A 55,878-nucleotide genomic window follows, 5' to 3' on the forward strand; every position below is an offset into this window, starting at 1 on the left:
CGCTGGAGCGCCCAAAACGCGAAAGGAAAAAGCCACCACTTGACCCATCCCTGCACCGCGGGGCACCATATCCACCCGGGTCACTTCTCGATGAAAATCCCGGGTCAACTCTCAGCGGAAATCAACAGAGTGGCGCGCGCGTGGATGAATGGGGGAGGTCGCAGATCGCAGCCGACCAATAACCCAACGGTGTTGATCAGCGCCGCAAACATCCAAGTTTAGTTGACAGCGCCGGTGCCGGCCATCTGCCCAAGCGCCTGGTCGAACTTCTTGATCTGGTCAGCCAGTTCGTCGGCCGACATCTCCTGCAAGGGTTTGTCGTCCCGGCGATCGGTGTCCTTGTTGAAGAGCCGCGCCGCCTCGAACACGGTGCGCGATGCGCTCACGCGCGCGCTCGCCGATGCGCCCTTGTCCTGCATGACTTCGATCAGTGTCCGGTATGCGATGCGCACGCCGTCGGTGTTGATCAGCCGGTTCTGCTCGCGCCGGATCGCCTCGATCACGTGCGTCTTGCGCATAAGCCGGTAGGCCTCCTGCCCCGGAGAGCCGTAGCCCGCAGCGCGGGCCGCTTCCGTGGCAGTGCAGCCCATGGAGACAAAGTGATGGACGAAATGTGCTTGCTGTTCCGTCAGTTGGGCCATGGACTGCACTCCGTTGGTCAGATGCTCAGGATCACCGCCTGGCGAGACGCCAGTGCGAGACGGCGGCCACGCGTGAAGGCGGCCGCGATGGTCTCTCCGGGATTGAGGAAGATCGTGTAGGGGTCGGGGTTCTTCATTGGCTCGGTTGTCATGCTACCACTCCGTTTTTCGTTGCCAGTCGTTCGCGGGCTAAAGGCTGAGAGTGAGAGGGGGGCCCCCTAGGGGGACCCCTCCCTCTCTCTTTAGCGGCAATGGTAACCGGTAACGGCGGAAATCAGCCATTTTCCGGCTCTCAAAACCACCCCCGTTACCAGCCCTTGGCAACGGGAAAATGGCGGAAATCTGCCGTTTCCAAATTGCCGTTGCCGAGTTTGGTAACGGGTTGGCAACCGGCAACGGCAGCACCGAAAAACCTCTTATATCACGTGAGCTAGTGCCACTAAATAGCTGCATTGCTGTTGTTTAAATGGATTCCACTGCCATCGTCCGGGTTGGTGACTATCCCGGTGTCGATCGCGGCCTGAACGGCCTTCCGGACCCGCGCCCGAGACCACCCGGCAAGCTCTGCGCACTGCCGGTTGAACAGCTCGCTCGCCCCCGTCCGGTGGACTACTTCTCCGGCGTCGGTCAGCTGTCGGAGCGCACCGGCCACCGCTGCGACGTCGGCACTCTGCTCGGACTTTGCGGCGGGGGCGGCTTTGGCCTGCGCCTGCCCGGCAAGCGGCAGCAGAGACAAGGTCGCCTCGTCCTGCACAAAAAGCCGCTGCTCGAAGAGGTCGCCCCACGGCCTCGATGATGGTGGGAAGTTGTTCTTGATCATGCCGATGCCGACAATGCGCTCACGTAGCCGGACCATACCGAAGATCAGGCGAGGCCGATCCATGAACACCTGAGCGCCGCGGGGGATCACGCTCCGGATATGTGCCGGCGTGTGCGCCTTCGCGATGTGGTGGGATGTGATGATTGCGCAGTTCTTTCGCGCGGCCAGCGCACTGAGCGGTTCGAAGAAGCGGTTCACCGCGTCGTTGTCAGCTTCTCCGCCAGGAAGGTATGTGCGGACAGGATCGATCACGACGAGATCGACGGTCGGCATGGAGTCGATCTGCCGGATCAACTCATCGAGCGGCTTGCTATCGCTGATCTTGATGACGATGCTCTCGCCAAACGCGGCTCTGAACGCCGTCGTGCGATCGTGGATGAAGCCGTCCGGATCCTCTCCGAACGCCATGACGGCAATCCGCTCCCCTGCGACCGGCACCCCGAGGAAGTCGGCTGTGCCAGGCCCAAGCCGACCGACCTTGAAGCAAAGTTCGTGAAGGAGCGTAGATTTGCCAATCCCCTGCTGCCCGACGAACAGCGTGATCACACCGCGCGCGGCGAACCCCTCGACGACCCATTCGACACCTTTCTGCGTCTCCGACGTCCCCATGACGCCGTCGTAGAGCCCGAAGTCGCCGCCCGTGATGCGCAGCACATGGGCGCGGGTCTTGATGTCCTGCTCTCTGAGCGCAACGCGCGCCGCCCATTCTTCCGGGGGCTCGCATGTACCGTCCCCGTTGAGCGGCCAAAGCGCTTGCTGCATTCGCTCGGCGGGGGAAAGCGGGGCATCCGGGTCGCCGTCACCGAGGTCGATCGCCGTACTAAGCCAACTGTTTTTCTGGCGGATCCAACTCGAGCGAAAATACTCAGGGCCGAACCCACGATAGAGTGCGGCAGCGCTGATTTCGTCGTCCTTGCGATAGCACGTGTAGACCGAAACTCGCCGCAAAGGTTTCGGAAGCCCGTGCTCAAGTTGGAAGTCCAAGCTCCTGATCTCGTTCAGGTCATCGGTATAGGGTTGGTTCCACTGCACTAGTGCATAGAAACAGATTGAATAGTCTCTCTCCCGGCGGGCGCGAGAGTGGCCAACCAAAGACCCGCATTCCTCTTTGTCGTCATCCTCCTTCGGATTGGCCATGATGAAGCCTCGATTGCTGAGGTGCCGAACCACCGGGGCGAGAACGTGCTCGCCGACGAGCCTGTCTAAACGCCCAAGCCTCTCTTCAGCGGCGAACTTCTGCTTCTTGTCGAGTTCCTCGGCATCCATCCATTCGTCGAGTTGGCCTGTCCAGTCATAGCGACTGGAGACTTCCAGCTCTGGATTGCCGTCGATGTCTATGTCGAACTCAAGTTCGAAGCCGACTACCCTGTAGTTTGACAACAGGGGGTCGTCGGCCCGCTCGCCCTCGGCGTGATCCTCGGTGGCCTGCTCGGTCCCGACACAATTCGCGGTCGCATTGACATCGGCTGGCGCAATCTCGCCCGCGGCAGCTTCGCGCGCCGGAAAGTCCGACGGGAAATCCCGCTCAGGTTCCGGCTCGTCCCAACCCTGCGGGGCGGTCTGCGCGGGATTTGTCAGCCACGACATAGACGGTTGTTCGGCCGGCGCGTGTGGAAAGGGGAAGACGTTGGCCGGGCGCTGCCCGTCTTCTGCGTCTGGCTTTGCCGGCACCGTGGGCCAGGCCGAAAACATGTCGCCGCCGTTAGTCATCGCGGGGCTCCCTTCAGCGCACGGCCGGAAGGGCGTTGAGCCACCGGTCCTGCTCTTCGCGGGTGATGAGCGTTCGGCCGCGAGCGCGCACAGCACGGAGCTTTCCGGCGTTGATCTCGCGGTAGATGGTTGCTGGTGAAACACCGAAACGGGCAGCGACGGCGGTCACGCCGTCGGCCTGCCGGGCAAACTCAACATTGATGGATTTAACTGCACCCATGACTTGCTCCTCTGCTTGTCATTGCGATGCAGAATCTCTCATAGAGTCAGTATATTGGCTAGCAACACACCCTAAAACTAAGGTGTGTTTGAAGTAGGACAACGGCAGGTTACTCCCATATCATGGGGCATTTTGATGCGGCGAGGCGTTCTGCACTCAAGCCAATCCGTGGTTCGGGGCATAAAAACTGGGGGGCGGCAACTTTCAAAATCCGCAAATTTTGTCGGGCCGGGGAGAATAGATTTTCGGCTCAGCGTTGGGGTGCCCCCCGGGGGGTGGGGGCCGCCTCGCCACTGCTCTGCCACCTACCTCCTTCCACTCGCGCTCATGCTGCCGCGGCTTGTCGGTCCCTGTTGGCTCTGTTGATCGCGCCGACCACTACAAATGGAACGGCCGGAACGCAGAAGGTGCCAAGTCGAGGACTTTTGCGGCCCTCACGGTGTTGGCTTTGCTGATTATGTCAGCCGACCACTATCTCGTAGACAGGGGCATTTTCGTGGTAAGAATAGGGGGCTCCGATCAACCGAGGAGCAACGCCATGAACAATGCGATCCAGTTCCCCACCGCCGCCGATCGCGACACGCGCCGCCTCGATTTCGCTTTGGCTAGCCACGATGTCGAGTCGATCATCACCCTTGCATTGACCAGCAGTGCCGCTGAGGTGAGGGCGCCCGCGGTGCGCTGGCTGGCTGAGGTCGTGAACGTCAGGGTGTCGGCCTGACCAACCGCGCCGAGACAGTGCCATCAAGCTGAAATGGGGCCCAAAGTGGGGCCTCATTTTTCAGAATTGCTCAAGTCGTTGAATTTATTTAATAATATCGATGTTCATGGCGGACAGGGTGTCATACAGGTTTTTGCGCTATCATTCTGATTATGAAGTGAAAAATGTTGATCAAAATCTTTGAAACCCACAGTTGGACCCACACTATCCATCCGGCGACCTGATCTCCTCTCAGCATGGCTGCGTAAAGCCCTCAATGGGGGCTTTTCCATGGGACCTTTGTTTGGCCAGTTGGAGGTCCACTAATTCGGGGCTACCGAGGCTAGCTAACTCAAGGCGGCCTGGGCCGAATGGCCTTGATCCGCTCGGATTGGTCCATTTGTCTCAAGTCTTCTCCATACGCCTGGCATTGCGGTGTTTTGCCTGCAGACTCGCTGCCTGAAATCTTGCATCGGCGTTCCATCGAGACATATCGATACGTACGATTGTTGTGGGAGCCTAAGAATTGCAACGGCGCGAATTTGCTGGTCGAGATGGCTTGATTCTTGTTGCTGACGAAGTCGGACCTGAGGCGGGTATACCGGTGCTCCTGCTGCATGGCGGCGGGCAGACACGCGGAAGCTGGAAGAATTGCTGCGCCTTGCTTGCAGCGGAGGGTTTCCGGGCGATCGCAATAGATGCCCGCGGCCACGGTGAAAGTGGTTGGGCAACGGATGGAGACTACTCGATTGACGCGCTGATGGACGACCTGAGGGCCGTTATCGCGGTCTTGCCGCAAGCACCTGTACTTGTCGGCGCGTCGATGGGTGGGTCGACTGCGCTTGCATTGGCGGGGGAACCAGAAGCTCCCGATTTGCGCGGGCTTGTGCTCGTAGATATTGCGCCAAAGGTCGATCTGGAAGGAACCAGGAAGATCGTGGCGTTCATGACTGCAAACCCAGAGGGCTTTGCGTCATTGGAAGATGTTGCTGCTGCAATCAGTACCTACAATCCACATCGCGCACGGCCGAAGGATCTGTCGGGATTGCGCCGCAATTTGAGAGAGGTGGACGGTCGCTTCCATTGGCACTGGGACCCAGCCCTGCTGGGCAGTCAGCGATTGGAGCCCGCGCAAGTTGAAGCACGGCTATCAAATGCGGCCCTGAACATCACTCTTCCAACCTTATTGCTGCGTGGTGGGGCCAGCGATGTTGTTGGCGATCAGGAGGTCGAGCATTTCCGCTCGCTTGTGCCCGGTGCCAGCTTCGTGGATGTGGCGGGCGCGGGGCATATGATTGCAGGAGACCGCAACGATGAATTCAATGCGGCGATCCTCACGTTTCTTGGCAATCTTCGTTGATCGCCTCACTATGAGATGCAATCGAGTTTGTTATCGGTGCCTTGTGTCATCGAGCGCGCATCTAAACCCGACATGAGTGGTTGAGGTATCTACCGGCTGGAACCATCGGGCCGCCGGTCGATAGCGTTGGCAGTAGTTTGGCGCACACAAGTGCGACCCGCCCTTAAGTACCTTCAGATGTGCCGGATCGAGCGACTCCGGAGCCTTAGCGCAGCACCCATTGTTGCCCGCGGACCCGGAAGCATCGCTTGATGTCCATTCCCAGACATTCCCGATCATGTCTTGCAGGCCAAACCCGTTCGCAGGGTATGTTCCAACGGGGGTGGTATAGGGTGGGCCTGGGCGGCCGGGCCGGACGACAGGAAACCCCTCGAGCCAGATATTCGCCATGAGCATGCCATCTGGTTTGAGCTCACTACCCCAGGCGAAGGGCTGGCCTTCAAGGCCGCCTCGCGCTGCATATTCGGCCTCGGCTTCGGTTGGCAGACGTTTGCCGGCCCAATGCGCGTAGGCCAGTGCATCCTGATAGGCGATGTGGACTACGGGATGGTCGGCAAGCTCGCCATCCAAGACATCAAGCCCAGTGTTTGGGCCATAGGGATGACGCCAGCTGGCACCCGCGACATACTGCCACCAGTTTTCGTGGCTCATGTGAATGGCAGCCTCGGGTGCGACGAAAACGATCGAGCCGGCCTCCACCATTTCAGGCAGAATTCCGGGATAGAGAGCAGGGTCAGGAGCCTTCTCCGCAAGCGTCACGTATCCCGTCGCTGATATGAATGCCGCGAATTGCCGATTGGTCACAGGAGTTCGGTCGATCAGAAACGGGCTCACCGAAACTCGTCTGACTGGCGCTTCTTCCGAATAGAATTCTTCGCAACCCATGGCGAATACACCACCGGCAAGGCGGACCATCGATTCTGTGTCCGGATGCGCTCGTTCGTGCATAAACATTCTGGAACCTTGCTGGCGATTACGCGCTGAACTCCCGGCAGCGTGGACCACGATCGCGGTACATCGAAAAGATCAGGGTGTGGGGCCTCGGCTGCCTACAGTAATCGCAATCAGGGCACTATTCGAGATACCGGTTGCGCAGGTCCCGAAGCTCTTTCGGCCCGAGCCCGAGTTCCTCGCGCAGATAGCCGGCAACGCCGTCCTTGTGCGAATCGACTACTGACAGTGCAGCTTGGATATAGGTACGGTCTGCATCGATAAAGGCCTTGAACGCCTCGGGCTGCATATCATTCCAGGGACCATCTGCGGTGGCCTTTCCTGTCCTTACAAGGCCTGAGTTCAGAGTCTGGTTGGTGAGGAGATAGTCCTCGATCACCCTTTTGCGCGGCACGCCCAGCGCTGTGAGCAGCAGTGCGGCGGCAATACCGGTTCGATCCTTCCCCGCCGAGCAGTTCACGGCAAGCGGTGCTTTGCCCGTCAGAAGCTGCGCGAACAGGCGGCGGTACTGGCCGTTGAACTGCGCCGGCATGCGCTGGTAGCTGGAGACAAGGCTGGCGCGAGCCTGGTCTGGTGACCAGGTCTTCACCGGCCCTGCCGGCATCGATGCGCCATAATCGAGAAGATAGTCGTCGGTAAGGATCAGTGGCGCAGTTGGCCCTGGCCAGGAAACTGGCTCTGCAGCCCGCTCACGATTGTCGCGGAGATCGATGACGACCCGGATTCCCAGGCCCTCCAGATAAGCGAAATCGGATTGGGTCAAATCGGTCATGGAACCGGAGCGGAACAGCATGTTCCACTTGATCGTTCGGCCGTCGGCCGTGCGATACCCACCGAGATCGCGAAAATTTCTGCCGCCTTGCAGCGGCAAAACTCGCTGGTGCTCGCTTGCGGCAGGAATGGCAGGGGGCTCGGCCATCAAGGGCAACGGGGGAATGCCCGCCGCTGCAAGGGCGAGAGCCATCAACCGTAATGAGGAGCGCCACGCAAGCAATGTTGGTCTCCTGAGGACTTGGGGAAGTGAGGGGAGATTGAAACCGCAATATGACGCCTCGATGTAGCGTCCGGCACATGCTGTGCCCATCGCTAAGCGCCCGGGGGTGCCGGATCCGCCAGACGACTTAGACGGTCGGCCCTTTGCCTCGCGGCGCTATTCAGCAGGTCGGGGTCGGTGGATATCCAAAAATCACCCCGAAAAATGCCTTCGAGTATCTTTCTCGCTGCCACGTCGGCCGACATGCCGGCGTGGAGAAGCATTTCCTGCATCTGCTGCCGATGATCGTCACTGGCCGGGCTATCGGCTCCGTCCGCCGTATCAAAAATGCCTGTACGCACTGGTCCGGGTAGAACTGCGCTGACCGCGATGGAATAACCGGCTTCGCGCACGTCAAGCAAAAGGCATTCGGTGTAGGACAACAGCGCGTGTTTCGATGCGACATAGGCGCTTTGCATCGGAATGCTGATCAGGGAGCCGATCGAACAGACGTTCGCTACGTATCCCGGCTGGCTGTGGGCCGCCATCCCAGGAAGAAAGGCGCGGACCATGTTCACCGGACCATTGACGTTGATTCGCATGATCCGGTCCCATTTGTCTGCAGAAATCTCCCATCCGCGCCCCAGCATTTCGACGCCCGCATTGTTGATGAGCATCCGCACCGGCCCAACGTCCCGCCTAACTTGCTCGGCAAGTAAGGAGGTTGCCTGCGGATCACCGACATCAACCTGATAGGCCAAGCATTGTCCTCCCACACCGTTCAACCGCAGGGCAAGTTTCTGCGCGGCCCCCAGATCGACGTCGACCAGCGCGACTTTCATTCCGCCATGCGCAAGTTGCTGTGCCAGCTCTGCGCCAATGCCGTTTCCGGCGCCCGTGACCAATGCCACGGCGCCGTTCATGGCCGCCAGAGTATCGTTCATCGCCAAGCAACAGGGAGTGAGCTCTTACCCCAGACATTGAAGCCCGGGCACTGATCGGGCTCACCAACAAGCCGCAACTTGGGAAAACGTGCCACAAGCTTATCGACAATCATCCTGACTTCCATTCGAGCAAGCGGCGCACCAAGGCAGAGCCGCTCACCCCCGCAGAACGAGGCGTGACGCTTCAGACTGGAAAGCGGCCTGTCGAGCCGGAACTCATCAGGGTTGTCCCACATTGCAGGATCGCGATTGACCGCGCTGATATTGTAGAAGGTCTTTGTGCCAGCCGGAATGGTATGGCCCGCGACTGAGACGTCATGCCGCGGGGTGCGGCACATGCCCAGCACGGGTGGATCGAGGCGCAGACTTTCCTCGATCGCCACATCAATGAGTGCCGGATCGGCTTTTACGGCTTCCCATCTTTCCGGGACCTGCAGCAACCGCCACAGCAGATTGCCGATCAGGTTCATGGTGGTTTCATTGCCCCCCAGTATGATCGCGCTCATCAGGCTGAGGATTTCGACATCGTCAATGTATTCGTCAGCGATTTTCTCGCACATGAAGCGCGATAGAAAATCATCCGGCAGTTCGGTGCCGACGAGCGAGATATCAGGGACCAGTCCCTTCGTGGCCAGAAGGGCGCGACGTTCGGCGATCAAGGCAAACAGGGCCTGCGCAACCTGCTGCATATCGGCGAAACGGCCTTCAGCTGTCTTGTTGGGGTCGTTGTTGATCGCGAAGAAATACTGATCCGCCCAGGCCTTGTACATGAGGTAGTCCTGCTCCGGCGCACCGAGCATCCGGCACATCAGGCGTGAGGGCAAGGGCATGGCGAGTAGCTGAAAGAGATCGCCTTGCCCCTCTGGGATCGCAGAGATCTCGTCGAGCAATTCATCGAGGATTTCATCAACCACTTCAGCCAGGCGCTTCAATTCCGCCGGCGAGAAGCCGCGCTGTATGATCCTTCGCACTTTCAGATGGTCGCTGTTGTCCTGCATCATCCGCGTGACCAGCCCCTTTGGATGCTCGCTGGGGACGACGCCCAGTTCAGAGGTCCAGATGGAGGTGTCGCGGAAGATGACGTCGCGGATGTAGGCCGGGTCACTGGCGATGAAGAAGTCGAAGCGTTCGTCGACTTTTGCCACCGGTGCTTGCTGCGCCAGCGCGGCAAAGGCGGCCGGGCCGAGCCGCTCGGTTGCGGGATCAAAAGGGTCGAATTCCATCGGCCCGTCCGAATTGTCTGTCTGCACGCTCATCGCTGGATCCTAACGTTGATTGTCAGGAGCCGTTCTATTTAACAGTGTTATAGAGTCAAGGAGCTTGCGGCGTGGCGGGCATCAAAGATGACATCACCGTATTGAAGATATCATCTCCGATGTCAGCGCTGAGCGCCAATCCGGATTGTTTCGCAAGCAAGAGCACCCCGGCACCCTGCGCAGCAGACCACAGGATGTGCGCCGCCGTTTTAGACGGCTGCGTGAGTCGGCCCGCAAACTCGGGGCCTGACAGGGTGTCTTCAAACTTCGCGAGGCTTTCGATCGCGATCTTTGGCATGGGACCGTTCATCGTCCGGTTTGCGAGAATGGAAAACATGGCAGGTTCGTCATTGGCAAAGGCCAAAAAAGCATCCCACGACCGCTTCAGCCCATCGACACCATGGCCACTAGCCCAACCGGCATTGCTAACCTCAAGAATCTTCTCGAAAGCCCTGTTGACGACCTCCTCCCGAAGTGTCTCCATGTCGGAATAATAGTGATACAGTGTCGGCGCGGTGACCCCGATGATCTTGCAGATGGTCCTTGCGGTTGCACCTGCCGGACCATTCCGCCTGATCAGCTCCGAAGCGACCTGCAAAATCTGGTCTCGCATATCTGATGCAGTCACATCCCAACTCCGATCCAAAACCTGCCATGCTGGGTTCGCGGGCAGCGGCACCAATCCTTGAGGGTGGGGTGCTGCAGTAGCCGGAACATGCATGAACGCAACCGCGCGCCCCAATGAGGATCGTGAAACACAAGCATATTGCCGGGATGCGCAGCCTACGGTCGGCTCTGCAATCTCGGCTCCAGCCAGGTGAACAGATGATCGAACAGCGCGCGAACCCTTGCAGAGGCTTGCGGCGCAATCGCGTGCACCGCAAATATCCCCACGTCCTGGGACCCCCGATAGCTGGGCAGAACCGGTATCAATGCCCCGCTGTCGAGCGCGTCCGAGACATCCCAGAGCGAACGTAGTGCAATGCCGCAACCGCCAAGCGCAAGTTCGCGCACGATCTCGCTGGAATTGGTGTGGACATGGCTCTGGCCCTGCTGGACCACTGTTCCTTCTGGGCCATCAAGCTGCCAGGGTAGTTGGCTGTCGGTCGCGAGCAACCGGTGCCTGGAAAGCTCCGGCAGTGTTGTCGGTTCGCCGAACTGGGCAAGATAGGCGGGGGCAGCGCACAGCACGCGGCGGCTCGAACCAAGCCGATGTGCGATGAGGCCCGCGTCTATCCGTGAGCCGATACGAATGGCGAGATCGTGACTGCCGTTGTGCATGTCGACGAATTCATCAGACAGGTCGACCCGCAGTTCCACTTCGGGATAGCGCGCGAGAAATTGCGGCAGGCAGGGTGCCACATGCATTCGTCCGAACGAGGTTGGCGCGGTGATTCGCAAGGGACCACTTACCATTGCCAGTTGTCCGGCGATCCGGTCTTCCGCTGCGGCCAGTGATGCACGGAGCGGGGTCAGCGTGTCATGCAAATCCTTTCCCGCGGCTGTGAGCGAGAGACGGCGCGTGGTGCGATGCACCAGCCGAACGCCAAGGCGCTCTTCAAGGCGGACGAGGCGTTTGGAAAGGCTGGCCACAGATTGACCCCGGACGCGCGCTGCGCCTGAAATGGAACCGGCCTCAACAATCTGAAGGAAGAGATCGTAGTCGGGATCGAACAATGTTAACTCACAGGCTAAAGTGTATTGAATTATTTCCTCCTACTGCGTCGACGACCGCTGCGCTAGACTCTCCCGCAGCAAGAGGCGGTCGGTCCGCCAAGGATTGATGGAGCAGGTGCCTTGGACAATCACATTGACAAAGCAGGACTCAGGATTGCGCCGGTTCTGGTGGGGTTTGTTGAAACGCGCGTGCTCCCCGGCACGGGGATCGCGCCGGATGCGTTCTGGTCCGGCGTAGCGGCGATCTACAAAGAGCTTGCCCCACGCAACGCTGCGTTGCTGGCGAAGCGCGACGAAATCCAGGCCGAGATCGACAGCTGGCACAAGGCCCGCAGCGGACAGCCGCTGGATATGGCGGTGTACAAGGCTTTCCTGACCGGACTGGGCTATCTGGTCCCTGAACCTGCTCCGTTCACGGTCGCGCCGCAGAATGTGGACCGCGAGTTGGCGTTGGTAGCTGGGCCGCAGCTGGTCGTACCGGTGCTCAACGCGCGGTTCCTGCTCAATGCTGCCAATGCGCGCTGGGGCAGCCTTTATGACGCGCTTTATGGCACCGATGCCATTCCGGGTGCTGCCGCTGGCAAGGGGTATGACCCCGTGCGCGGCGGGCAGGTGATTGCCTATGCAAAGGCGTTTCTGGATGAGGCGGTGCCACTGGCTTCGGGTTCGTGGGCGGACTGGGCCGGCGATGAGCTGGCGCTGAAAGACCCGGCGCAACTCGTCGGCCGGGCGGGCGAAAACCTGCTGCTCCGGCACAACGGACTGCACCTTGAAGTGGTGATCGACCGCACGCATGCCATCGGTAAGGACGATCCGGCGGGCATCGCCGATGTGATCATGGAAGCGGCGATCTCGACAATCTGCGACTTCGAGGATTCGGTCGCGGCGGTCGATGCCGAAGACAAGGTTCTGGCCTATGCCAACTGGCTGGGTCTGATGAAGGGCGATCTGGAGGATACGTTCGAAAAGGGCGGCGCGCTCATGACGCGGCGGCTCAATCCCGATCGTCAATACACCGTGCCCGATGGCAGCGCCTTTACCCTGCCGGGCCGCTCGCTGCTGCTCGTGCGCAATGTCGGGCACCTGATGACGACGCCCGCTGTGCTCCTGCCAGACGGTAGCGAGGCACCAGAGGGTATCCTCGATGCGATCATCTCTGCTGCGATCGCTCTGCATGATCTCAAGAGCGACGGGCCGATCCGCAACAGCCGGACGGGTTCGGTCTACATCGTGAAGCCCAAGATGCATGGGCCGGAAGAAGCCGCGTTCGCCAATGACCTGTTCAACGCGGTGGAAGACCTACTGGGCGTATCGCGCCACACGCTGAAGATCGGCGTGATGGACGAGGAGCGCCGCACAAGTGCCAACCTCGGCGCCTGCATCCATGCGGTGAAGGACCGGATCATGTTCATCAACACCGGCTTCCTCGACCGCACTGGCGACGAGATGCACACCTCGATGCATGCGGGGGCGATGCTGCGCAAGGGCGACATGAAGGCAAGCCCGTGGATTGCAGCCTATGAAGACCGAAACGTGCAGATCGGCCTGGCCTGCGGGCTCTCGGGCAAGGCGCAGATCGGTAAGGGCATGTGGGCGATGCCCGACCGCATGGCCGACATGCTGGTGCAGAAGGTGGGCCACCCCAAGACCGGCGCGAACACCGCCTGGGTGCCATCGCCGACCGCCGCCGTGCTGCACGCAACGCATTATCACAAGGTCGATGTGTTCGCCCGGCAGGTGGAGCGCCGCGCCGAAGGGATCGCCAGCCTCGATGCGCTGCTGACCATTCCGGTCGCGGCTGGCCAGAACTGGTCGGCCGAGGACATTCAGGCAGAGATCGACAACAATGCACAGGGCATCCTCGGCTATGTCGTGCGCTGGGTTGATCAGGGCATCGGTTGCTCCAAGGTGCCCGATATCACGGATGTCGGGCTGATGGAGGACCGCGCTACGCTGCGGATTTCGAGCCAGCATATCGCCAACTGGCTGCTGCACGGGGTGGTGACGGCGGAACAGGTCGATGCGGCGCTGCTGCGCATGGCGGCCAAGGTCGACGCGCAGAACGCGGGCGATCCGCTCTACACGCCGATGGCCAGCGATCCCGAAGGAAGCCTTGCGTTCCAGGCAGCAAGGGCGCTGGTGTTTGAAGGTTTGGAGCAGCCTAACGGGTATACCGAACCGTTGCTCCATGCGTTCCGCGCGCGATTGAAAGCAGCTTCCTGATTACCTCCAGAAGGACACACCATGTCTATCACGATGCCTCTGCCGGACGACGCCACACTGGCCAAGCGAGACCGCATCATTGCGGCTATGCAGGCAATTGTGCCGGGTGAGGGGGTGATTACCGAGCCTGACGCGCTGCGCCCCTGGGAATCCGATGGGCTTACTGCGTATCGGCAACCGCCAATGCTCGTCGTGCTGCCGGAAACCACCGCGCAGGTTTCCGCCATCCTCAAGTGGTGCCTTGCCGAGAACGTCAAGGTGGTCCCGCGCGGGTCGGGCACGTCCCTTTCGGGCGGGGCGTTGCCACTGGCCGATGCGGTTCTGCTCGGATTGGGCAAGTTCAAGCGCATTCTCGACATCGACTATGAAGACCGCGTCGCTGTGGTGCAGCCGGGGGTGACCAACCTTGCGATCACCCAGGCGGTGGAAGGTCGTGGCTTCTACTATGCGCCCGATCCCTCCAGCCAGATCGCCTGCTCGATCGGCGGCAATGTCGCGGAGAATTCGGGCGGGGTGCATTGCCTGAAATACGGCCTCACGACCAACAACGTGCTTGGCGTTGAACTCGTCCTGATGGACGGCGAGGTGGTGCGCCTCGGTGGCCGTTATCTCGATTCCTGCGGTCTCGATCTGCTCGGCGTGATTGTCGGTTCCGAAGGCTTGCTCGGCGTTGTCACCGAAGTTACGGTTCGCATCCTGCCCAAGCCCGAAACCGCTCGTGCCGTGCTTGTCGGCTTTCCCGATGCCGAGAAGGCAGGTGCCTGCGTGGCGCAAGTGATCGCCGAGGGGATCATTCCCGCCGGCATGGAAATGATGGATCGTCCCGCGATCCACGCGGCAGAAGCGTTCGTCCAGGTGGGCTATCCGCTCGATGTTGGCGCGCTGCTTATTGTCGAAGTCGATGGCCCCGCCGCCGAATGCGACCATTTGATCGGTGAGATCGCGCGCATCGCGGGCGAGAATGGCGCGGTCACCTCGCGCGTTTCGGAAAGCGAAGCCGAACGCATGGCGTTCTGGGCAGGCCGCAAGGCGGCCTTTCCCGCAGTCGGTCGCATCTCGCCCGATTACTACTGCATGGATGGCACTATTCCGCGCCGCCGCCTGCCCGAAGTCCTGCGCCGCATGGAAGCCCTCTCGGTCCACTATGGCCTCGGTGTCGCCAATGTGTTCCACGCAGGTGACGGAAACCTGCATCCCCTGATCCTGTATGATGCCAATGTGCCCGGCGAGCTCGATCGGGCTGAAGAATTCGGCAACGATATCCTGCGGCTCTGCGTCGAAGTCGGCGGCGTGCTGACGGGTGAACACGGCGTGGGCATCGAAAAGCGCGATCTGATGACGGACATGTTCACCGCAGCGGACCTCAAGCAGCAGCAGCGCGTGAAATGCGCGTTCGATCCCGAGTTGCTGCTGAACCCTGGCAAAGTCTTCCCCACGCTCCACCGCTGCGCGGAACTGGGGCGGATGCATGTCCACCACGGTGCAGTGCCCCATCCGGACTTGCCGAGGTTCTGATGGCAATGCTGGCACCAACGGATGCGCAAGATCTGTGTGCGATTATCGCGGAAGCAGGCGCGCGCGGTGACAAGCTGGAACTGCGCGGGGGCGGCAGCAAGGCGGATTTCGGCGCACCGCGCGACGTGCCAATCGTGTCGATGGAGGCGTTTTCAGGTGTGGTCGACTATGACCCGGCTGAACTGGTGCTCACGGTCCGATCTGCAACGTCGTTGACTGATGTCCTCGCCCTTGTTGCGAACGAGGGGCAAATGCTCGCCTTCGAACCCTATGGCACGCACGGTGCAACAATTGGCGGCACGGTTGCAGCCGGCGTTGCCGGTTCACGGCGCGTTTCGGCGGGTAGCGCGCGTGATCACCTGCTGGGTTTCACCGCTGTTTCGGGCCGCGGCGAAACCTACGTCGCAGGCGCCAAAGTGGTCAAGAATGTCACCGGCTATGATCTGCCCAAGCTTCTGGCAGGATCATGGGGCCGGCTTGGTGCGATGACCGAGCTGACACTCAAGGTCCTGCCTAGTCCGCGCTGCGAAGTCACGCTGGTCGCGCATGGTCTTTCTCCGCGGGCCGCCCATTCGGCCATGGCCTGTGCACTTGGCAGCAATGCCGATGTTTCGGCGGCGGCACATCTGTCACGTGGGATCACCTTGCTGCGGGTGGCGGGATTTGCGCCGTCGGTCGAAGCGCGCTGTGCCGCACTGCCCGGGCTGCTGCGCGACCACTGCGGTTTGCACCGGATGGAGGCGGCTGAGGCTGCGCCATTGTGGGCAGAGGCCATGACCGGCTCCGCTCTGGCCGGGGCGCTGCGCTGGCGTATCCATCTCCCGCCGCGCAACGCCCCCGACCTCATTGCGCGGCTTGAGCCGCTGGGTATTGATTGGGCCATGGACTGGGGCGGGGCTCTGGTCTGGGTCGGGCTCGACAATACTGGGACCGCCCCGCGCGAGGTGGCAGCAGCGCTGGGCGGGGAGGCGACGCTTGTGATCGCAGATCCGGCCATGCGCGCAGCCATACCCGCGCTTCACCCGCGCCCTGCCGGTCTGGCCATGCTCGAACAGCGTGTGCGGAGGGCGTTCGATCCCCGAGGCGTTTTCGCCACGACCCGTTTTGCCGAGGATGCACATGCAGACCAGCTTCCCGCCTGAGCGCCTTGCCGATCCTGCGATGCGGGCATCTGAAGCGGTGATCCGCAAGTGCGTCCATTGTGGCTTCTGCACTGCCACGTGCCCGACATACGTGCTCCTCGGGGACGAGCTCGATTCGCCCCGCGGCCGCATCTACCTTATGAAGGACATGCTCGAGAACGCGCGCACGCCCACGCCCGAAGTGGTCAAGCATGTCGATCGCTGCCTTTCGTGCCTCTCTTGCATGACAACGTGCCCGTCGGGCGTGAACTACATGCACCTTGTCGATCACGCGCGGACCTACATCCAGAACACCTATGAGCGGCCGCGCAGCGAGCGCTGGATCCGCCGCCTGCTGGCTTTCGTGCTCCCCTATTCCGAACGCTTCCGCTGGGCGCTGACGTTTGCTCCGCTGGCCAAGCCGCTCCGCCCCGTGTTGCGCCGGTTCAACGCCCTGCGCCCGCTCGCTGCCATGCTCGACCTTGCGCCCAGCCACTTGCCCAATCCCGTGAGCAGCCAGTCCACCCGGCTGCCCGGGGCCAAGGCGCGAGTCGCGCTGCTGCAAGGCTGCGCCGAACCCGTTCTCAAGCCTCAGTTCCGGGAGGCCGCCGTGCGCCTGCTGAACCGCCTTGGCCACGACGTGATTTTTGCGCCAGGCGAAGGATGCTGCGGTGCGCTTGTGCACCACATGGGGCGCGAGGCCGATGCGCAGGCCGCAGCGCGGCGCAATGTCGATGCGTGGACTGCGGAGATCGAAGGGAAAGGCCTTGCTGCCATTCTCGTCACCGCCTCGGGCTGCGGCACCACGATCAAGGACTATGGCTTCCTCCTGCGCAATGATCCCGCCTATGCCGAGAAGGCCGCGCGCGTCAGCGCGCTGGCCAAGGACGTGACCGAGTACCTTGTGCAGATCGACCTCCCTGCGGGCGAAGGGCGCGGCCTCAACGTCGCGTACCACCCCGCTTGCTCGCTGCAGCATGGCCAGAAAGTGACTGACGCGCCCAAGCGCTTGCTCACTAAAGCCGGATACACCGTGCGCACCCCTGCAGAAGCCCATCTCTGCTGCGGCTCGGCGGGCACATACAACATCCTGCAGAGCGAGATTGCGAACCAGTTGGGCGAGCGCAAGGCCGCGCATCTCGATGCCCTCGCACCCGATGTCATTGCTACAGGCAACATAGGCTGCGCCACCCAGATTGCCCGCTTTTCCGGCATACCCGTGGTCCATACCGTCGAACTGCTCGACTGGGCCACTGGCGGCCCGAAGCCTGCAACTCTTCGCCATCTTCCCCAGGAGTAGACCCATGACCCGCATTTCGCTCGAACAGGCCCAGACCATTACCACCGCCGCGCTCAAGGAAGGGCGCGCGCTTGGGCTCAAGCCCATCAGCGTCGCGGTGCTTGACGCGGGTGGGCACATGATTGCCTTTGTGCGGGAGGATGGTTCCTCGAATCTCAGGCCGCAGATTGCCATAGCCAAAGCCTCGGGCGCGCTGGCACTGGGGATTTCGTCCCGTGCAATCGGAGATATGGCCCTTGAACGGCCGACTTTCGTCAATGCAGCGGCTGGGCTCAATCCTGCAGGGATCGTGCCGGCCGCAGGCGGGATTCTGGTTCGCGATGCCGCTGGCGAGGTTATCGGTGCGGTCGGGGTTACAGGTGATACCAGCGACAACGACGAGAAATGCGCTGTGGCAGGTGTTGCTGCAGCTGGCTTGGCCAGCTGACGGCGCATTCAATGCGACAACGATGACGATGTTTGCGAGCCTAGTTGGTTTAGACGATGCCTGAATGATTGCTAGCCATGCATCTGGTCCGGTATCGGGGAGATCACATGGCAGACCACAACAATCGTTTCGGCTTCATTGGCCTTGGCAATATCGGCGGCCCGATGGCGCTGCGCATGGCGCAAGTGGCCGGGTCTGCCGTTGTCTACGATGTGAATGCCGCTGCCGCCCGTGAGATGGGGCCGATCGCGACCTTCGCCGGCAGTCCTGCCGAAGTCGGGCAGCAGAGCGACGCCGTCGGCGTCTGCGTCCGGGACGACGCCGATGTCGAAACTGTGCTGTGTGGCCCGGAAGGCTTGCTGAGCGGAATGGCGCCGGGCGGTGTGGTCCTGATTCATTCGACGGTTGGACTTGAAACGATCCGGCGACTGGCAGACATCGGGGCAAAGTCGGGCATTGACGTCGTCGATGCGGGTGTAACTGGGGGGCGTGTCCGCGCCGCCGAAGGTACCCTCGTCACCATGATCGGCGGCAGCGATGAAGCGTTCGCAAGGGCGCGCGAATTGGCTGCGACATTCTCATCCGATGTCTTGCATTGCGGGCCGGTCGGCACTGGCATCATTGCCAAGATTTGCAACAATGTTGTGAGCTGGACCAGTTCGCTGGCAGCCTATGAGGCGTTTGGCCTGCTCGCGGCCAGCGGCGTCGATGATCACGTTCTGGAGCGGGTGCTTCGCGGCAATGGCAATCTGAACGAGATGATGGCGATCCATTTGCGCCAGCTGCGGGATGGAACCGCATTGGCCTCACCCGAACATGCGCGGATCCTTGCCATCAAGGACCTGGCACATGCGGCTGAACTGGCACGCGAAGTGGCATGGGGGGATAGCGGCATCGAAGCTGTTCGCAGCCAGATGGCGCGCGTTTTCGCCGGAACAAAATAACGCTCTCAGCAGACGGGCGATCCCGCCTCAGCGCTTGTCTACCGAGACGGGCACATTGCGATAGCCGGTGATCGAGGAGATGTTTTCAACCCTTTGCACGCCGCTCTCGACAATCTGGAAATCCGGTGCCTTCTCGAGCAGGGAATCCAGGCAAGCCGAGATCATGGCCAAGGCAAAATGACGACCGATGCAAGTGTGCGGGCCAATGCCGAAAGCCATGTGCTTGTTTGGCCAGCGCCGAAGATTGATTGTCATCGGATCCGCAAATTTGGTCGGATCGAGATTGCCTGCGCAATAGGCGATGAGTAGCCGATCATCGGGTTTCATGGCCACGCCTTCGACTTCGACATCTTGCAGCACGGTTCGCGCGCTCATGGTCTGAGGCGAGTAGAAACGTAGCAATTCCTCGATCGCCACACGGCGAAGGGCAGGCTCTTCGATCAGCAGGCGCCGCTCGTCCGGATGGCTCGCCAGATAAACGGCCATCGTTCCAATGAAGCCCTGACTTGTGCCGAGGCCGCCGATCAGCAAGTTAATGGTGATGAGCTCAAGCTCTTCATCGGTCAGCGGGCGCTCATTGTAGCGAGCGTTTACAATCAAGTCCCCCAGGATTCCCTTGGGAGTGTCGCGCAATCCGGCAATGTCCTTTCGGATCCATGCGGTCAGATTAGCCCAACCCTTGCCGATTTCCTCGGGCGTTCCCGTGCGGAAAGTGGCCATATGGATCGGCTCGACATATTCACGCCAAGCATCGACCGTGAGACCAGCCATTTCCATGGTCATGATGCCAACCAGAGGCTGGCCTACGTCCATCACCATATCGAACGTTCCGCGCTCGATACCTTCGTCGATCAGTTGATCGACGACTTCGCGCATCCGGCCGGCATGGGCCTTGATGGCCTTTGCGGAGAAATGCGGGTTGAGCAGACGGCGATACTCCTGATGCTCGTCGCCGCTACGGGCGCTCGGGATGAGGTTTGGCATCCCGGGTGTCGTGGGCAGGCTCTTGTAGCGGGTTGAATAGGCTTCCTCGTGCTGATGGACATCTACAACCGTCTGATAACGGCCGAACAGAGTAAACCCGCCGTAGAGATCAGAGTGCAGCACGGGACAGCCACTCGCGTGGATCGCCGCAATAACGTCCTCGCGGTTTTCAACGAAGACTGGTGAATGCGCATCGAAATTGGCCAGCAAGCTGCCAATGGCTTCGACGGTGTTTTGCTCAGTCGGCATGGCGGCATGGTGCACCGGGCAACCCGTGCTGGTTTCAGATGTGCTCAAACTGCCTCTCCTTGTGCGGACCCGGGGCGCCGATCATGTTCAGGCTTCTTCGCTTTCGCAGATGAGATCAGCCAGTCGGCCATCTTGCCGCCACTGCTCGAAGACCGACGTGAGGCCGAACACGCCGCCGCCGAATTGACCGTTACGCACCAGCTTAGCCGAAGGTTTGCCTTCGTCGTTCCAGAAACTGGGCGTGCATTCTGCCCACATCTTGATGACTGGCCCGGCACTCTGCTCATGAAACTCGACCCATTTGGATTCGGCTTCCTGTGTAACCTCGACGCTCTTCAACCGGCGCTGCTTGGCCTCCGCAACGACATAGGCAATCTGGATTGCCTGTTCGTTCATCATGTGGGGAAAATTCGGACCCCAGGCCGTTTGCGTTGTGGAAAGGATGAAGTAGTTCGGAAACTTATGGACGTGGATACCATGCAAGGTGGTCGCGCCATCCTTCCACTTCTGGCCCAAAGTCACGCCGCCGCGACCGATGACAGGCATGACGGCATCGTTGTTGAAGGCGGCAAGCTCAAAGCCGGTTGCGTAGACGATGCAGTCGATCGGGTAGGTCTCGTCACCAACAACGATGGAATCTTCGGTGATACGGCCCACTCCAAGGCCAGCGGTATCGACGAGGTGGACATTGGGCAGATTGAATGTGGCAAGATAATCATCGTGGAAGCACGGACGCTTGCACAAACGGCTGTACCACGGCTTCAGCGCCTCGGCGGTGACCTTGTTTGTTACAACGCTGTCGATGCGATGCCGGACCTCTTCCATGTAAGCGAAATCGGCCATCCACATCATCCAGCCGAGCTTCTCGGGCGGAGTGTCAGCCGTCGCCTGGCTCATGATGCGATGGGTGGTCTTGGTCCAGCCATCGTTGACCAGATCTTCAGGGCAGGGGATGCCGCTGACAACCGCAGTGTAGTTGTCCATCCGCCGCTTCTGCCAGCCCGGAGTGAGCGACGCAGCCCACGCCTGATCGGTCGGGTGGTCATTGCGATAATAGATCGAGGATGGCGTGCGCTGGAAAACGAAAAGCTTGTTTGCTGCCTTGCCCAGGTGCGGCACGCACTGCACAGCCGTCGCGCCGGTGCCGATGACGGCAATGTTCTTGTCCTTGAGCTTGTCCAGCCCTCCCAAGGAATTGCCGCCTGTGTATGCATAGTCCCAGCGGCTGGTGTGAAAGCTGTGGCCTTTGAACGTCTCGATCCCAGGAATGCCGGGCAGCTTGGGCGTTTGCAGCGGACCTGAGGCCATGACAAAATTGCGCGCCCACAGCCGGTCACCGCGGTCGGTGCTGATCAGCCAGCGCGCACGGTCCTCGTGCCATCGTGCTTCGGTGATCAGCGTCTGGAACAGCGCCTTGTCATAGAGACTGAAGTGACGCCCGATGCGTTTGGCATGTTCGAAAATTTCCGGAGCACGCGCATACTTTTCGGTGGGCATATAGCCCGTTTCCTCAAGCAGTGGGAGATAGACGTAGGACTCTACGTCGCAGGCCGCACCCGGGTAGCGGTTCCAGTACCAGGTGCCGCCGAAATCGCCGCCCTTCTCGATGATACGCACATCGTGCACGCCAGCCTCGGCCAGTCGTGCGCCAGCGAGCAATCCCCCGAACCCGCCGCCAAGTATCACAACGTCGAGCTCCTCCTCGATCGATGCACGTTCGGTGCGAGTGACATAAGGATCTTCGAGGTAGCGGGCGAACTGGCCCTCCATCTTGACGAACTGCGCCGTACCATCCTCGCGAAGGCGCTTTTCGCGTTCTTCGCGATAGCGCTTGAGCAGGACCTCTGGGTCAAAATCGAATTGGCTCTCTAGTCCGTCCATCGTTCGTTCGTCCGTGTGCACTTGTCGTGGGGCGCGCCGGAGGGCGTTTGCCTTCCTGCCGGTTTAGACCAGCGTGCTAAGTCCGGGGGTGGAGGCAAACATCGTCCATATGGACAAGCATCGCTGCAAAGCCGCCGATGTGGGCGCCGCAATCAGTCTGGCGTGGCTGGCGGCTAGCTCAGTTTGCAGTCCGAATGGACGATGGCAGCAGGGGCAGCGTGGGCGAGAGCGAACGCGATTTTTCAGATCGGCGAGCAAAACCCTTTTGCCGCCGCATTGCTGGGGGTGGACATGCAAATTGCCGTGATCAACGATTATCGCCCTGCGAAAGTCGTTGCCGATGGTGTCATCGATCTCTCGGAGATTGCAGGGCCAGCCATCATGGCGCAGCGCCCGCGTGATCGCATGCTCTCGTTCATTGAGGCCTTTTCCGAATTGCGTGACGCGGTTGCGGCCTGCACTGGCCCTGTTGTGCCGTTGTCGTCGGTGACACTGCGTGCGCCTGTGCCTCGGCCAGGCAAGTTGCTGATGGGGCAGGGTAACTATCACGAGAACGTATCGGGGCCAAAAGCGCCGCTCGGCATGTTTCTGAAACCTTCGACGGCCGTTCTGGACCCGGGCGGCACAGTGGTTCTGCCGCCAGACGATGGCGAGATTTTCCATCACGAAGCAGAACTGGCAATCGTCATCGGCAAGGCGGCGCGGAACGTTCCTGTCGAACAGGCTCTGGACTATGTATTCGGCTATACCTGCATTCTTGACATGTCGCTTCGGTCGCAAACCGCCGGGGTAAGCCTTGTTGCCAAAGGTTTTGATACCTTTGCGCCGCTGGGGCCATGGATCACAACCGCCGACGAAATTCCTGATCCGCAAGTGCTGCAGGTGCGCTCCTGGGAGAACGGGCAGGCGCGCCAGAACTACAACACCGACGATATGGAGCACCCGGTCGCGGCCATCATCGCGTGGGCTTCGAGCAAGGTGACACTAGAGCCGGGCGACATTCTGGCATGCGGAACCAACCACCAGGGTATTGGTCCGATCCAGGACGGTGAAGTCTGCGAAATCGAGATCGAAGGCATCGGCCGCATGAGTGTCACGATCAATGATCCGCTGAAGCGGCGCTGGCCATTCGAGGCCGACACCACTTTCGGTGCTGATATTCGCGAATGGAAGCTGGGCGGGACCGAGGGAATGCCGCGCAATCGCTTCATGCAAAAGCTCGAAAAGTAAGGGATTGGCGCAATGAGCGGCGACTTCACCATCTGCGTGGGCACCGTCGGCGGCGGTGTTTTCTACAGCCGCGATGGCGGCGATACCTGGAAGATGGGCAGAATCAGCGTTCCAGTTCCGCCGTGGGCGCCATGGATCCGCATTCGCTATATCGATGTCGATCCCACCAACGACTCGCATATGCTTGCCGCATCCGATGTTGGATTATACCGCAGCACCGATCGCGGCGCGAGCTGGACCCATGTCCCGTCACCTGCCGATGACGGCTACATCCACATCTGGTCGGTCAAGTTCCATCCTGATGATCCGTCCGTGATCTACATGGGATTGGCACCCGGCGCTCTGCTCCGTTCGAAGGACAACGGCGAGACCTGGGAAGACCTCAAGGCACCGGTGGAGCCGCGCTGCGTGGTGGGTTCAACCCACATCACCGATATTGTTTTTGACCCGCAGGATCATGCCATCATCTGGGCATCGATCGAGGCTTCGGGCATCATGCGCAGCACGGACGGTGGCGATAGCTGGGTGCACCTGCCGCCACCCGGGCCGACCCCGCAGGCGCAGGACATCCATGGCATGGTGGTCATGCCCGATGGAAAGCTGCTTTGCTCCACGCCCAACGGGGTGTGGACCAGTCTCGATCAGGGGCAAACGTATTCGCTCCATGAGCTTCCAATCGCCTGGCCGCCTGAGCCAGATGCGGTGGCGGTCGGGGTGCAGACCTATTGCCGGGGCATGGGCCAGAAGAAGGACGATCCCGACACGGTGTTCGTCTGCACGGGCGATTATGTTCCCGGCAAGACAGGCGGGATCCAGTACAGCACCGATGGCGGGCGTACATGGCAGCCAGCTGCCATGTCACATGAACCCAATTCGACCGTTTATCTGATCAGCGCGCACAAGGCCGACGCTCAGCGAATGGTCGCGGCGAGCAACTACGGGTACATTTATGTGTCCGAAGATGGCGGTCGCAGCTGGATCAAACTCGCGCGCGAGTTCGGCGAGATCCGTGGGCTGTGCTGGGTCCCGAACTGACCCTTCGGACAATTTCAATCCCTTCAGGAGACTACGATGCGCTTCTTTCGTTATGACGCCGGCAACGGCGCCGGGCTTGCTGTTGAATTTGATGGGAAAACGGTAGCTCTTTCCAGCCTCGGCCCCAATCTGCCGTCGTTCATTGACGGCATCATCCATGGTGGCGCCGCCTTGCGCGAGAAGATCGCAGCCCTTGTGGCATCAGGCGCGGGCGCAGCCGTGGACCGTGCTTCGGTAAAGCTGCTCAACCCGTTTCCTTCGCCGGGCAAAATCATCTGCATCGGCCTGAACTACGACGAGCACGCAAAGGAAACGAACCTTTCAACGACAGCCTTTCCGACCGTGTTCACCCGTTTCAACTCAACGCTGCTCGATCCGGATGCTCCGATCCTGCGTTCAGCAAGTTCCGAAGCCTATGATTATGAAGTCGAGCTTGTCGCCGTAATTGGCAAGCCGGCCCATTATGTCGATCTCGACGATGCGCTCGATTATGTGGCAGGTTACACCGTCGCCAATGACGTCTCGGTGCGCGATTATCAGTTTGCGACCAGCCAGTTCACGATCGGCAAGAATTTTGATGCTACGTGCCCGCTCGGTCCCGACTTCGTGACGGCTGATGAGTTGCCGGCGGGCGGTAAGGGCCTTGCGCTCTCCACCCGCCTCAATGGCGAAACGGTGCAATCGGACACGACCGACAACATGATCTTCAATGTGGCCACACTGGTCCACAAACTGAGCCAGGTCATGAGTCTTGCGGTGGGTGACATCATCCTGACGGGCACACCCAGCGGTATTGGCCATGCGCGCAAGCCACCGCTCTATATGAAGCATGGCGATGTCGTCGAATGCACCGTCGAAGGTATTGCCACGCTGCGCAATCCGGTCGTCGACGAAACGTCTATCTGATCACAGTTCGGCACCGCACACAAAGATCGTATCTATGACCACAATCGTCTTTATCGAACCCAATGGGACGCGGCACGAGATCGATGCTGCAAGCGGCACGAGCGCGATGGAAACCGCGATCCGCAATGGGGTTCCAGGCATTCCGGCAGACTGCGGGGGCGCTTGCGCTTGCGCAACCTGCCATGTTTATGTCGATCCGCAATGGCTTGGAAAGATCACGCCGATTTCCGACGAAGAAAATGATCTTCTCGATCTTGCCGATGATCGCAGGGATACCTCAAGGCTATCCTGTCAGATCAAGATCACACCGGATCTTGATGGCCTTACGCTTTCGATTCCTGCCGAATGACGCACCTGCGCGAAGTTCAAGCGAAAGCAGACATGGTGTAAGATGGATCAGTCCTGTCCCGGCGGGACAGGCTGGTCTGTGGATTGTTGAGCGGCCCGGGAGCAAATTGGGCAGGCATATGGCAATCAAGCACAGCCTGGCGATGATCGAGCGCCCAGCGACCTGAGCGGAAGGACCAACGGTCCAGCCAGCGCCCCCAGTATAAATCCTGAGCGATATCGCCATTCTCGAGCTTGCGCTGGAGGATGGAGATCGATGCGGTTTCGGAAACGGCAGTGTCACCGTGCAGATCGATCAGGATATTGGTCGCTTGGTGCGAGTGGGCGAAAAACTGTTCGCGGTAGGGCCATGCCCGCGCGAAGTGGTCTCTAACAGGGATTGCTGCGGTGGCGAGGCCCGTATCGGGACTGGCCACCGCGCCGAAATCAACTGTGCCATCGTCGTGCCAGACCGATAGCGCAAGTTCGAGATCCATACGATCGAGCCCACGACAGTATCGATAGATCTGCTCACTAATGGCCTGCTTTGCAGCCAGGCCGCCTGTCAGCGTGGCGCCCTCATTCTCCATCGGTGCTGACACGGGCGCGCGCTTCCCTTCAGCCGACGCGGAAGCTCGCAGCGAGTTTATTGCCCGCTGGATCACGCAAATACGCTGCATAGATCTTTCCGGCAGGACCCAGATCACGAATCCCCGGAGGATTTTCGCACGTGGTGCCACCGGCCGCCACGCCCGCAGCATGCCATGCGTCGACTTGCTCTGCAGATGAAGCGGCAAAGCCGATCGTGCCGCCATTGCCAACCGATGCCGGTTCGCCGTTCGCCGGCTTGCCTATGCCTATTGCAACGGTCGACGATGGATAGAAGGCACGGCCCGTTCCATCCAGAATGCCTGGGCCGTGACCGAGCACGGCGAGGATCGCATCGTAGAAGATCTTTGCAGCGTCGAGGTCATCGACGCCAACCATGACGTGGGTCAGCATTGCCAGTGCTCCTAGCAGGTTCATCAGGGGGCACCTTTGCAGCACCCCTTCCGCCAATGGGCTACCGGTGCTTGGCGCTGCGCCCATCGTCTGAAAGGACGGGGTGGCGGCGGCATGCATCCGGCTAGTCCAAAGGCAGTATGCTGGACTTGACGTCCTCAAGTAATCGCTCGGGAAAGCGCATGGCTCCGCCGGTTTGGAACCCGCGCCCCGCAAATGGGAGACACGGCCAATGGTTGCAATCAGTCAGCTTCACTACATTGTTCTCGGGGCAAAGGATCTTGATGCCTGGGCGCACTTCGCCACCGCCGGTATCGGGATGGTGGTGTCCGAGCGGAACGATGATGCCTTGCACTTGCGTTGTGACCGGTGGTTGTCCCGTGTTCAGATCGTCAAGAGCGACAACGAAGACGTCCACGCTCTCGGTTGGTCCGTTGTTGCCGAAAGCGAGCTCGATGCACTTTGTGAGAGGCTCAAGTCCGATAGCCGGCCTTTCGAAGATTTGCGCGGCCCTGAAATCCGTGCCCGTCGCAAGGCCATGCGTGTGATCCGCTTCAGTGACGACGACGGCATTGTCCATGAAGTCGCCTGGGGCATGGAAGTCAGCGACCGGACCCCGTTCGCCTCGACTGTGGCGGTCGACGGCTTCTGCACGCAAAAGCTGGGCTTCGGCCATGTCGTGCTATCGATCGAAGACCTTGAACGCAGCACGCGCTTCTTCAAGGAGATCATGGGTCACAAGGTGACCGCGCACATGTTCATCGGACCGCATGAGGCGGTGTTCCTGCGGTGCAATCCGCGCCATCACTCAGTGGCGCTGTCGGTGTCGCACCGCCCCAAGAAGCTGCAGCACATGCAGATCGAATACAACTCGATGGATGATCTGGGCCGTGCCATGGACCGCGCCGAAAGCTTGCCGATGGAAAAGATCGCAACGATCGGGAAGCATGGCAGCGACTGGGTCACGTCGTTCTATGTGCGTGCGCCGTCGAACATTACCGTGGAACTGGCCTACGGCGCGCGCATTCTGGCGGACGACGAGCCCACCGAGTTTGAAACCTTCACCGGCAGCATCTGGGGGCATCTCCAAGGCATGGAGAACGCCTGACCCTGCAGTTCGGGCGGCCCGGTTTCATCGGGCCGCCCACCTTTCTTGCCTAATCAGCCGCAGCCGCCGTGTTCAGGCGTGCCGGAACCGTGACGTAGGCGAGGGCACTGGCGAGATCGGGCGGCGTTAGGATATCTTCGTCGATGACCTGATAGTCCGGCGCCGTTTTGATCAAGGTTTCCAGCAGCACGGCAAGTTCGGCTCGCGCGAGATGCTGACCAAGACACATGTGTGAGCCAAGCGCGAAAGTGGTGCTGCGCATATTGCGCTGAAAATCGACCTCAAGTGGCCGATCGATGAAGGCAGGGTCATAGTTTCCTGCGGCCCAGAACAGTGCCACCGGTTCATTGGCGCTGATCGCGTGGCCCCGCAGCGTTGTATCCTTGACAACTGACCGGCCCGTGAGCGGTGCCGATGAGAACAGGCGTAGAAACTCGTTGACGGCGCCTGCCATCCGTTCGGGATGCTCGATCAATTCGCGGCGGCGATCAGGATTTCGGGCGAGATAGACAGCAGCGGTCCCGGTGACGGCTTGCGTTGTACCAAGCCCGCCTATGATCAGATTGTTGAGCAGGTGGAAGCATTCTTCGGGCGTGGGCTTGCGACCGGCGCTTTCATGGGCCTTCATGGCTGCCAGAACCGTACCAGGTTGCGGATCGCGCAGACCGATCTTGACAGCTTCGCGCACACGTTCCTGATATTGCATGAAATCCTTGGCTCGCTGCTCGGGCGATCCGATGAAGAACGTCGAGTTGGTTATGGGCTCATCGAATTCGCGCCAGTTCGTCGCATCGATACCGAAAAAGGTCAGCGACGTGATGCCGGTAAGCGGCTTGGCGTAGTCCTCGATGATGTCGAAGCGGTCTTTCTTGGCGGCGTCTTCGAGCAAGGCACGTGCCAGTGAAAGCATCGCCTCCTTCCGCTCCTTCATGCGGGCTGGCGAGAAAAGAGGGTTGAGCGCTGTACGCCAGAACGCATGATCCTGACCATTAAGGTCGGTTGGAATCAGCGGCGGCAGCGGCGTTGAGGGTATGACACGGCTACGCGACTCGTTGATATACGTCTCAGTGTTGGTCGCGACTTCGCGCATCGGTTCATAACCGGATACGACCGTGAAACCGCCGTGGTGGCTGGAATGCAGGATCGGCGCTTTGGTGGCGATCGTCTGAACGATGTTGAGAAAGTTCTTCCGGAAGAAATCGGAATGTTGGTCAAATTCGGTCAGGAAGTCTTCAATTTCTTTGTCGATATTATTCTCGGAATAGAATTCCTTCAGCACAATCGATCTCCTTTAGAGGAACGCCGGTCCAGGTTCCAGGCTGAAACCTTTTGCGGGATTGGAACAGGCAAGGCACATCGGCACGTCACGCCATTCCGCTGTTCATGTCTCGGTTGTCGGCCAGATTGAGGATCGCATCGCGCCCGGCATCTGCTGAATGGACTAGGGGCCCAAGACAACCGCCGTTGCTGGAGGCTCGCTGCTGACGGCCGCGCTCCCGCCTAGAGCGTTTTCGAACCAGATGGAATCATCTTGTGACTCGGAAAACGCGGTAAAACAATAATCTAGAGCGATCCGTTCGATGCAATCGGAACGGATTTCGCTCTAGTCTCTTTGCACGTACGCCGCTGGCCTATCGCCAACTAGTCTGTTTTCTGTGAACGGCAGCGAGGGAGCGCGATGAACGAGGTTGTGGCCATCATTGGCTTGCGGGGGCTTGGCATTGCCTGCGCGCGGCGTCTGGGCGCGGGACGAACGCTCGTTCTGGGCGATCTCAATCCAGAGACCCTCAGAAGCATCGCCGAGACGCTTGCAGCAGAGGGCCACAAAGTTGTGGCCCAGCAAGTCGACGTCACCGATGTCGCATCGGTTGAAGCGTTCGCGGCCAAGGCGGCAGGGGCCGGACGCTTGCTGAGTCTGGTTCTGGCGGCAGGGCTTTCGCCGCACATGGGTACGCCTGAGAAGATCTTTGCCGTCAATATGATAGGCACAATCAGCGTTCTGGATGCCTTTCTGCCGCTGGCCGAGAAGGGGACCGTTGCTGTCGTTATTGCGAGCAATGCCGGATATCTTGCTCCGGTCCCGGCTTCCACCGAACGCAAATTGGCGCTCGACCCGCCTGAAACGCTCATGGCGGCCGTCAGCGAGGTCGAAGGTTGGGACAACGGGCTCGGTGCCTACTGGTTGTCCAAGCGCGCCAACCAGGTCCGCATCGAGGCGGCCGCGCCGGTCTGGGGCAAACGCGGGGCCCGTATCGTCTCGGTCAGCCCGGGGATCATGGCAACGCCGATGAGTGCGTTTGAGCGTGATGCCGGATCCCAGATCTCCGAGGCCATCGCCAATGCCCCAGCCGCTCGCATCGGCCTGCCCGATGATATTGCGGCCGCCGTGGCATGGTTGGTCGGACCGGAAGCCAGCTTTGTAACAGGAACCGATTTTCTGATCGACGGCGGCATGACCAGCGCACTCAAATGGACCTGCTTCGAGACTCAAAACCCGGCGGGGTGAGACGAACAGGCAATCTTGGCGGAACCATTAGCGAGTTTCGCACCAAGGCGTGAATGCCACCGAGGGAGGAGAGCAAGATGAATGGACAACCCGTTGCTGTTGTCACCGGTGGAGCTTCGGGGATCGGGGCAGCAACGTGCCGCCGCCTCGCCGTTAGCGGCGCACGTGTCGTCATCGTGGACGTCCATCGCGAAGGCGCCAACGAACTGGCGCTTTCACTGGGCGATAAGCACTGCGCCATTTGCGCTGATCTCGGTGAGCCTGCCGAGGTTGAGGCGGCGCTCGCGGAGATTGTCTCAAAGTGCGGCGGCATCGATATTCTGGTCAACAACGCGGCGGCGCTGAACCTCAGCATGTCAGATCATGCTGTCGCAGATATCGATCTCGCTGTCTGGAACCGGCAACTAGCCGTCAATCTGACGGCTCCGATGCTGCTTTCGAGAGGGGCCATCCCGCTGATGATCGAACGCGGTGGAGGCGCCATTGTGCACGTGGCATCGGCAACGGCGTTTCAGTCCGAAGACATCCGGGCCGGATATGCGGCGACCAAAGCGGCCTTGGTATCGCTTTCGCGCTCAATCGCCGTGCAGTATGGGCAGCGGGGCGTGCGCAGCAATGTTGTCGCCCCAGGACTTGTCCTGTCTCCGGCCGCTATTGCGCATTTCCCTGCTGGCCCGCTCGAGGTGTTTCGCGATCATCACATGACCCCGGAACTGGGCACACCGGAGGATATTGCTGCGGTTATCGCATTCCTGGCTTCGGATGAGGCAAGATTCGTAAACGGCGCGGTGCTGATGGCGGATGGCGGTTTTACCGCTGCGCTGCCGGTCGTCGCGTCGCTCCGGCGGACGGGCGGGGTTATCTGAGGCTATGACCGGCAACGTCAGGCTCCAACGGCAACCCTCGCGAAGTCTTCGCCGATTCCATTGAACGTTGCTGTGTAAGTGCACAGGTACTCGTGACCACGCGTGATCTTGCCGTTCTCGACGAACAGCAGAAAATGATAGTCGTTGAGGTATTCCCTGCCGTCGCGGAATTTGAGTGTCGAGGTGAACTCGACGGCTGCACAGCGATTGTCGGCAACCATATTGGTCACGTGGAGCAGGAACGGCTCGACCACGTCGAAGCGCGGGATAAGCTTGAGCATTCCCGCGATCATCTCGCGAGGATACTCGCCCGCCTGCGGAAACCGTCCCTTGATGCACCAGACCATATCTTCGGCGAACAGCTCGCACAGACCTTCGAAATCGCCTGCATTCCAGCGGCGGAAGTACTCTAGTGCAACCTGCTCCGGCGTGTCTGTCATAGCGGAATATCCTTGCGGTCAGCCCCGAGATGCCCCCTGCGTTTGGGACATAGCCAATCGTTGGCGTGCTTTGAAATCTTACGGAATCTCGCAGCGTGACGACGTCCGATCAGACGACACGCCAGTGCCACCTGCGTGAGAACACACGCCTCTGCGATGGGGTGACGGATCGACTCGATGCACAAGAGCAACAAGGGCAAATTGGCCATCGTTACTGGCGGTGCCTCCGGGATCGGCGCAGCGACCGTGGTCACGCTCGCGCGGTCAGGTGCCCACGTTGTTGCGGCCGACGTGGATCGCCATGGCGCCGATGCGCTTGTGGCTGGACTGCGCAGCGAAGGCTTGTCGTGCGAAACCTGTGTGCTCGACATGGGAGACCACGAAGCGGTCGAAGCTGTCGTGGCAGAACTGGTCCGCAAGCTTGGCGGCATGGATAACTGTGCGGTGCAAACGAGCGATGACGACAAGGCCGTGGTCGACGTCCCGCCGACCCTGTGGATGCACCTGCTGGGCACAAATCTTGTCGGACCTGCGATTTTGGCGCGAGCTCTGATCCCGTCGATGCTCGCGCGAGGCGGCGGTGCATTCGTGCACGTGGCATCAGCCGCAGGCCTGCGCGGCGAGGATACTCGAACCTGCTACGGTACTGCAAAGGCCGGGCTGATGGGCCTGTCGCGCTCGATTGCAGTGCAATATGGCAAGGAGGGGATTCGCAGCAATTGCATCGCGCCGGGTCTGGTATTGACACCAGCTGCTGAGCAGACCTTCGATGCATCGATGCTCGAGCTCTTTCGGGAGTATCACCAGACGCCGGAACTGGGCCGGCCCGAGGATGTCGCGGAGACCATCGCGTTCCTGTTGTCTCCTGCCGCGCGATTCATCAACGGCGCCACGATCGTCAATGATGGCGGTTTCTCCGCGATGGCACCCATCGTGCCAGCCATGCGCGCTCAGACCAGATGACCTGATCGCACTTCGAAGGAGAGGATTTTGGTTCGCACGCATTTGACTTGGCTCTGGCCAGCCCTGGGTTTGGCTCTAGGGCTTGTTCTGCCTGCGCTACCCCCTATCGCGTGGGGACAAGTACCTGCTGTGCCCGTCGCAGCAGATTGGCCAGAATATGGTGGTCTGCCCGGCGAGCAACGTTTCAGCCCGCTTACGCAGATCAACACCGCCAATATCAGCCGGTTGTCGTTAGCCTGGGCAGCAGACCTGCCAGCCGTCAACAATCCGGTAACCGCCCCGATCGAAGTAGGCGGGCGGATCTATATCTCCTATGGGCTCAGTGTCGTTCATGCCTTCGATGCCGGCACTGGGCGGGAGCTGTGGAGCTATGATCCGGGGGTCGGCAAAGTTGCCGGTGCCAAGTTGCGCTTCGGCTGGGGTATTCGCGGCCTCACCTGGTGGAATGGAATAGTCATCACCGGCACGCAGGACGGCCGTTTGATCGGCATCGACGCCCGAACCGGCAAGCTCCGCTGGAGCGTCGAAACGACCGAGGAGAATGATGGCCGCTATATCACCGGCGCGCCCAGAGTTTTTGACGGGAAAGTCATCATAGGTCATGGCGGCGCTGACGTGGCACCGATCCGGGGCTATGTGACGGCCTACGACGCGGCAACAGGAAAGCAGGTCTGGCGTTTTTACACCGTTCCCGGAGACCCGGCCCAAGGCTTTGAAAACAGCGCCATGGCCATGGCAGCAAAGACCTGGACCGGCGAGTGGTGGAAATACGGCGGTGGCGGCACCGCGTGGAATGCCATCACGTATGATCCGGCGCTCAACCGCATTTACATTGGCACAGGCAATGGTCAGCCATGGAACCAGAAAATCCGCAGCCCAGGTGGCGGAGACAACCTCTTTCTGTGTTCGATTGTCGCGCTCGATGCTCGCACTGGCACCTATCTTTGGCACTATCAGGTCAATCCCGGCGAAAGCTGGGATTACAACGCGGCGATGGATATCACGCTTGCCGATCTGGAAATCAAAGGAAAGGTGCGCCAGGTTATCTTGCAGGCGCCGAAGAACGGTTTCCTGTATGTCATTGATCGCATTTCCGGAAAGCTTATCTCGGCGGAAAAAATCGTGCCGCACGTGACGTGGGCGTCCCGCATTGATACCGCGAGCGGACGGCCAGTTGAAGATCCGCAAGCGCGGTATCCGGACGGGCGGGCTGAGGTCTGGCCTTCAGCGGCAGGGGCACACAACTGGTTCCCGCAATCTTACAGTCCAGCGACGGGTCTGCTCTATATCCCTGTTATGGACTCTGGTGGCATCTATGACGATACCATGATCGACAAGGCCCACTGGAGAGCGACGCCGAGCGTTTTGAACCCCGGCGTCCTGTTCCAGCCGATAATGGACGCCAGAAGCCAAGGCGCCAGCCTGCTGGCATGGGATCCGGTAAGGCAAGCGCAAGCTTGGTCAGTCCGACTGCCCGGGTATACCAACAGCGGCGTGCTCTCGACCGCCGGCGGATTGGTGTTTCAGGGCAGGATCGATGGCTGGTTTGTGGCCTACGATGCTGCCTCGGGCAAAGTCTTGTGGCGCTTTGACGCAGGTACAGGCGTAATGGCGCCGCCCGTCGCGTTTGCGCGCGGCGGTGTGCAGTATGTGTCTGTGATTGCAGGATACGGCGGCGGTGGAGGAGCCATGTCACCAGGGGCTGCGGATTTTGGCTGGACGTACCGTGATCAACCGCGGCGCTTGCTCACGTTCCGCCTTGATGGCCGGGCGCACTTGCCCGCAACCCGGCGGCTTGCCACCGAGCCAACGCTCGATGCAGGGGCGCCGCGCGACGCGCACGGAGAACTGGTCTACGCCACGCATTGTGTTCTTTGCCACGGCATGGGTGCTCGCGCGGGTGGGTCAGCCCCCGATTTGCGGAATTCAGCGGTTGTGGCCGACGAAACTGCATTTGCGGCGATCGTCCATGATGGGATGCTGGTTGAACGCGGCATGCCGCGGTTCGACGAATTGTCAGAATCCGATCTCGAAAGCCTGCGCCGCTATGTTCGCAGAGCCGCTACACCTTAGCGTCCGGACCGGGTGTGTTACAATGCTACATTAAAGCTCTGATTCTCGCACGGTGGTTGCGCGAATCGGAACGTTGGCTCTGCCAAGCGGTGCCAGATCGCCCCAGAGAATCGTGACGTATTTTGCGCTTAAGGCAATGAAAAATAGTGTATAATATCGAAAGCACTTATTCCTGATGCGACGACCTTGCCATTCTACCGGTTGCGCGTAGTATCGCTACATAAGGTCGGCAGGAATAATCCGCTGACGCATCGGGAGAGACAACATGGGTGCGACCATAAGCATCGATAACATCCTGACGCTCATCTACCGCGGCGCTACAGTCTCCGCTTCATGGGACCCGGCGCTTTCCGCGATTGTCGAATATTTCAATGCCAGCACGGTCTGTCTTCGTGTGGCAGTGCGCGGTGCAAGGCCATTCGAATTCCGCTTCGCCACCGGTCGCAAAGTGCGACGTGAGATTCTGGAAGACTGGGAGCGCACACAACGCGGCGTTCAGTTTACGCCTGCCCCGACATTGGGCGTGCCTGAGATCCACAATTACGCCGAAGAGTTTCCCGATGACCCAGTGACAAAAGAACTGCTCGAGTATGACGTGGCGGTGAGTTTGACCTACTGTTTCGAGAATCTGGAGGACTGCGACTACATTCTGAACGTTAGCCGCGGAACGGATGATCCCTCATTCGGTCGGGCGGAGGTCGAAGCCATCAAGCAGATTGGCGGTCATTTTCGCGAGGCAGTTCGTCTGCGCCGTGAGATGGTGCGCTCCAAACAAACCAGCGAGTTTCAATCCCAGGCGCTCGATCGTCTGGGCATAGCCGGAATCCTGATCGATCCGTTTGGTGCAGTGTTGCCGCTCAATAATAGTGCTGAACACATGCTGGCAAAAATGGATTGTATTCGTCTTCAACGATACGATCGGCTGGTTGCGGTGAACCGTGCAAGCAACAGGGAGCTTCAGGAGAACATCCGCAAGATCCTGAGTGGAGAAGCCGGTGAGGGGCAGGCGTTTGCGATGTCGCTTGAGCGTGAGGATGGCGGGAGGCCGGTCGGACTGGTTTTGAACAGTGCCAGATCAATGTGTCCAACCTCCAACCGTGAAGAAAACTGCGCACTCCTGTTTCTGCGCGACAGCGGGACCAAATTTGCCATTGAGCCCTCACTCGTACAGAAATTGTTTTCATTTACAGCGGCCGAGGCAAGTCTGGCCATTGGTCTGGCGTCTGGTCGTTGCCTTGAAGAGATTGAAGGGCAGATGCGGATAAGGCACAACACCGCTCGCGCACATTTGCGGTCGATTTTTGTGAAGGCCGATGTCACCCGTCAGGCTGAGTTGGTCAGCCTTCTGGCCAATAGTGTTGTTCCGCTGGCACAGCGGTCTTCCAAATTGACCAGTTGAAAGCGCAGGCATACGAAAAATGGATGACATTCTACAGAGCCGTGATGATTTTGGCCTTGTCGCTTGCCGGGAGGTTGAGGTGGCTTCGGTTGATATGTCGCGTCCTATTCTCGGCCGCAGGCGCAAGGCCGATGACATGCGCATGCGCTTTATCGATGTGACAATAGAACTTGTCCGCGAGAACGGCCTGTCGCGGGTTTCCACTCGCACGATCTGCGACGCTGTAGGGGTCAAGGCCCCAACCCTATATCATCACTTCGGCGACCTCGCCGGGTTGCAGAAGGAGGTTATCGAGTACGCTTTCGTCAAGTACTACACGTTCTGGAAAAACCGAAGAAATGTCCATGATCCCTACCAGCGTGTGAGGGATGGTTGGGACAGCTACATTGCGTTTTCGCTTGCAGAACCTGAGCTTTTTGCGATTGTATCTCTTGAGAACTATGCACGTGATCTTCCGACACCGATCGTTGAGGCGCACAGGGATTTGATTGAGGACCTGGAAGCAATCCATGCGATCCGCGCCTTGCGCTATGAGCCACTGCTCGCAGCCCAGATGTTCACAGCTGCCTGTATCGGTGTGGCCTCGATGCTGGCGGCCCAGCGCCATGGCATCCCGGCAGCCGACAACTTGAGCGCAATCATGCGCGAAGCGATTCTGGGAACACTCATTTCCTGAACTGCGACCTGCCGTCTTCTTCGCTTCAGCTCGTGGCTCCAGTTATTCTGAGGGCATTATGCCGTTTCCAAGCGAGAAGGTGCGGCATCGTCTGAATGCATGTCGCTCTGCGGCCAGGACAGTCCCAATCCAAGTCAGGCAAGACCTGTGCAAGGGCTACCATGGGAGGCGAGGCGATGAGTGAATTCGACGGCAAATCGGTAATCATCACTGGGGGCGGTGGCCACGGCGGCAGAGCGCTCGCCCGCCTATTTGCCGAAGCCGGCGCAAAGGTGGCTGCCTTCGACATCAGCGAAGCGTCTCTTGCCGGATTCCATGCCGATATGGCTTCAAAAACTGCGGCAACGCTCGGTATCGCATGCGATCTCAGGGATTGGGACCAACTCCAAGCCTCGGCTGATCGGGTTGCGACGGCGTTTGGCGGCATCGACATCCTCATCAATACGGCCACAGCGCGAACCAATCCGGTCTGGAAAGGGATCGAGGATTGCAGCCATGCCGAACTGACCGAGCTGATGGAAGTTGGGCCCAATGGCACGCTGGGTGCGATGCGTGCTGTGCTGCCCTATATGAAGGGGAAGGGCGGCAAGATCATCAATTTCGGGTCGGGCAGCGGACGCAATCCTGCTCCGGGGCTTGGTGCCTACGGGATGAGCAAGGCTGCCGTCCATTCGCTTACCAAGTTGGCTGCGCGGGAATGGTCAAAATACCGGATCAACGTCAATGGCATTCTTCCCTTCATGATGACCCCGACCATGGCGCAATCCCTTCGGGATGACCCGCATGCGCTGGATCCGTTCTTGCCGCCACTGAACTGGATTGGTGATGCAGAGCGGGACATTGGGCAGGTCGTGTTGTTCCTTGCAAGCAGCGCCTCGGACTACATTACGGGCCAGAATCTCCCTGTCGACGGCGGGACCGACATGATGTTCTGAACGCAGTTGGGGGAGCAATCACCTGATGACGATCGACGACACGAAGCGGATCGTTCGGGAATGGGTGCGCTGTTGGAATGCAGGTGAGGTCGACGCGCTGGCAGCTCTGTACCACGACCAGAGATTCAGCTGGAGGATATCCGGGCAATCACCAGTTTCCCGCGTTTACACCAAAGCCGAGATCATCGCGCTGATCCGCACCACCTTCGACAAACCCATGATACAACGGCACCACATCGATGTCACCAGTATGACGGCTGAAGACAACCGCGTTGCACTCGAGTTCATCGGCCAGGCAGTTTTTGCCGATGGGACCCCTTTTCTCAATCACTATCATGCGCTGTTCTTCATCGAAGACGGGCTGATCATCCAAGGGCGTGCGTATCTCGATACCTGGGTCGCGTCGCAGTCATCGTTGCGCCTGAATGGTGCCGATAGCGAAAAAGGGGTCTGACCGCTGGGGTAGGAGCGGGGTGCTTGGCAGCGCACCGTGATTGACTTACAAGACCCGGGTAGCAAGCTCATCCAGAGAGCGCACCGGAGTCCGGCCATCCCAATCGGCAGCCTGCCGATGCATCTCTTCAAATAGCCGAAACATGGCACCGCCGGTTTCTGTCATTGCAGTGTTGTAGTTGAACAGCTCTGTGTAGTGTCCCAGCTCGGCTATCGTATCGATATAGTGGATCAGCACACCGGGCATCTGCGCGGTTCCCAGCGTTGCAAAGCCGGCTTTGGCATAGCGTGCGCGGTCGGCCTCGAAATCGTCAGACATCTGCATGCAGTGATGATAGACCACGTCGCGGTCGCCGCGCAGATGATCGAACAGGGGATTGTCGGACTCAATCAGTTCAAATTGGTTTCGTCCGCGATAGCCGAAGGCAACGCGGTTCTTGGTCACACCCGTCACAGGCTCCCCGCGAAACACGTAGTCCGCAGCACCGGGCGGCACGTCCATGACGTAGAAGGGTCCAGCCCCTTGGTGGGCAACGAACCATTCGATCTGTTGCTCAAGATCGCGGCAGACATAGCCCAGTTGGGTGATTTCGCGCGGCAACCAGACCATCAGGCATGTCCTTCTTTTGCTTTGTGTTGAAAGATTTGTCCGAGCGTAGGCCCGGCTTGCAGGTGAGGCTGGTTCATCGAAGCTGCGACCTCATGGCGATGCGAACGGGCGGCAATTGTCGAGCACCGCCCAGCCGGCAGCGAGTGGTACGGCAAAGTAGTAGCTGGTGCAGCTTGTTGCGATACGCCAGCCATTGCGGGTGCGGATGTAGGTGTCGTCTACTTTGCCCATGTGAATGAAGCTTTCATTCTGGACGACCAGCCGGCCCTCGACGAATAGATGTCCGTGCGCGTGATCACCCTCAACACTTGCAACATGTCCGTGTGCCAGCAGTTTGACGAAAGCATCATGCTCCAACCCTTGCAATGCCGCGGCGATCCCCGCACGGCCCGTGCATCGGCCCAGTAGATTCCCGAAATCGATCTCGGCATTGTCTGCGAACAAATCCGGGAGCGATGTATAATCGCACTCGTTGACGCGGGAATAGTACTCGAGCCTCAAGCGATAGATCGCTTCGAGGTCTGTGAGGCGGTGAACCTCCTTGGTCAGTTCAGCCAGCAGCACGGTGTCGTCAGGCAAACCGGTCACGGTTTTTCTTCATTGGATCGGAGATCAAGCTTGTCGAAGGGATTGGCGATCCGCAGTGGTGTCGCCCAACCCACGGCCAAAGCAGCCTGAAGATAGAAGGTCATCCGCTGCTCGGCGATCCGCCAGGCTCCGTTCTCGCGCCGGTATCTGTCCGACCACCGGGCAATCGCCAGCACGCTTTGGCCGGTCTGGGCCGGGAACGCTTCCATATGGCTGTTACCTTGTGCCTCATCACCAGAAAGGTCGATGAGGTGATTGTGGATCGATTGCCGGAACGCAGGAGCGATTCCTGACGCCATGACCTTGCGGGAAACCTCGCGGTTGCGCTCACGGCCGATCTGGGGGGGGATCTCTACGTCCCATTGGCAGATGACGTCCTCGGTGCAGTCGTCGAAATGCTCGCCAATCCGATTGTCATTGAGGGTCGCGTGATAACGGCAGCGAACCTGGCGAATTTCTTCAAGATCACGCAGGCGGCTGACGGAACCGACGAGGTTATGGAGAACGTCGCCGCGATCTTTGCTGTCTGCTGTTAAGTCGTCCACTGCGGTGAGCCCCTCCGCCAACCGGCGTTTGCACGACTTTGGTGCCGACGGCGTGCGTTATGGATCGTCCATTTAGACGTTTTGCTCCAGCCCGCAGCGGGACCATGGCATTGGTGGGTAACAGTACGGTCGGTGCTCGGCATGCTACCGATCAAAAGAGGAATGGCACGATGGAAGACCTGGCGAACGTCTACGCGATTGAGCGCTTGGTTTTGGCTTATGCCACCGCAGCGAACCGGCGGGATTTCCGTGCGATGGCGGATACCTTTGACGATAATGGTCGGCTGGTCGGCATGGCGGAGATGATGGGCCTGAACCAGGAAGCCATAGTCGGGCGTGCTGACATCTTCAGTTTCTTTTCCGCAGCATTGGAAGCGGTGGAGTACATCTTTCAGAACGCGCAGCTCGGTCCTGTCATGATCGACGGCGATGAGGCAACGGCACAAGTCATGCTGACGGAGCTGGCTCGCTGGCGCGGGCAGAACCTGTCGGTGTTTCTGGGGCGCTACGAAGATCGGTATATTCGCACGCCAAGCGGTTGGCGTTTCGCAGAGCGTAAGCTGGTGCCTACGACCCTGTTCCAGCCGAGCGGCCAGTTCCTGATCTGAGCGAGATGTACCGTAGCCAAAAAGAACGGGGGCGGATTTCTCTGCCCCCGTTTTCAGTTTGTGTCTGACCGGGTTTGATCAGTCAGGCATGATCCACTGTGCGTTCTTGACGAAGAACTTTTCGGTGATGGCGTCGCCCATGCCGGCAAGGCGCGAGGCCCAGTTGTGCATGGAGTCGGTGCCGCCTTCGACGTGGGGGAAGTCTGAGGCGTAGCAGTAGCAATCCTCGAGGCCGTTGTCGGTGATGTACTTGTCGATCGGCTCCCACGGGAAGCCGGCGCAGCGCACGTTGCGGGCGAGGTATTCGCTGGGCTTCTTGGGCAGCTTGGCGCGCCACAGGGCCGAACCCTTGGCTTCCCAGCCCCACATGTCGAGGTAATGGGACATCGGACCGATCCAGTGCGCGCCGGTCTCGACCGCGGCATAGCGCAGGTTGGGGTTGCGCTCGAACACACCGCCCGTGACGACGGCGGTGAGGAAGTTGAGCGAGGGCAGGTGCATGGTCGAGACGGTCCAGGGATCGAGCTCGATCTCCTCGCCGATCAGGAAGCCCTTGAAGGCTTCGGCCTCGCGCCAGTCCAGCGTGCGGTAGAAGCCCGCCTCGTTGCCGACGTGGGTGGTGACGACGGTGTCGCTGTCGGCCAGGAGGGCCCACATCCTGTCGAGCGAGCTGTGTGCGGGCGACATGCCGCCGGGCAGCATCGAGCTGGGGAACCACACCGCACGCACGCCGCGATCGACCAGATTCTTGGCTTCGGCATAGATCTCATCAGGGGTCTCGCCGATCAGCACCGCGACCGGACGCAGGCGGCTCGATTGCTTCTGGCTACGCACCACCCATTCGTTCTGGGCGCGGATCATCTGCACCGCATAAGCGCGGCGATCGCCGGTGATCTGCGGGAAGAACGAGGGCACGTCGGCATTGGCATAGAGGAACAGCGCGTTGATCGCGAGGTTGCCGGGGAAGATGATCTGCTTGTCGATGCCGCAGAAGTCCATCCACTCGAGCCGCTGGTCCAGATCGTAGGAGCCATAGGCATAAGGCCCCTTGCCGAACCATGCCGACCGGAAGTTCAGGCTGTTCTGAAGTTCGGAATCGACGTCCTTGAAGTAGTTGTTCTTCATGCCCTTCAGGTTGTGGAAATCGAGTTCGGCAAACGGGCGGGTAACCTCGCCAAACATCTCAACCCAAAGCTCGGACGGCACCCACTCGTGCGCGTCGGCATCGCACATCTTCCCGGCATACTTCGCCAGCTCGACCGGGTAGCCGACCATTGGTTGTTCAAGAACTGTCGCCATTGCAGCCTCCAAATACGCTGTTACGTTGTCAATCAGATCGGGCAGACACACGCGGCCCATCAGCCGCGCCGCCATCCAGACACCGCCTTAATCCCACGCCAATCCCCCGCAAACATCGTCCATTGTGAGTACACACAGCCTGTCCCTGGGGGCAGTCAGCAAGGACGTGCCGAAGATCGCACACGCTCGTCGAACCACGTTCAATCGGACGATCTGCCGGGCCATAGGCCATGCGAACAGGCGTTCAGCGAAAACCAATGACGTAAGAGGGTAGGTGCATGCTGACGCTCCAGGAAATCTCCGATCGTCTCGAGATTCAGAAACTGCTGGTAGACTACGCCACTGCGATCGATCAGAAACAGATCGACCGCCTCTCCGACATTTTCCTGCCCGATGCCTTTGTCTCCTATGCGCCCTACGGCGGGCGCGAAGGTGCGTTCAGCGAGATCAAGGACTGGCTGGCCGAAGCGCTGGAGGGTTATCCGGCCTCACAGCATCTTGTGGCCAATCCCGACATTACGATCGAGGGCGATATCGCTAAAGGGCGGGTGATGTGCTTCAATCCGCTGGTAACGGAAGATGCCGCGGGCAAGCGCGGGCTTACGATGTTGGGGCTCTGGTACGTCGATACCTATGTTCGCACGGCGCAGGGCTGGCGTATCGCGTCCCGGTCCGAGGAACCCTGCTGGATTCATAGCGGCGACGAAGGTGCCCAGCTTGGCGCGGTGTGATCCATACATCGGGATGCCTTCAGCCTGCCGACCCAGGCCTTTCCGCGAGTACCCGGAAAAGGAGGTTGAACTCGTTCGCGAGGTAGTCGGTTACAGACCGGGTCGTACCCTCATCCCGCCACAGATCGACGGCCAGACGCATCGCGCCGACAGTCACCATGGCGGTCGTGCGCAGAAGGTCTCGCGGATGCCGATCCGCCCACCCCGCGCAGAGGGCCTCGAACAGGATCTGTTCAAGCTCCACGGAAAAACCGTGGCGGTGCATCGCCAGCGTCTGGTTGGACTGGAGCAATCGTTCGATCGTGGCAGAGTGGGCAGGGTCCTGCGTCGCCATAAGCGCAATCAAGGCGCTGCGAGCCGCTTGTGCAGGGGGCTGGGCGGTATCTTCGCGCTGCAGGAAATCAGGCACCAGCGCGGTGAAGTTTTCGCGCCACCAGTATTTCAGCGTCTCTTCCTTGTTGGCAAAGTGGAGAAAGAGCGTTCGCGGGGATATCTGCGCTTCCCGCGCTATCTCGGCCAGGGTCGTCTTGTCGTACCCCTTTTCGACATAGAGCTTGAGGCTGGCCTCGGCGATGCGCCTGCGTGTCAGGATATTCTTGCGTTCCCGGATGCCCGGAGCGGCGTTTTCCAACATTTTTTGATGAGAGGACATGTTGGTTCCCGGCATGGCGGCAAAAAATGCAGTTACTGCAGTTTTTTCTTTCAGAATGGTGCGGACTTGCATTAGATAAAACTGCAGAGTCTGCAACAATTGATTCGGCGTCCAGAACGCTGAACCGCGGAGGAGAAGCCTATGTCGTCAATCGACCTGCCACTTCTGAGAATCGTCGGATTGAAAGGCATGGCAGACGGGGCCGTAATCGCGGGTGCTCTGCGGGACCCGGATTGCGAGGCTCGCCTTGCTGCGGCTCTGGAAGCACAGCAACTGCGCCAGCTTCCTCGCGGGTTCGCTCTGACACCGCAAGGAAGAACGGACGTGCAAACTGCACTCGCTGAAGAGCGTGCGATGGTCGATGCCGCTCAGATTGAGCAGATCTACGAGCGGTTCTGCCTGATCAATGCCAGCTTCAAGGCACTGATGCACAAATGGCAGATCCGTACAATGGACGGCGCCGAGGTGCCCAACGACCATCAGGATGCAGCTTATGATGGTTCCGTGATTGCCGAACTGGGGGAGATCGACACCCTGCTGCAGCCCATCCTGCTCGACATCGTTGCGCTGGCACCACGCCTTGGGCGCTACCCCTTGCGCTTTTCCGATGCGCTCACCGCGCTGCGAGGCGGTGATGCTGCGATGATGGCAAGGCCGCTGATCGACAGTTACCACACCGTCTGGTTCGAGCTGCATGAGGACCTCATTTCGCTCGCTGGTTCGACACGTGCGGCTGAAGCCGCTGCGGGAAGGGGCGACTGATGCCCCGGTTCGTATTCTCAACCGCAGATACAACTTTCGCCGCCGGACAAGATCTGCGTTCGCTCCTCGGCGGCAAGGGTGCCGGGCTGGTCGACATGCACAGGCTCGGCCTCCCTGTGCCACCTGCGTTCGTGATCTCGACTGAGGCTTTTCATTCATGGCTTGCGCTCCGCGACCTTGGCTTTCTGAAGGACGAGCTGGATCGGCATATCGGGGTGCTTGAAGCCCAGCTGGAACGCACCCTGGGTGGAGCAGACAGACCTCTGATTGTCAGTGTGCGCTCCGGCGCCCCAGTTTCCATGCCCGGCATGATGGATACGATCCTCAACCTTGGGTTGAACCGGAAGACTGTGAAGGGGCTCGCGCGCGAATGGACGCCCGAGGCTGCAGATCAAGCCTACGCGCGTCTGCGGCACTCCTATGAGGCTATCGTCGGCGCGAAGCTGCCTGAAGACCCGCGGGCTCAGTTGCTCGGAGCGATTGCGGCGGTATTTGCCTCATGGGACAGTGAACGTGCGCGAACCTATCGCGCACGCGGCGGCATTTCCCATAAGCTTGGTACGGCAGCGACGGTGCAGGCCATGGTGTTCGGTACGGCTCCCGGATTTTCGGGAACGGGTGTTATGTTCACGCGTCATCCCTCGACCGGCGCAGCCGAAGTGATGGGTGACTGGCTCGCCGACGCACAAGGCGAAGATGTTGTCGCCGGCACACATCAGACCGAGCCGCTGGAGGCACTCGCACAGGCAAGCCCAGTCCTCTGGCAAGAGCTGGTGGATATCGCTGCGAGGCTGGAACTGCACCAGCGGGACATGTGCGATATCGAATTCACAATAGAATCGGGCAAGCTCTGGGTTCTTCAATACCGCCGCGGCAAGCGCAGCCCGCAAAGCGCGGTCCGCATCGCCGTGGAGATGGCACAGGATGCGCGCTTCGCGATCAGCCCGCGCGAGGCCGTCGAGCGGGTTCTGCCGGATGACCTTGCTGCGCTTTTGGCCGAGCGAAGAGCCGACACTGGTTCCGCACCGGTGGCGACAGGCCTCGGTGCTTCGCCTGGCGTGGCTTCGGGTAAAGCCTGTTTCAGTGTGGATTCGGCGCTCGACAAGGCGGATGCCGGTGAGCCCGTCATTCTGGTGCGGCCAGAGACATCGCCCGATGACATTCCCGGCATGGATGTCGCCGAGGGCATTCTGACTTCGACGGGCGGTCTGGTCAGCCATGCCGCCATTGTCGCGCGCGAGTGGCGCAAGCCTGCGGTGGTGGGGACGAGTGCGCTCGTTTTCGATGGCGATGTCGTGACCGTAGGCGGTGAGGTGATCCGCGAAGGTGATGAGATCACCATCGATGGTGCCACGGGCCATGTATATCTCGGGTCTGTCGCAGGCGCGTCTGCCGAGGCCGACAGCCACGTATGCCGCCTCATCGAATGGGCCCGTGAAATTGCCGGAACTGAAGGCGAAGACCCGGTTGAAACACTCCGCATGGCGCACGCGCGCATCGCGGCAGAAAAGGGAGAGCACGCATGATCACTGCCGCAGACGAGGGCCTGCACCTCGAAGATCGCGATCCGGCGAAAAACTGGATGGAGAACTTCTGCTTCTTCGGGTTTGACGAAGCCGCCGACGCTGGCTTCCTCATCCACATGAAGAATCGGCCGAATGAGGGCATTGTAGAGTTCCGGCTGGCGATCAAAGTCGGCGCTCAGACCAGCATCTATGGGGTCGTGCATCCCATCAATGGGACATTCACTTACCCTGATTTCCAGTTCAGATGCATCGAGCCGGAGCGGCACTGGACCCTTAAGGGGCAAGGACGCGGCTGGCCGCTGGAAGCCGTCGGCAAGGTCATTGGGATTCCGGCCAAAGGGGATGCCCCGCTCGAATTCGAGCTTGAGCTTGACTGGACAGCCACAATCGAAGCGCTCGACTGGAAGGTCATCTTCGATGAGTCGACGAGTGCGCCGGGTGGCGCGCATTACGATCAAGGTGGGCGCTTTGCGGGCACGCTGCGTATCGGCGATAACACGATCAAGGTCGATGGCATGGGTTATCGCGACCATAGCTGGGGGCCGCGCAACTTCCTGCAGATGAAGTATGCCCGCTTCATCGGCTTCGTCAGTGAAGACATGAAGACCTATTTTGACGGCCACATCCTTGACCATGGCGATCGCAAGGTGGGATTTTCCTACACGGTCGAAGATGGCGTCGGTCAGTTGGCGGCCCGTCCTGAATATGAAGTGCTGGAGGGCGAAGACTGGGACTATGGCTATCGCAAGGTCGCCATTACCGTCGGCGAGACGCGCTATATTGCGCATACTTTGTGGGATTTTGCGATGCCACTGGTTCCGGAGCGGTATCTGTCAAACGTTGCAATGGCTCGTATCGAACTGCCGGGCGGCCGCAAAGGCTTCGGTATTGTGGAACGTGGCCGGCTGTTCGGCGAGGAAGAACTGGCTGGCTGGATTGCCGCCGCCGAGAACCCTCAGATGCCGGTCTGAGATCCCAGTCGGCCGAATGAATAGAGGATGCAACTGTGAACGAGCCCGCGAACCCCGTCCACTTTGTCAGCGCACCCGGCGTGCGCTGGTCAAGGGTCAATGCCGCTGAATCCACCCCTAGCCTGACGAAGCCGTTGGGCTGGGATTTCTATGGCAACGGCACCAATCTGACATGGCGGCGCATCTTCGAGAACTTCGGCCTGATCGGGCAAAATGAGCCGATGCCGGCGGGGGGTGATGAGGGCTACATGCGCGCGATCTATGCGCGCGCGACCATTAACGTCGATACGGTCATTGCCGCCATGGACCTGTTTCCGGGAGATCACAGTGGGGATCACGCCCGCGAAATCTTGTCGGAGGACGTTTCCGCCGCCGAATCCGGGCAAGCGGAGCGTACGTTCGATGAAGAACGGTATCTGCGCTATCGCGAGGACGTGCGCGCGATTGTCGAGCGCGAGTTCGATGAGACTTTGGCGTTCTGGCGCGACCACGTCGGGCTTCAGGGACTGCGCGAAGGGAAGGATCCCGCCAGCACGTTCGAGGACGCCTTTGAGCGGTATGTTAGCGTGCAAACCAACCACTCGGCAAATTCGACCTTGTGCCAGCAGTACTTCTCGCAGGCCACAAGGCTCGCCGAGCGGGCCGGGCTTGGGGAATTGGCTTCGAGCCTCACGACGGGCATCGGAGATACGTTCGACACCCGCTCGATGGCGCGGCTTTGGCAAGTGAGCCGCGGCAAAGCGACCCTCGAAGACTATCTTGGCGAGTTCGGCTTCCAGACCTCGACCGGAGATGATCTGTCCGGCCATTCATGGCGGGAAAACCCGGCGTCCCTGCGCGCGCTGGTGGGGAACTACCAGAAAATGGATGAATCGTCCTCGCCATTTGCTCACGAGCACGAGCGGGTGGAACAACGGCAGGCGTTGGAGGAGCGCATCATTGCTGCTCTGCCGGTGGACGAGCAGGGCGAAGCGCGAAAGCTTTTCGACCTGCTGGCTTCCTCGACCCGGGTACGCGAGCTCGGCAAGGCATCCTACCGGATAGCGCTCGACGTCGCGCGGGCCGCTGCCAGAGCGCAAGGCGCCGTGCTTCATAAGCAGGGGCGAATTGACGGGCCCGAAGACATTTTTCTGCTCGTCCGCACAGAAGCTTTCGGCGATGCGGAAGACCTGCGCGGCATTGTCGCAGAGCGCAAGGCCATCCTCGAGCTATACGCCACCTACGACATTCCGCAGGCCTGGACCGGTGATCTCGAGCCGGCCCTTATCGAAGCCTTGGCCGACGATGGCGGGGTCGTTTCGGGTCTGGGGGTATCTGCGGGTGTTATCGAGGGTACGGTGCGCCTGATCCTCGATCATTCCTCAGCCGAGGACATGGAGCCGGGTGAGATCCTTGTCACAAACACAACCGATCCTTCGTGGGGACCTTTCTTCGTTGCCGCAGGTGCGCTCGTGATCGATGTTGGCGGGGCCATGAGCCACGGGGCAATCATCGCCCGTGAATTGGGCATCCCCTGTGTCATCAACACCAAGAACGGTACCCGCCGGCTCAAGGACGGCATGACGGTCAGGGTCGATGGCAACACGGGAACGGTGGAAGTTCTGCACTGAGATAGCTTTGCAGCCGCGACGTGACGGCAGGCTGCGTTCCGCTGCCATCGGCAAAGAGCTAGGACAAACCCAATGGCAAATTACATTCTGGTAGTGTTGACCAACGCTCAGCCCGGCCGCGACGATGATTTCAACGCCTGGTACGACGATGTGCACCTGCGTGACGTCTGCGCCGTTCCCGGCATCCTTGCCGCGCGGCGCTACATGGCAGCACCGATCCAACCCGCACCGGATGGGGCGCGTTGGCGATACCTTGCGATCTACGAAATAGAGACGGACAACCTTCAGGGCGTGATGGACGAAATGAATGCCCGCGCTGGCACCGATCAAATGTTTGTCTCGGACAGTCTGGATGTTGCCGGAGCATGTGCGACTGTGTTTGGGGCCTTTTCCGAGCAGGGCTGAACACAGGGACTTGCCGCAATCAGGCCGTTAACTTCCGTCTATGGGTCAACACAACTACGGCGAAAGCCAAGCCGCAGATGGCTCCGACGGCAATAAACACCGCATGGTAATCCGGTACGACAGTTCGGATACTACTCATGACCAGCGGATTGAGAAAGTCGCCGACAAACATCGTCGAATAATAGAAGCCGAGCGCCTGCGGGTGCGCGTGGTCTGGCACTCTGCGTAAAAGGGCTGGCGGCAGAAATGGCAGCATCAGGCCGGATCCCAGTCCAGACACGGCGACAGCGGCGGCCGCCGACCAGGGGCTATGCGAGAAACCGATCGCAATCTGCCCTGCCGACCAGCATGCAAGGATCAGGGCAGCGGTGGTGCGTTCTTCGATCGACTTGCGGAGGCGGCCATAGATCAGGCCAACCAGAATGCCGCTGATCGAGGCCATACCCAGCACGATTGCAGCCACGCCGGGATCGGTCACGCCATCTTCGGCAAGCACCAGTCCGGTCTGAATGCCCGTCATCTGCATGACAACGCTCATCATAAGGACGACCATGTAGAATGGCGCGAGGCGTAAGAAATCAAACCTTGCCGATGGCGCGCGGTCTTGGATTTGAAGCGGGCTTTCCGGAGAGGATGGCACCAGTCTCGGCAAAACAAGGCTGGCAATCGCGAGCATGATAAGGGCGGCGCCATAGATCAGGAAGGGTGCATGCCAGCCCCCTTGTCGGCCCAGCAGGCCCGCGCACCAAACACCGACCAATGCCACGCCGGCGCCAGTGGCACCTTGCAATCCAAACAGGCGCTCTCTGGCGGCGCCATCGAATTGCTGTCCAATCAGGTAGCTGGTGGTGGTAACGACCCCCGCCACCGCGACACCGAGAAGAAAACGCGTGGCGATCAGCAGTCCGCTATGGTCGATGAAAAGGCCCGATAGCCCCGCGCACGCATAAGCAATCAACGCAATTTGCAGCGTGCGGCTCGGCCCCGCGGCGCGAAGAACAAATCCCCAGATCGGTCCCCCGACGACGATCCCCAATGCGGGTGTGCTCATCAGCATCTGGGCGGCAAACGCGCCGCCGGTCCCACCCCCGAAGTGGTCGGCCACTTGGGCAAGGACCGGTGCCAGCGCAACAAAAACGAGTGCCAGCAATCCTGTACCCGATACCAGAAGCGGTGCGAGAAACGGTGAATTCCTCCGCTCGGTGCCCAAGGTCAAACGCTCCCTTTCTGCTTATGGACCTGCATCATGTCAGTGCCGTCCACGCACCAGGCGATGGTCCGCAAGAGCATCTGTTGCCTCATGGCTGCGGTGTCAGCGCAAATTGCGCTTGGCCGCTGACCGGGTCGATCGGATAGGAAATATGCTGGTGCGCGATACGCCATTCTGCGCCCTGCTTGCGGTATATGTCGCTGACCCTGCAGACGACACGCCGTTCGGTCCCGTCCATCATGGCCACCCTGATGGCCTGAAGGCTGTAAACCACGGCAAGGCTTCCGCTGATCACTGTTTCCTCATGAAGGACCGTCGTGTTGACGGATCTGACCCCGCGGAGCTGTGCCGCAAACGATTTCTCGATTGCTGCTGCGCCCTTGATCAAGCCCGGCGCAAGCGCGTCAAAAAGAACAGCGTCGTCGGCATAGTACCGTCTGACATCAGCCGGATCGACGAGCTGGCCAAGTTTGTCCTCGATTGCCTTGATCTGTGATTGATCATCGGACGAGGGAACGTCTGCCGCGCGGGTCGATGGAACTGCCGCAGTGCCGGCAAGACCGAGCATTGTCAGGGCAACGCCGCAGACAAAGGGCGCACATTTCCTGCGGACCGACATGGCTTGTTCTCTCCCCGGTTTGGCAACGAGCCTCTCCGACCGTCGTAAGGTTAGACGCGCTCCCCGGCTGCGGGATCGTCCGATAGGACAATGGGGCCTCTGCGCTGTCTGATGGGTCGTCCGAATGAGGTATGACTGCGACTGCGCGGTTGACGCACCCCTTCCTTCAGTGCCGCTTTGGTCAGCCAGGCTCAGAGCGGCAGCAAGGGAAGTTCGCGACCATGGCAGGGGAAACCGTGCAGATGTCCCGCAATGCCATCCCTCCCGCGGCGAGTGCGCTTCGGGAGAAGCTGAGGGGCATGCTGATCGGCGGTGCGTGGCGCAAGGGCGGTGGACCACTGTTTCTGCATCGCTATGCGGGCGACACCGATACGATCACTCCCGTCGAGCTTGCGAGCATCGCGGATGTCGACGTTGCCATTGCGAGCGCACATTCAGCCAAGGCAGCCTGGCGCGAGACTGATCCCGGCTACCGGGAAAGGCTTCTGCATCGCCTGGCCGATTTGATCGTCCAACACGGGGAAGACCTTGCCATCCTGCAGACGCTGGACACCGGCTTCCCGATCTCGGCCTCGCGCCAGCTCATCCCCTTCATGGAAGGCTGGACACGGTATTACGCCGGATTTTGCGACAAGATCGAGGGCGGCGCGTTTTCGCAGTTCTCCCATGGGCGATACTTTCTGCAACGCGAGCCATATGGCGTCGTGGCGATCATCCTGACCTGGAACATGCCGATCACCTCGGTCTGCATGAAAGCCATGGCCGCATTGGCGGCGGGCAACTGTGTGGTAATCAAATCGCCCGAAATGGCGCCATTCGGCATGATGCGGATGGGAGAACTCTTCGTCGAAGCAGGCTTCCCGGCCGGTGTGGTCAACATTCTGCCGACAGGCCCGGAGGGCGGACATGCCCTCGTTGCGGACCCGAGAGTGGGCAAGATCAGCTTCACCGGCGGTGCCGCGACGGCTGAGAAGGTCATGGTCTCGGCAGCGGCAAACATCACGCCAACGATTCTCGAGCTCGGCGGCAAATCGGCTTGCGTGATCTTTGACGACGCCGACCTTGATCGGGCGATCCCGTTTGCCGCAAGCTTCCCTTTCGCGGCGACTGGCCAAGCCTGCATTCTGCCCACGCGAATGTTAGTGCAAGACAGCATCTATGACGCCGTCGTTGAGCGGGTCACACGTATCGTCGAGACGTTCAAGCCGGGCGATCCCTTTGCAGAGGCCACCCAGTTTGGCCCGCTGATTGGCAAATCGGCGGTCGACCGCATCACCAGAATTGTGGAACAGGTCAACCAGACGAGCTCCGGAAGGATAGTGCTCGGCGGCCATCCGATTACTGGCGAATTTGCGGCGGGCGCCTATTTTGAGGCGACGCTTGTTGTCGATGTGGATCCGGCCTCGTCCCTCTTTTGCGAAGAAGCCTTCGGTCCCGTCCTGGCGCTCAGCCGGTTCACCGATGAAGACGAAGCGATCACCTTGGCCAACGCGACGCGCTTTGGCCTCTACTCCTACATCTGGACCAGGGACATTGCGCGCGCGATGCGGATTGCTGATGCGATGGAAGCCGGATCGGCTGCCATCAACGGATTTGCCGGGTTGGTTCCACAGGTGCCCTTCGGGGGCGTGGGGATCAGTGGATACGGCAAGGAAGGTGGGCGCGAGGGGCTGAACGAGTTTCTGCGCACCAAGACGATCTTCATAGGCAACTGATGATGAGCGTAACACAGTTGGCGAGAGGCTTGAGCCAGACGGCGGGGGCGAGAATGCGTAAGATCGACATGCATGGTCACATCGTCTTCACCGAGACATTTGGCAAAGCGGGTGAATTTGGCCCTGAGTACCTGCTCGATGATGGACTCTGGAAGTTCAAGGTTGGGCCTTACGTTGCCGAAGTGCCGCGCAATGAAGATCCGCGCGATACGATGTACAAGATGAATGACCCCGACTGGTTTCGCGATAAACTCGACGAGATTGGTATCGACATGCTCGGGATCACCGGATCGCCGTTGCTGTATCTCTACTGGGCACCGACTGACGTTGCCGTTCGATTTCACCGGCTTCAGAACGATTGCATGGCACGGTTCTGTTCGGCGCATCCGGACCGGTTCTTCTGGTGTCCGTCCGTGCCGCTACAGGATATTGGGGAGTCGATCGCAGAGCTTAAGCGTTGCGCTGCCATGGGTGGGCGCGGTGTGAATATCGGCACAGATGCGGCTGTATACGGCCTTGATGACCCACGAATGTGGCCCTTCTACGATGCGCTTGCGGATTTGAATCTCGCGATATTCATTCACCCATATCCCAAGCCAATGGCCGCTGGCGCGGCCGAGAAGTATCATCTTTCGTGGGTAACCGGTTATACTTCGCAAGAAACCGATGCCTTTGCGACCATGGTCCTTGGGGGCGTGTTCGACGACTTTCCCAATTTGCGGGTTTACGTCACACACGGCGGCGGTTTCACGCCGTATCAGATCGGACGAATTCATGGCGCTTGGCAGATGAAGAATCCAGGGGTGAGATGCCGCCAGTCACCCTACGAGTATCGAAGGAATTTCTGGTTCGATATCCTGGTTCACGACGATAAGGCGCGAAAATTCTTAGTAGATAGTTGGGGATCTGATAACATTGTGATCGGATCAAATTATTCTGGCTGGAATTGGTCAGATGAATTCGTTCATTTAGAGAGCCTTGGGTTAACAGAATCACAGAAAGAGAATATATCCTTCAAGAACGCCGAGAAGTTATTTAATTTAGCTACAACCTAGATTTGGATTGCATGGGAATTGAATTGATGTCGAACAGGTTGGCAGGAAAAGTTTGTCTCATCACTGGTATCGCCAGTGGCATCGGCCAACGTGCGGCGCACATGTTTGCTGCACAAGGCGCGCATGTGATTGGCTGCGATGTCAACGATGCGGGGGCTGAGGCTACGGCAGCTTCAGTACGCGCCAGTGGCGGGCGAATTGATGTCGTGCCTGGCGAGGATCTGGCCTCGATGGAGGCGTGTCGCCGGCTCGTGGCTGCGGCGGAGCAAGTGGGCGGCGGCCTCGACGTGCTCTTCAACAACGCGGCAATGTGCAAGTTCGAGTTCATGGACGGCATGGAGACCACCGACATGTGGGACTTCACGATCAAGTATGAGCTGGATCTCGCTTTCTATATGTGTCTCGCCGTCTGGCCTGCCCTGAAGCGCCGAGGGCGCGGCTCGATCATCAACGTCGGATCACTCGCTGCGCATCGCGCAACCCCTGCAGTGGGCAATGTGGCTCACATGGCAGCAAAGGCCGGCGTCGTGGCCATGACCAAACAGCTCGCGCTCGAAGGCGGCAAGCATCAGATCCGAGTGAACAGCGTCTCGCCGGGGCCGGTGGCGACGGCGCAAACAGCGTTCCTGCTTGAAACCGACGAGTACCGAGAGTCGGTCGGTGAGTTTCTCGTGCTTGGGCGCGTGGGCCAGCCTGCCGATATTGCCGCTTACGCTTTGTTTCTCGCGACCGATGAAGCGGATTGGGTCACGGGAACGGACTTGCTGATAGATGGCGGGCATGCGGTTCTTTGAACGCAGGATGGGCTTTCCCTTCGGAATCTGGAGCTTTTGACCATGTCTTCGCCCCATCTCGCAATCTCGATCGACCATGCGACGTGCATTGGCTCTGGCAACTGCGTGGCGAATGCGCCGGGGGTTTTCGAGCAGGACGACGATGGGCTGCCGCACGTGATCGATGCGGGCGCACAGCTGCGGGAGCTGATCGAATTTGCCGTCTTGAGTTGCCCGGTCCGAGCAATCTCGATCAACGACCTCTGAGGGTCCGAACGCACGCTCGGTCGCCGGTTGTGCGCTGAATGTTCGCAGGGTCTGGAGCAACAAAGTGGGTAGATATGGTCGATCTGGCTGAGCATTCGATGGAAGAACGCGCGCGCTCTGTCGGCTGCCCGGTGATTGACTTCGACATCGAGGATGGTCGCGCATTCCGTGAGAACGTATACGGCGCATTCGACGCGGCGCGTGAGCTAGCGCCATTCTTCTACAGCAAGGCTGCCCGCGGTTTCTGGGTGTTCTCAGACTACAGTTTGATCGCCGAGACGAACAAGCGTCCTGACCTTTTTTCCAACAACGCCGTCGAAGTGTTCTTGCGCGAAGAGCACCTGATGCCCCCGATGATTCCGGAAATGGTCGATCCACCGGAGCATCATCAATACCGGATGGCGCTTGCTCCCTTGTTTACACCCAAGGCGGTCACGGCCTTTGAGCATGTCTTCCGCGAGCTCTGCGTCGCCCAGATCGAGCGCCTTGCCAGTGCAACAGAGTTCGATTTCATGGAGGCATTCGCCCGGCCCGTTCCCTCCGGCTTCTTTCTAGGCCTGATGGGCGTGCCGGACGACAAACGCGAAGGTTTGACCGACGCCCTGATCAGGGCAACCTTCACGACCGCAAGCGAAGATCCCTCACGTTCTGTCCGACGGTCCAGCACTGAGCAAGTCATCAAGGCTGTACTGGAGTTGGTGAAGGATCACCGGGAACACGACCATGATGACGTGTTCGCCCGCTTGATGCTGCGCCCGGCGTTCGGGCGTCTGCTGGATGATGAGGAACTGTTTCGTATCGCGGTATTGCTGGTCAATGCTGGTGTCGAGACCACCGGCGGCGCGCTCGGATATATGTTCGAGCACCTCGCCCGCCACCCCGATGATCGCCAAGCAATCGTGGATGATCCGGACCTGATCCCATCAGCAGTCGAGGAATTGCTCCGCCTCTATCCCGTCGCCAACAGCAACCGGATTGTGACCGGTGACGAGGATTTCTTGGGCTGTCCGGTGCGCAAGGGTGACAGGGTGGTCATCAACCGCATCGGTGCCAATCGTGATCCAAGCCTCATCCCGGATGGAGCCAAGGTCCTTCTGGGGCGGAATCAGAACAATCATACAACGTTCGGCAATGGCATTCATACCTGCCTTGGTTCCCATCTCGCACGACGGGAAATCCGTATCACCCTGGAAGAGTGGCACAAGCGGATACCAAACTATCGCCTGTCGCCTGATCATGTGCCCCACCACCACGTGGGGTCGACTATCTCATTGAGTTCGTTGAGGCTTCAAATTGAATGAAGCTTTCCTACCCATTCGTATATCGCAGCAGGAGAATGAATAATGACCGATACGATCGAAGGTCGTCGCAACCTCGGTTTCGCGCTCATGGGCGAGATGATGGGGCAGCAGTTTGCCGACGGTGCCAGAGCCAAATATGAGGCGGGCGGGTTCGCGGCAGATCTGGTCGATATCGGCGCACGCAATGCATTTGCCGAGGCATGGGGACGGCCAGGTCTTGACCGGCGCTCTCGCTCGCTCTTCACGCTTGGCATTCTCTTCACGCTCGGCTTTGCGCGCGAGACCAAGTACCACGTCAATATTGCGCTCGAGAATGGCCTGACCCAAACCGAAATCGAAGAACTGATCTATCAGGCACTTGTCTATGCCGGCTATCCGGCTGCCAGCCAAGGCGCAACCGCGATCGAAGAAGTGTTTCGCGAACGTGGTTTGATCAAGTGAGCCGGGAATGACTGCAATGCCCACTATGGTCGTGACTGGTTCCGGCTCCGGCATTGGCCGGGCAACAGCCAATGTCGCCGCTCGACATGGCTGGTCGGTGATTGGCGTCGACATCCGGGATGCGGACGTTGATGCCGACCTGTCTCAGGACGCCCAGCGAGAGGCCGCCGTGACTAACATTCTGGCGCGGCTCGATGGTCGTCCGCTTGGCGCGCTGGTGGCTTGCGCAGGGCTTGCGGCGGGCGACGCCAGCACGATCATGAAAGTGAACTTCTTTGGTGCCACGCGCCTCGCCGAAATGCTGCTGCCATCGCTGCTCGCCGGGCCGCAGGGAAGAGCCGTGGTGATTTCGTCGAATGCGTTGCTTCACACCCC

The 55,878-nt window shown here is 60.0% G+C and carries 58 protein-coding genes and 2 pseudogenes (1 of these 60 only partly in view); 37 read left to right on the forward strand and 23 right to left on the reverse strand.

Annotation, left to right across the window (positions count from 1 at the left end; genetic code table 11):
* A partial coding sequence (locus CFE35_RS12600) for a hypothetical protein (RefSeq protein ID WP_292930964.1) occupies positions 1 to 222 on the forward strand: 222 nt, incomplete at its 5' end.
* Here the strand turns inward: CFE35_RS12600 and CFE35_RS12605 are convergent.
* The 4 genes from CFE35_RS12605 to CFE35_RS12620 all read right to left on the reverse strand — a co-directional run bounded on the left by CFE35_RS12605 (position 219) and on the right by CFE35_RS12620 (position 3,391).
* A complete protein-coding gene (locus tag CFE35_RS12605) occupies positions 219 to 641 on the reverse strand; it encodes a terminase small subunit (protein WP_292930965.1) in 423 nt (140 codons plus the stop codon). The genes CFE35_RS12600 and CFE35_RS12605 overlap by 4 nt on opposite strands.
* Positions 642 to 658: 17 nt before the next feature.
* Positions 659 to 793, reverse strand: a complete 135-nt coding sequence (locus CFE35_RS12610) for a hypothetical protein (RefSeq protein ID WP_292930966.1) — start codon at positions 791 to 793, stop codon at positions 659 to 661.
* A gap of 287 nt (positions 794 to 1,080) precedes the next feature.
* Positions 1,081 to 3,171 (reverse strand): AAA family ATPase, encoded by a 2,091-nt coding sequence (locus tag CFE35_RS12615; RefSeq protein ID WP_292930967.1) that lies wholly within the window; start codon positions 3,169 to 3,171, stop codon positions 1,081 to 1,083.
* Positions 3,172 to 3,184: 13 nt separating this feature from the next.
* Entirely contained in the window at positions 3,185 to 3,391 is a 207-nt protein-coding gene (locus tag CFE35_RS12620) for a helix-turn-helix domain-containing protein (RefSeq protein WP_292930968.1), read from the reverse strand.
* A 538-nt stretch (positions 3,392 to 3,929) separates the two neighbouring features.
* Between CFE35_RS12620 and CFE35_RS12625 the strand changes: the two genes are divergently transcribed.
* Both CFE35_RS12625 and CFE35_RS12630 read left to right on the forward strand, forming a co-directional pair.
* A complete protein-coding gene (locus CFE35_RS12625; protein WP_292930969.1) occupies positions 3,930 to 4,112 on the forward strand; it encodes a hypothetical protein in 183 nt (60 codons plus the stop codon).
* 505 nt (positions 4,113 to 4,617) lie between these two features.
* A complete protein-coding gene (locus tag CFE35_RS12630) occupies positions 4,618 to 5,451 on the forward strand; it encodes an alpha/beta hydrolase (protein WP_292930970.1) in 834 nt (277 codons plus the stop codon).
* A gap of 30 nt (positions 5,452 to 5,481) precedes the next feature.
* Here CFE35_RS12630 and CFE35_RS12635 read toward each other — a convergent pair whose 3' ends face one another.
* The 6 genes from CFE35_RS12635 to CFE35_RS12660 form a co-directional block, all read right to left on the reverse strand.
* Positions 5,482 to 6,405 (reverse strand): formylglycine-generating enzyme family protein, encoded by a 924-nt coding sequence (locus tag CFE35_RS12635; protein ID WP_292930971.1) that lies wholly within the window; start codon positions 6,403 to 6,405, stop codon positions 5,482 to 5,484.
* A gap of 118 nt (positions 6,406 to 6,523) precedes the next feature.
* Positions 6,524 to 7,366: a tyrosine-protein phosphatase gene (locus CFE35_RS12640; RefSeq protein WP_292930972.1), complete on the reverse strand. Its 843-nt coding sequence runs from the start codon at positions 7,364 to 7,366 to the stop codon at positions 6,524 to 6,526.
* Positions 7,367 to 7,488: 122 nt separating this feature from the next.
* Positions 7,489 to 8,319 (reverse strand): SDR family oxidoreductase, encoded by an 831-nt coding sequence (locus tag CFE35_RS12645; RefSeq protein WP_292931290.1) that lies wholly within the window; start codon positions 8,317 to 8,319, stop codon positions 7,489 to 7,491.
* Complete coding sequence (locus tag CFE35_RS12650; RefSeq protein ID WP_292930973.1) at positions 8,316 to 9,575, reverse strand: cytochrome P450; 1,260 nt, start codon at positions 9,573 to 9,575, stop codon at positions 8,316 to 8,318. Before CFE35_RS12650 ends, CFE35_RS12645 begins: the two co-directional genes overlap by 4 nt.
* A 55-nt stretch (positions 9,576 to 9,630) precedes the next feature.
* The gene (locus tag CFE35_RS12655) at positions 9,631 to 10,203 is read right to left on the reverse strand and encodes a TetR/AcrR family transcriptional regulator (RefSeq protein WP_292930974.1); all 573 of its coding nucleotides are present in this window, start codon (positions 10,201 to 10,203) and stop codon (positions 9,631 to 9,633) included.
* Between the two features lie 155 nt (positions 10,204 to 10,358).
* On the reverse strand, positions 10,359 to 11,252 hold the full coding sequence (locus CFE35_RS12660) for a LysR family transcriptional regulator (protein WP_292930975.1): 894 nt from the start codon (positions 11,250 to 11,252) through the stop codon (positions 10,359 to 10,361).
* 120 nt (positions 11,253 to 11,372) lie between these two features.
* On the opposite strand from CFE35_RS12660, the gene CFE35_RS12665 reads away from it, so the two are divergent.
* The 6 genes from CFE35_RS12665 (at position 11,373) to CFE35_RS12690 (ending at position 18,782) form a co-directional block, all read left to right on the forward strand.
* Complete coding sequence (locus tag CFE35_RS12665) at positions 11,373 to 13,475, forward strand: malate synthase G (RefSeq protein WP_292930976.1); 2,103 nt, start codon at positions 11,373 to 11,375, stop codon at positions 13,473 to 13,475.
* Between the two features lie 21 nt (positions 13,476 to 13,496).
* Positions 13,497 to 14,990, forward strand: coding sequence for an FAD-linked oxidase C-terminal domain-containing protein (locus CFE35_RS12670; RefSeq protein WP_292930977.1), 1,494 nt, complete (start codon positions 13,497 to 13,499; stop codon positions 14,988 to 14,990).
* Between the two features lie 5 nt (positions 14,991 to 14,995).
* Positions 14,996 to 16,132: an FAD-binding protein gene (locus tag CFE35_RS12675; RefSeq protein WP_292930978.1), complete on the forward strand. Its 1,137-nt coding sequence runs from the start codon at positions 14,996 to 14,998 to the stop codon at positions 16,130 to 16,132.
* Entirely contained in the window at positions 16,110 to 17,411 is a 1,302-nt protein-coding gene (gene glcF / locus CFE35_RS12680) for a glycolate oxidase subunit GlcF (protein ID WP_292930979.1), read from the forward strand. Before CFE35_RS12675 ends, glcF begins: the two co-directional genes overlap by 23 nt.
* 4 nt (positions 17,412 to 17,415) lie before the next feature.
* Positions 17,416 to 17,838: a heme-binding protein gene (locus CFE35_RS12685; protein WP_292930980.1), complete on the forward strand. Its 423-nt coding sequence runs from the start codon at positions 17,416 to 17,418 to the stop codon at positions 17,836 to 17,838.
* A 107-nt stretch (positions 17,839 to 17,945) separates the two neighbouring features.
* Positions 17,946 to 18,782, forward strand: coding sequence for an NAD(P)-dependent oxidoreductase (locus CFE35_RS12690; protein WP_292930981.1), 837 nt, complete (start codon positions 17,946 to 17,948; stop codon positions 18,780 to 18,782).
* Between the two features lie 27 nt (positions 18,783 to 18,809).
* On the opposite strand, the gene CFE35_RS12695 is transcribed toward CFE35_RS12690, so the two are convergent.
* Both CFE35_RS12695 and CFE35_RS12700 read right to left on the reverse strand, forming a co-directional pair.
* Positions 18,810 to 20,063, reverse strand: coding sequence for a cytochrome P450 (locus CFE35_RS12695; RefSeq protein ID WP_292930982.1), 1,254 nt, complete (start codon positions 20,061 to 20,063; stop codon positions 18,810 to 18,812).
* A gap of 39 nt (positions 20,064 to 20,102) precedes the next feature.
* Complete coding sequence (locus tag CFE35_RS12700; protein WP_292930983.1) at positions 20,103 to 21,896, reverse strand: NAD(P)/FAD-dependent oxidoreductase; 1,794 nt, start codon at positions 21,894 to 21,896, stop codon at positions 20,103 to 20,105.
* Between the two features lie 201 nt (positions 21,897 to 22,097).
* Between CFE35_RS12700 and CFE35_RS12705 the strand changes: the two genes are divergently transcribed.
* The 4 genes from CFE35_RS12705 to CFE35_RS12720 are packed head-to-tail and all read left to right on the forward strand — an operon-like array spanning position 22,098 to position 25,416.
* Positions 22,098 to 23,126 carry a fumarylacetoacetate hydrolase family protein gene (locus tag CFE35_RS12705; protein WP_292930984.1) on the forward strand — a complete coding sequence of 343 codons (1,029 nt, stop codon included), beginning with the start codon at positions 22,098 to 22,100 and terminating at the stop codon, positions 23,124 to 23,126.
* Between the two features lie 12 nt (positions 23,127 to 23,138).
* The gene (locus CFE35_RS12710) at positions 23,139 to 24,161 is read left to right on the forward strand and encodes a hypothetical protein (RefSeq protein WP_292930985.1); all 1,023 of its coding nucleotides are present in this window, start codon (positions 23,139 to 23,141) and stop codon (positions 24,159 to 24,161) included.
* A gap of 36 nt (positions 24,162 to 24,197) precedes the next feature.
* Positions 24,198 to 25,067: a fumarylacetoacetate hydrolase family protein gene (locus CFE35_RS12715; protein ID WP_292930986.1), complete on the forward strand. Its 870-nt coding sequence runs from the start codon at positions 24,198 to 24,200 to the stop codon at positions 25,065 to 25,067.
* Between the two features lie 34 nt (positions 25,068 to 25,101).
* Complete coding sequence (locus tag CFE35_RS12720) at positions 25,102 to 25,416, forward strand: 2Fe-2S iron-sulfur cluster-binding protein (protein ID WP_292930987.1); 315 nt, start codon at positions 25,102 to 25,104, stop codon at positions 25,414 to 25,416.
* 16 nt (positions 25,417 to 25,432) lie between these two features.
* Here CFE35_RS12720 and CFE35_RS12725 read toward each other — a convergent pair whose 3' ends face one another.
* A complete protein-coding gene (locus tag CFE35_RS12725) occupies positions 25,433 to 25,996 on the reverse strand; it encodes a nuclear transport factor 2 family protein (protein WP_292930988.1) in 564 nt (187 codons plus the stop codon).
* Positions 25,997 to 26,012: 16 nt separating this feature from the next.
* Complete coding sequence (locus tag CFE35_RS12730; RefSeq protein WP_292930989.1) at positions 26,013 to 26,396, reverse strand: VOC family protein; 384 nt, start codon at positions 26,394 to 26,396, stop codon at positions 26,013 to 26,015.
* Between the two features lie 232 nt (positions 26,397 to 26,628).
* On the opposite strand from CFE35_RS12730, the gene CFE35_RS12735 reads away from it, so the two are divergent.
* Complete coding sequence (locus tag CFE35_RS12735) at positions 26,629 to 27,504, forward strand: VOC family protein (protein ID WP_292930990.1); 876 nt, start codon at positions 26,629 to 26,631, stop codon at positions 27,502 to 27,504.
* Positions 27,505 to 27,553: 49 nt separating this feature from the next.
* On the opposite strand, the gene CFE35_RS12740 is transcribed toward CFE35_RS12735, so the two are convergent.
* A complete protein-coding gene (locus CFE35_RS12740; protein WP_292930991.1) occupies positions 27,554 to 28,783 on the reverse strand; it encodes a cytochrome P450 in 1,230 nt (409 codons plus the stop codon).
* Positions 28,784 to 29,194: 411 nt separating this feature from the next.
* On the opposite strand from CFE35_RS12740, the gene CFE35_RS12745 reads away from it, so the two are divergent.
* The 3 genes and pseudogenes from CFE35_RS12745 to CFE35_RS12750 all read left to right on the forward strand — a co-directional run.
* Positions 29,195 to 30,010, forward strand: a complete 816-nt coding sequence (locus CFE35_RS12745) for an SDR family oxidoreductase (protein ID WP_292930992.1) — start codon at positions 29,195 to 29,197, stop codon at positions 30,008 to 30,010.
* Positions 30,011 to 30,059: 49 nt separating this feature from the next.
* Positions 30,060 to 30,134 (forward strand): annotated as a pseudogene (locus CFE35_RS22525) (hypothetical protein); the annotation flags it as partial.
* Positions 30,115 to 30,876 (forward strand): annotated as a pseudogene (locus tag CFE35_RS12750) (SDR family oxidoreductase); the annotation flags it as partial. The pseudogenes CFE35_RS22525 and CFE35_RS12750, both read left to right, overlap by 20 nt.
* A 17-nt stretch (positions 30,877 to 30,893) precedes the next feature.
* Here the strand turns inward: CFE35_RS12750 and CFE35_RS12755 are convergent.
* Positions 30,894 to 31,316, reverse strand: coding sequence for a nuclear transport factor 2 family protein (locus tag CFE35_RS12755; RefSeq protein ID WP_292930993.1), 423 nt, complete (start codon positions 31,314 to 31,316; stop codon positions 30,894 to 30,896).
* A 177-nt stretch (positions 31,317 to 31,493) separates the two neighbouring features.
* Between CFE35_RS12755 and CFE35_RS12760 the strand changes: the two genes are divergently transcribed.
* The 6 genes from CFE35_RS12760 to CFE35_RS12785 all read left to right on the forward strand — a co-directional run bounded on the left by CFE35_RS12760 (position 31,494) and on the right by CFE35_RS12785 (position 37,816).
* A complete protein-coding gene (locus CFE35_RS12760) occupies positions 31,494 to 32,279 on the forward strand; it encodes an SDR family oxidoreductase (protein ID WP_292930994.1) in 786 nt (261 codons plus the stop codon).
* Between the two features lie 129 nt (positions 32,280 to 32,408).
* A complete protein-coding gene (locus CFE35_RS12765) occupies positions 32,409 to 34,352 on the forward strand; it encodes a PQQ-dependent dehydrogenase, methanol/ethanol family (RefSeq protein ID WP_292930995.1) in 1,944 nt (647 codons plus the stop codon).
* 265 nt (positions 34,353 to 34,617) lie between these two features.
* A complete protein-coding gene (locus tag CFE35_RS12770; RefSeq protein ID WP_292930996.1) occupies positions 34,618 to 35,751 on the forward strand; it encodes a helix-turn-helix transcriptional regulator in 1,134 nt (377 codons plus the stop codon).
* 19 nt (positions 35,752 to 35,770) lie between these two features.
* Complete coding sequence (locus CFE35_RS12775) at positions 35,771 to 36,427, forward strand: TetR/AcrR family transcriptional regulator (protein ID WP_292930997.1); 657 nt, start codon at positions 35,771 to 35,773, stop codon at positions 36,425 to 36,427.
* 176 nt (positions 36,428 to 36,603) lie between these two features.
* A complete protein-coding gene (locus CFE35_RS12780; RefSeq protein WP_292930998.1) occupies positions 36,604 to 37,362 on the forward strand; it encodes an SDR family oxidoreductase in 759 nt (252 codons plus the stop codon).
* Positions 37,363 to 37,387: 25 nt separating this feature from the next.
* Entirely contained in the window at positions 37,388 to 37,816 is a 429-nt protein-coding gene (locus CFE35_RS12785; protein WP_292930999.1) for a nuclear transport factor 2 family protein, read from the forward strand.
* A gap of 45 nt (positions 37,817 to 37,861) precedes the next feature.
* On the opposite strand, the gene CFE35_RS12790 is transcribed toward CFE35_RS12785, so the two are convergent.
* The 3 genes from CFE35_RS12790 to CFE35_RS12800 all read right to left on the reverse strand — a co-directional run bounded on the left by CFE35_RS12790 (position 37,862) and on the right by CFE35_RS12800 (position 39,558).
* Complete coding sequence (locus CFE35_RS12790; protein WP_292931000.1) at positions 37,862 to 38,425, reverse strand: VOC family protein; 564 nt, start codon at positions 38,423 to 38,425, stop codon at positions 37,862 to 37,864.
* Between the two features lie 90 nt (positions 38,426 to 38,515).
* Entirely contained in the window at positions 38,516 to 39,004 is a 489-nt protein-coding gene (locus tag CFE35_RS12795; RefSeq protein WP_292931001.1) for a nuclear transport factor 2 family protein, read from the reverse strand.
* Positions 39,005 to 39,009: 5 nt separating this feature from the next.
* Positions 39,010 to 39,558 (reverse strand): nuclear transport factor 2 family protein, encoded by a 549-nt coding sequence (locus CFE35_RS12800; protein ID WP_292931002.1) that lies wholly within the window; start codon positions 39,556 to 39,558, stop codon positions 39,010 to 39,012.
* Between the two features lie 170 nt (positions 39,559 to 39,728).
* Here CFE35_RS12800 and CFE35_RS12805 point away from each other — a divergent pair, with 170 nt between their 5' ends.
* Positions 39,729 to 40,166 carry a nuclear transport factor 2 family protein gene (locus tag CFE35_RS12805; RefSeq protein WP_292931003.1) on the forward strand — a complete coding sequence of 146 codons (438 nt, stop codon included), beginning with the start codon at positions 39,729 to 39,731 and terminating at the stop codon, positions 40,164 to 40,166.
* Between the two features lie 78 nt (positions 40,167 to 40,244).
* On the opposite strand, the gene CFE35_RS12810 is transcribed toward CFE35_RS12805, so the two are convergent.
* Positions 40,245 to 41,465, reverse strand: coding sequence for an amidohydrolase family protein (locus CFE35_RS12810; protein ID WP_292931004.1), 1,221 nt, complete (start codon positions 41,463 to 41,465; stop codon positions 40,245 to 40,247).
* Between the two features lie 278 nt (positions 41,466 to 41,743).
* On the opposite strand from CFE35_RS12810, the gene CFE35_RS12815 reads away from it, so the two are divergent.
* Positions 41,744 to 42,196, forward strand: a complete 453-nt coding sequence (locus CFE35_RS12815; RefSeq protein WP_292931005.1) for a nuclear transport factor 2 family protein — start codon at positions 41,744 to 41,746, stop codon at positions 42,194 to 42,196.
* A gap of 19 nt (positions 42,197 to 42,215) precedes the next feature.
* On the opposite strand, the gene CFE35_RS12820 is transcribed toward CFE35_RS12815, so the two are convergent.
* Complete coding sequence (locus CFE35_RS12820) at positions 42,216 to 42,920, reverse strand: TetR/AcrR family transcriptional regulator (RefSeq protein ID WP_292931006.1); 705 nt, start codon at positions 42,918 to 42,920, stop codon at positions 42,216 to 42,218.
* A 69-nt stretch (positions 42,921 to 42,989) separates the two neighbouring features.
* Here CFE35_RS12820 and CFE35_RS12825 point away from each other — a divergent pair, with 69 nt between their 5' ends.
* The 5 genes from CFE35_RS12825 to CFE35_RS12845 all read left to right on the forward strand — a co-directional run bounded on the left by CFE35_RS12825 (position 42,990) and on the right by CFE35_RS12845 (position 48,122).
* Entirely contained in the window at positions 42,990 to 43,610 is a 621-nt protein-coding gene (locus tag CFE35_RS12825) for a hypothetical protein (RefSeq protein WP_292931007.1), read from the forward strand.
* On the forward strand, positions 43,610 to 45,136 hold the full coding sequence (locus CFE35_RS12830) for a pyruvate, phosphate dikinase (RefSeq protein ID WP_292931008.1): 1,527 nt from the start codon (positions 43,610 to 43,612) through the stop codon (positions 45,134 to 45,136). Before CFE35_RS12825 ends, CFE35_RS12830 begins: the two co-directional genes overlap by 1 nt.
* Entirely contained in the window at positions 45,133 to 46,107 is a 975-nt protein-coding gene (locus CFE35_RS12835) for a hypothetical protein (RefSeq protein WP_292931009.1), read from the forward strand. The genes CFE35_RS12830 and CFE35_RS12835 overlap by 4 nt, the downstream gene beginning before the upstream one ends.
* A 35-nt stretch (positions 46,108 to 46,142) precedes the next feature.
* Positions 46,143 to 47,717 (forward strand): PEP-utilizing enzyme, encoded by a 1,575-nt coding sequence (locus CFE35_RS12840; protein WP_292931010.1) that lies wholly within the window; start codon positions 46,143 to 46,145, stop codon positions 47,715 to 47,717.
* A gap of 72 nt (positions 47,718 to 47,789) precedes the next feature.
* Positions 47,790 to 48,122, forward strand: a complete 333-nt coding sequence (locus tag CFE35_RS12845) for a DUF4286 family protein (protein ID WP_292931011.1) — start codon at positions 47,790 to 47,792, stop codon at positions 48,120 to 48,122.
* Between the two features lie 19 nt (positions 48,123 to 48,141).
* Here the strand turns inward: CFE35_RS12845 and CFE35_RS12850 are convergent, their stop codons facing one another.
* Positions 48,142 to 49,332 carry an MFS transporter gene (locus CFE35_RS12850; RefSeq protein ID WP_292931012.1) on the reverse strand — a complete coding sequence of 397 codons (1,191 nt, stop codon included), beginning with the start codon at positions 49,330 to 49,332 and terminating at the stop codon, positions 48,142 to 48,144.
* An 88-nt stretch (positions 49,333 to 49,420) separates the two neighbouring features.
* Positions 49,421 to 49,900: a nuclear transport factor 2 family protein gene (locus CFE35_RS12855; protein WP_292931013.1), complete on the reverse strand. Its 480-nt coding sequence runs from the start codon at positions 49,898 to 49,900 to the stop codon at positions 49,421 to 49,423.
* 272 nt (positions 49,901 to 50,172) lie between these two features.
* Between CFE35_RS12855 and CFE35_RS12860 the strand changes: the two genes are divergently transcribed.
* From CFE35_RS12860 to CFE35_RS12890, 7 genes are all read left to right on the forward strand, one after another.
* Positions 50,173 to 51,666 (forward strand): aldehyde dehydrogenase family protein, encoded by a 1,494-nt coding sequence (locus tag CFE35_RS12860; protein WP_292931014.1) that lies wholly within the window; start codon positions 50,173 to 50,175, stop codon positions 51,664 to 51,666.
* A gap of 53 nt (positions 51,667 to 51,719) precedes the next feature.
* On the forward strand, positions 51,720 to 52,721 hold the full coding sequence (locus CFE35_RS12865) for an amidohydrolase family protein (RefSeq protein WP_292931015.1): 1,002 nt from the start codon (positions 51,720 to 51,722) through the stop codon (positions 52,719 to 52,721).
* A gap of 26 nt (positions 52,722 to 52,747) precedes the next feature.
* Positions 52,748 to 53,515 carry an SDR family NAD(P)-dependent oxidoreductase gene (locus CFE35_RS12870; protein WP_292931016.1) on the forward strand — a complete coding sequence of 256 codons (768 nt, stop codon included), beginning with the start codon at positions 52,748 to 52,750 and terminating at the stop codon, positions 53,513 to 53,515.
* A 42-nt stretch (positions 53,516 to 53,557) separates the two neighbouring features.
* Positions 53,558 to 53,761: a ferredoxin gene (locus CFE35_RS12875; protein WP_292931017.1), complete on the forward strand. Its 204-nt coding sequence runs from the start codon at positions 53,558 to 53,560 to the stop codon at positions 53,759 to 53,761.
* 74 nt (positions 53,762 to 53,835) lie between these two features.
* On the forward strand, positions 53,836 to 55,062 hold the full coding sequence (locus tag CFE35_RS12880) for a cytochrome P450 (protein ID WP_292931018.1): 1,227 nt from the start codon (positions 53,836 to 53,838) through the stop codon (positions 55,060 to 55,062).
* Positions 55,063 to 55,104: 42 nt separating this feature from the next.
* A complete protein-coding gene (locus CFE35_RS12885) occupies positions 55,105 to 55,503 on the forward strand; it encodes a carboxymuconolactone decarboxylase family protein (RefSeq protein WP_292931019.1) in 399 nt (132 codons plus the stop codon).
* Between the two features lie 7 nt (positions 55,504 to 55,510).
* Positions 55,511 to 55,878, forward strand: partial view of an SDR family oxidoreductase gene (locus CFE35_RS12890; RefSeq protein ID WP_292931020.1) — the 5' end (the start) only. It continues 409 nt past the right edge of the window; 368 of the gene's 777 nt are visible here — the first part of the coding sequence; it begins with the start codon at positions 55,511 to 55,513; its stop codon lies off the right edge, out of view.

This window comes from Novosphingobium sp. PASSN1, assembly GCF_002278815.1.

What these genes read in the sequence shown, in the direction of transcription:
- CFE35_RS12605 (WP_292930965.1), bottom strand. Translation starts at nt 641, where the DNA reads ATGGCCCAACTGACGGAACAGCAAGCACATTTCGTCCATCACTTTGTC.
- CFE35_RS12610 (WP_292930966.1), bottom strand. Translation starts at nt 793, where the DNA reads ATGACAACCGAGCCAATGAAGAACCCCGACCCCTACACGATCTTCCTC.
- CFE35_RS12615 (WP_292930967.1), bottom strand. Translation starts at nt 3,171, where the DNA reads ATGACTAACGGCGGCGACATGTTTTCGGCCTGGCCCACGGTGCCGGCA.
- CFE35_RS12620 (WP_292930968.1), bottom strand. Translation starts at nt 3,391, where the DNA reads ATGGGTGCAGTTAAATCCATCAATGTTGAGTTTGCCCGGCAGGCCGAC.
- CFE35_RS12625 (WP_292930969.1), top strand. Translation starts at nt 3,930, where the DNA reads ATGAACAATGCGATCCAGTTCCCCACCGCCGCCGATCGCGACACGCGC.
- CFE35_RS12635 (WP_292930971.1), bottom strand. Translation starts at nt 6,405, where the DNA reads ATGTTTATGCACGAACGAGCGCATCCGGACACAGAATCGATGGTCCGC.
- CFE35_RS12640 (WP_292930972.1), bottom strand. Translation starts at nt 7,366, where the DNA reads ATGGCTCTCGCCCTTGCAGCGGCGGGCATTCCCCCGTTGCCCTTGATG.
- CFE35_RS12645 (WP_292931290.1), bottom strand. Translation starts at nt 8,319, where the DNA reads ATGAACGATACTCTGGCGGCCATGAACGGCGCCGTGGCATTGGTCACG.
- CFE35_RS12650 (WP_292930973.1), bottom strand. Translation starts at nt 9,575, where the DNA reads ATGAGCGTGCAGACAGACAATTCGGACGGGCCGATGGAATTCGACCCT.
- CFE35_RS12670 (WP_292930977.1), top strand. Translation starts at nt 13,497, where the DNA reads ATGTCTATCACGATGCCTCTGCCGGACGACGCCACACTGGCCAAGCGA.
- CFE35_RS12675 (WP_292930978.1), top strand. Translation starts at nt 14,996, where the DNA reads ATGCTGGCACCAACGGATGCGCAAGATCTGTGTGCGATTATCGCGGAA.
- glcF (WP_292930979.1), top strand. Translation starts at nt 16,110, where the DNA reads ATGCAGACCAGCTTCCCGCCTGAGCGCCTTGCCGATCCTGCGATGCGG.
- CFE35_RS12685 (WP_292930980.1), top strand. Translation starts at nt 17,416, where the DNA reads ATGACCCGCATTTCGCTCGAACAGGCCCAGACCATTACCACCGCCGCG.
- CFE35_RS12690 (WP_292930981.1), top strand. Translation starts at nt 17,946, where the DNA reads ATGGCAGACCACAACAATCGTTTCGGCTTCATTGGCCTTGGCAATATC.
- CFE35_RS12700 (WP_292930983.1), bottom strand. Translation starts at nt 21,896, where the DNA reads ATGGACGGACTAGAGAGCCAATTCGATTTTGACCCAGAGGTCCTGCTC.
- CFE35_RS12705 (WP_292930984.1), top strand. Translation starts at nt 22,098, where the DNA reads ATGGCAGCAGGGGCAGCGTGGGCGAGAGCGAACGCGATTTTTCAGATC.
- CFE35_RS12710 (WP_292930985.1), top strand. Translation starts at nt 23,139, where the DNA reads ATGAGCGGCGACTTCACCATCTGCGTGGGCACCGTCGGCGGCGGTGTT.
- CFE35_RS12715 (WP_292930986.1), top strand. Translation starts at nt 24,198, where the DNA reads ATGCGCTTCTTTCGTTATGACGCCGGCAACGGCGCCGGGCTTGCTGTT.
- CFE35_RS12720 (WP_292930987.1), top strand. Translation starts at nt 25,102, where the DNA reads ATGACCACAATCGTCTTTATCGAACCCAATGGGACGCGGCACGAGATC.
- CFE35_RS12730 (WP_292930989.1), bottom strand. Translation starts at nt 26,396, where the DNA reads ATGCTGACCCACGTCATGGTTGGCGTCGATGACCTCGACGCTGCAAAG.
- CFE35_RS12735 (WP_292930990.1), top strand. Translation starts at nt 26,629, where the DNA reads ATGGTTGCAATCAGTCAGCTTCACTACATTGTTCTCGGGGCAAAGGAT.
- CFE35_RS12755 (WP_292930993.1), bottom strand. Translation starts at nt 31,316, where the DNA reads ATGACAGACACGCCGGAGCAGGTTGCACTAGAGTACTTCCGCCGCTGG.
- CFE35_RS12760 (WP_292930994.1), top strand. Translation starts at nt 31,494, where the DNA reads ATGCACAAGAGCAACAAGGGCAAATTGGCCATCGTTACTGGCGGTGCC.
- CFE35_RS12770 (WP_292930996.1), top strand. Translation starts at nt 34,618, where the DNA reads ATGGGTGCGACCATAAGCATCGATAACATCCTGACGCTCATCTACCGC.
- CFE35_RS12775 (WP_292930997.1), top strand. Translation starts at nt 35,771, where the DNA reads ATGGATGACATTCTACAGAGCCGTGATGATTTTGGCCTTGTCGCTTGC.
- CFE35_RS12780 (WP_292930998.1), top strand. Translation starts at nt 36,604, where the DNA reads ATGAGTGAATTCGACGGCAAATCGGTAATCATCACTGGGGGCGGTGGC.
- CFE35_RS12785 (WP_292930999.1), top strand. Translation starts at nt 37,388, where the DNA reads ATGACGATCGACGACACGAAGCGGATCGTTCGGGAATGGGTGCGCTGT.
- CFE35_RS12790 (WP_292931000.1), bottom strand. Translation starts at nt 38,425, where the DNA reads ATGGTCTGGTTGCCGCGCGAAATCACCCAACTGGGCTATGTCTGCCGC.
- CFE35_RS12805 (WP_292931003.1), top strand. Translation starts at nt 39,729, where the DNA reads ATGGAAGACCTGGCGAACGTCTACGCGATTGAGCGCTTGGTTTTGGCT.
- CFE35_RS12810 (WP_292931004.1), bottom strand. Translation starts at nt 41,465, where the DNA reads ATGGCGACAGTTCTTGAACAACCAATGGTCGGCTACCCGGTCGAGCTG.
- CFE35_RS12815 (WP_292931005.1), top strand. Translation starts at nt 41,744, where the DNA reads ATGCTGACGCTCCAGGAAATCTCCGATCGTCTCGAGATTCAGAAACTG.
- CFE35_RS12820 (WP_292931006.1), bottom strand. Translation starts at nt 42,920, where the DNA reads ATGCAAGTCCGCACCATTCTGAAAGAAAAAACTGCAGTAACTGCATTT.
- CFE35_RS12825 (WP_292931007.1), top strand. Translation starts at nt 42,990, where the DNA reads ATGTCGTCAATCGACCTGCCACTTCTGAGAATCGTCGGATTGAAAGGC.
- CFE35_RS12830 (WP_292931008.1), top strand. Translation starts at nt 43,610, where the DNA reads ATGCCCCGGTTCGTATTCTCAACCGCAGATACAACTTTCGCCGCCGGA.
- CFE35_RS12835 (WP_292931009.1), top strand. Translation starts at nt 45,133, where the DNA reads ATGATCACTGCCGCAGACGAGGGCCTGCACCTCGAAGATCGCGATCCG.
- CFE35_RS12845 (WP_292931011.1), top strand. Translation starts at nt 47,790, where the DNA reads ATGGCAAATTACATTCTGGTAGTGTTGACCAACGCTCAGCCCGGCCGC.
- CFE35_RS12855 (WP_292931013.1), bottom strand. Translation starts at nt 49,900, where the DNA reads ATGCTCGGTCTTGCCGGCACTGCGGCAGTTCCATCGACCCGCGCGGCA.
- CFE35_RS12860 (WP_292931014.1), top strand. Translation starts at nt 50,173, where the DNA reads ATGGCAGGGGAAACCGTGCAGATGTCCCGCAATGCCATCCCTCCCGCG.
- CFE35_RS12865 (WP_292931015.1), top strand. Translation starts at nt 51,720, where the DNA reads ATGCGTAAGATCGACATGCATGGTCACATCGTCTTCACCGAGACATTT.
- CFE35_RS12870 (WP_292931016.1), top strand. Translation starts at nt 52,748, where the DNA reads ATGTCGAACAGGTTGGCAGGAAAAGTTTGTCTCATCACTGGTATCGCC.
- CFE35_RS12875 (WP_292931017.1), top strand. Translation starts at nt 53,558, where the DNA reads ATGTCTTCGCCCCATCTCGCAATCTCGATCGACCATGCGACGTGCATT.
- CFE35_RS12880 (WP_292931018.1), top strand. Translation starts at nt 53,836, where the DNA reads ATGGTCGATCTGGCTGAGCATTCGATGGAAGAACGCGCGCGCTCTGTC.
- CFE35_RS12885 (WP_292931019.1), top strand. Translation starts at nt 55,105, where the DNA reads ATGACCGATACGATCGAAGGTCGTCGCAACCTCGGTTTCGCGCTCATG.